The organism is Clostridium estertheticum, from assembly GCF_011065935.2.
In the GTDB taxonomy this organism is placed as follows: Bacteria; Bacillota; Clostridia; order Clostridiales; family Clostridiaceae; genus Clostridium_AD; species Clostridium_AD estertheticum_A.
The window spans coordinates 3259253-3316923 of the sequence record NZ_JAAMNH020000001.1; the positions used below are offsets into that span (position 1 = coordinate 3259253).

Annotated in this window: 52 protein-coding genes and 1 tRNA gene (2 of these 53 running past the window's edge); 11 read left to right on the plus strand and 42 right to left on the minus strand. The window is 31.3% G+C overall.

Annotated features, from left to right (window positions below):
* The 8 genes from cps2T to G9F72_RS15520 all read right to left on the minus strand — a co-directional run.
* A protein-coding gene (gene cps2T, locus G9F72_RS15485; RefSeq protein ID WP_164955550.1) for a beta 1-4 rhamnosyltransferase Cps2T crosses the window boundary here: on the minus strand, positions 1-420 show its 5' end (the start). It extends 729 nt beyond the left edge of the window; 420 of the gene's 1149 nt are visible here — the first part of the coding sequence; the start codon lies at positions 418-420; its stop codon lies off the left edge, out of view.
* Between the two features lie 19 nt (positions 421-439).
* Positions 440-1117, minus strand: a complete 678-nt coding sequence (locus G9F72_RS15490) for a CpsD/CapB family tyrosine-protein kinase (RefSeq protein WP_164955551.1) — start codon at positions 1115-1117, stop codon at positions 440-442.
* Positions 1118-1150: 33 nt separating this feature from the next.
* On the minus strand, positions 1151-1825 hold the full coding sequence (locus tag G9F72_RS15495; RefSeq protein WP_164955552.1) for a YveK family protein: 675 nt from the start codon (positions 1823-1825) through the stop codon (positions 1151-1153).
* Between the two features lie 20 nt (positions 1826-1845).
* On the minus strand, positions 1846-2403 hold the full coding sequence (gene rfbC / locus G9F72_RS15500; RefSeq protein WP_164955553.1) for a dTDP-4-dehydrorhamnose 3,5-epimerase: 558 nt from the start codon (positions 2401-2403) through the stop codon (positions 1846-1848).
* Positions 2404-2411: 8 nt separating this feature from the next.
* Positions 2412-3467: a dTDP-glucose 4,6-dehydratase gene (rfbB, locus tag G9F72_RS15505; RefSeq protein ID WP_164955554.1), complete on the minus strand. Its 1056-nt coding sequence runs from the start codon at positions 3465-3467 to the stop codon at positions 2412-2414.
* Positions 3464-4402, minus strand: a complete 939-nt coding sequence (rfbA, locus tag G9F72_RS15510) for a glucose-1-phosphate thymidylyltransferase RfbA (protein ID WP_164955555.1) — start codon at positions 4400-4402, stop codon at positions 3464-3466. Before rfbA ends, rfbB begins: the two co-directional genes overlap by 4 nt.
* Before the next feature lie 132 nt (positions 4403-4534).
* Positions 4535-5929: a sugar transferase gene (locus G9F72_RS15515; protein WP_164955556.1), complete on the minus strand. Its 1395-nt coding sequence runs from the start codon at positions 5927-5929 to the stop codon at positions 4535-4537.
* Positions 5930-6129: 200 nt separating this feature from the next.
* Positions 6130-7329 carry a polysaccharide deacetylase family protein gene (locus G9F72_RS15520; RefSeq protein WP_164955557.1) on the minus strand — a complete coding sequence of 400 codons (1200 nt, stop codon included), beginning with the start codon at positions 7327-7329 and terminating at the stop codon, positions 6130-6132.
* Between the two features lie 769 nt (positions 7330-8098).
* Between G9F72_RS15520 and G9F72_RS15525 the strand changes: the two genes are divergently transcribed.
* The 3 genes from G9F72_RS15525 to G9F72_RS15535 all read left to right on the plus strand — a co-directional run bounded on the left by G9F72_RS15525 (position 8099) and on the right by G9F72_RS15535 (position 10999).
* Positions 8099-9151 carry an LCP family protein gene (locus tag G9F72_RS15525; RefSeq protein WP_164955558.1) on the plus strand — a complete coding sequence of 351 codons (1053 nt, stop codon included), beginning with the start codon at positions 8099-8101 and terminating at the stop codon, positions 9149-9151.
* A 233-nt stretch (positions 9152-9384) separates the two neighbouring features.
* Positions 9385-10008 carry a DUF47 domain-containing protein gene (locus tag G9F72_RS15530; protein WP_164955559.1) on the plus strand — a complete coding sequence of 208 codons (624 nt, stop codon included), beginning with the start codon at positions 9385-9387 and terminating at the stop codon, positions 10006-10008.
* Entirely contained in the window at positions 10001-10999 is a 999-nt protein-coding gene (locus G9F72_RS15535; protein ID WP_164955560.1) for an inorganic phosphate transporter, read from the plus strand. Before G9F72_RS15530 ends, G9F72_RS15535 begins: the two co-directional genes overlap by 8 nt.
* Before the next feature lie 994 nt (positions 11000-11993).
* Here G9F72_RS15535 and deoD read toward each other — a convergent pair.
* A complete protein-coding gene (deoD, locus tag G9F72_RS15540) occupies positions 11994-12707 on the minus strand; it encodes a purine-nucleoside phosphorylase (RefSeq protein WP_164955561.1) in 714 nt (237 codons plus the stop codon).
* 537 nt (positions 12708-13244) lie between these two features.
* On the opposite strand from deoD, the gene G9F72_RS15545 reads away from it, so the two are divergent.
* Positions 13245-13907, plus strand: coding sequence for a TVP38/TMEM64 family protein (locus tag G9F72_RS15545; protein ID WP_164955562.1), 663 nt, complete (start codon positions 13245-13247; stop codon positions 13905-13907).
* Between the two features lie 110 nt (positions 13908-14017).
* Here G9F72_RS15545 and G9F72_RS15550 read toward each other — a convergent pair whose 3' ends face one another.
* The gene (locus tag G9F72_RS15550) at positions 14018-15172 is read right to left on the minus strand and encodes a ribose-phosphate pyrophosphokinase (RefSeq protein WP_224676140.1); all 1155 of its coding nucleotides are present in this window, start codon (positions 15170-15172) and stop codon (positions 14018-14020) included.
* Positions 15173-15619: 447 nt separating this feature from the next.
* Between G9F72_RS15550 and nudC the strand changes: the two genes are divergently transcribed.
* Both nudC and G9F72_RS15560 read left to right on the plus strand, forming a co-directional pair.
* Positions 15620-16447 carry an NAD(+) diphosphatase gene (gene nudC / locus G9F72_RS15555; RefSeq protein ID WP_224676141.1) on the plus strand — a complete coding sequence of 276 codons (828 nt, stop codon included), beginning with the start codon at positions 15620-15622 and terminating at the stop codon, positions 16445-16447.
* Positions 16448-16959: 512 nt separating this feature from the next.
* Positions 16960-18135 carry a DUF4317 family protein gene (locus G9F72_RS15560; protein ID WP_164955563.1) on the plus strand — a complete coding sequence of 392 codons (1176 nt, stop codon included), beginning with the start codon at positions 16960-16962 and terminating at the stop codon, positions 18133-18135.
* Positions 18136-18190: 55 nt separating this feature from the next.
* On the opposite strand, the gene G9F72_RS15565 is transcribed toward G9F72_RS15560, so the two are convergent.
* The 10 genes from G9F72_RS15565 to G9F72_RS15610 all read right to left on the minus strand — a co-directional run bounded on the left by G9F72_RS15565 (position 18191) and on the right by G9F72_RS15610 (position 28304).
* On the minus strand, positions 18191-18886 hold the full coding sequence (locus G9F72_RS15565; protein ID WP_164955564.1) for a response regulator: 696 nt from the start codon (positions 18884-18886) through the stop codon (positions 18191-18193).
* Entirely contained in the window at positions 18879-20462 is a 1584-nt protein-coding gene (locus tag G9F72_RS15570) for a sensor histidine kinase (RefSeq protein WP_164955565.1), read from the minus strand. Before G9F72_RS15570 ends, G9F72_RS15565 begins: the two co-directional genes overlap by 8 nt.
* 17 nt (positions 20463-20479) lie before the next feature.
* A complete protein-coding gene (locus G9F72_RS15575) occupies positions 20480-20833 on the minus strand; it encodes an FMN-binding protein (RefSeq protein WP_164955566.1) in 354 nt (117 codons plus the stop codon).
* A 105-nt stretch (positions 20834-20938) separates the two neighbouring features.
* Positions 20939-21682 (minus strand): ABC transporter permease, encoded by a 744-nt coding sequence (locus tag G9F72_RS15580; protein ID WP_164955567.1) that lies wholly within the window; start codon positions 21680-21682, stop codon positions 20939-20941.
* Positions 21679-22431: an ABC transporter ATP-binding protein gene (locus G9F72_RS15585; protein WP_164955568.1), complete on the minus strand. Its 753-nt coding sequence runs from the start codon at positions 22429-22431 to the stop codon at positions 21679-21681. The genes G9F72_RS15580 and G9F72_RS15585 overlap by 4 nt, the downstream gene beginning before the upstream one ends.
* On the minus strand, positions 22415-23008 hold the full coding sequence (locus G9F72_RS15590) for a flavin prenyltransferase UbiX (RefSeq protein ID WP_164955569.1): 594 nt from the start codon (positions 23006-23008) through the stop codon (positions 22415-22417). The genes G9F72_RS15585 and G9F72_RS15590 overlap by 17 nt, the downstream gene beginning before the upstream one ends.
* Before the next feature lie 16 nt (positions 23009-23024).
* Positions 23025-23882 (minus strand): UbiA-like polyprenyltransferase, encoded by an 858-nt coding sequence (locus G9F72_RS15595; protein ID WP_164955570.1) that lies wholly within the window; start codon positions 23880-23882, stop codon positions 23025-23027.
* Complete coding sequence (locus G9F72_RS15600) at positions 23863-25299, minus strand: menaquinone biosynthesis decarboxylase (RefSeq protein ID WP_164955571.1); 1437 nt, start codon at positions 25297-25299, stop codon at positions 23863-23865. Before G9F72_RS15600 ends, G9F72_RS15595 begins: the two co-directional genes overlap by 20 nt.
* A gap of 24 nt (positions 25300-25323) precedes the next feature.
* Positions 25324-26295: a polyprenyl synthetase family protein gene (locus tag G9F72_RS15605; RefSeq protein ID WP_164955572.1), complete on the minus strand. Its 972-nt coding sequence runs from the start codon at positions 26293-26295 to the stop codon at positions 25324-25326.
* A 161-nt stretch (positions 26296-26456) separates the two neighbouring features.
* Complete coding sequence (locus G9F72_RS15610) at positions 26457-28304, minus strand: FAD-dependent oxidoreductase (RefSeq protein WP_164955573.1); 1848 nt, start codon at positions 28302-28304, stop codon at positions 26457-26459.
* 439 nt (positions 28305-28743) lie between these two features.
* On the opposite strand from G9F72_RS15610, the gene G9F72_RS15615 reads away from it, so the two are divergent.
* From G9F72_RS15615 to G9F72_RS15630, 4 genes are all read left to right on the plus strand, one after another.
* Entirely contained in the window at positions 28744-29694 is a 951-nt protein-coding gene (locus G9F72_RS15615; RefSeq protein WP_164955574.1) for an ABC transporter substrate-binding protein, read from the plus strand.
* A gap of 97 nt (positions 29695-29791) precedes the next feature.
* Complete coding sequence (locus tag G9F72_RS15620; RefSeq protein WP_164955575.1) at positions 29792-31714, plus strand: peptidase U32 family protein; 1923 nt, start codon at positions 29792-29794, stop codon at positions 31712-31714.
* A gap of 118 nt (positions 31715-31832) precedes the next feature.
* Entirely contained in the window at positions 31833-33740 is a 1908-nt protein-coding gene (locus G9F72_RS15625) for a peptidase U32 family protein (RefSeq protein ID WP_164955576.1), read from the plus strand.
* A gap of 35 nt (positions 33741-33775) precedes the next feature.
* Complete coding sequence (locus G9F72_RS15630; protein ID WP_164955577.1) at positions 33776-35053, plus strand: aspartate aminotransferase family protein; 1278 nt, start codon at positions 33776-33778, stop codon at positions 35051-35053.
* A 159-nt stretch (positions 35054-35212) separates the two neighbouring features.
* On the opposite strand, the gene G9F72_RS15635 is transcribed toward G9F72_RS15630, so the two are convergent.
* From G9F72_RS15635 to G9F72_RS15650, 4 genes are all read right to left on the minus strand, one after another.
* Entirely contained in the window at positions 35213-36406 is a 1194-nt protein-coding gene (locus G9F72_RS15635) for an acetate kinase (protein ID WP_164955578.1), read from the minus strand.
* A 69-nt stretch (positions 36407-36475) separates the two neighbouring features.
* A complete protein-coding gene (locus tag G9F72_RS15640) occupies positions 36476-36841 on the minus strand; it encodes a hypothetical protein (RefSeq protein WP_164955579.1) in 366 nt (121 codons plus the stop codon).
* 126 nt (positions 36842-36967) lie between these two features.
* Positions 36968-37702 carry a TIGR03915 family putative DNA repair protein gene (locus G9F72_RS15645; RefSeq protein ID WP_164955580.1) on the minus strand — a complete coding sequence of 245 codons (735 nt, stop codon included), beginning with the start codon at positions 37700-37702 and terminating at the stop codon, positions 36968-36970.
* Complete coding sequence (locus tag G9F72_RS15650; RefSeq protein WP_164955581.1) at positions 37695-38957, minus strand: putative DNA modification/repair radical SAM protein; 1263 nt, start codon at positions 38955-38957, stop codon at positions 37695-37697. The genes G9F72_RS15645 and G9F72_RS15650 overlap by 8 nt, the downstream gene beginning before the upstream one ends.
* Positions 38958-39082: 125 nt before the next feature.
* Between G9F72_RS15650 and G9F72_RS15655 the strand changes: the two genes are divergently transcribed.
* Entirely contained in the window at positions 39083-39577 is a 495-nt protein-coding gene (locus G9F72_RS15655) for a methylated-DNA--[protein]-cysteine S-methyltransferase (RefSeq protein WP_164955582.1), read from the plus strand.
* Between the two features lie 90 nt (positions 39578-39667).
* Here the strand turns inward: G9F72_RS15655 and G9F72_RS15660 are convergent, their stop codons facing one another.
* From G9F72_RS15660 to G9F72_RS15745, 18 genes are all read right to left on the minus strand, one after another.
* A complete protein-coding gene (locus G9F72_RS15660; protein ID WP_164955583.1) occupies positions 39668-39874 on the minus strand; it encodes a hypothetical protein in 207 nt (68 codons plus the stop codon).
* A 100-nt stretch (positions 39875-39974) separates the two neighbouring features.
* Positions 39975-40919 carry a ribonuclease Z gene (locus G9F72_RS15665; protein ID WP_164955584.1) on the minus strand — a complete coding sequence of 315 codons (945 nt, stop codon included), beginning with the start codon at positions 40917-40919 and terminating at the stop codon, positions 39975-39977.
* Between the two features lie 323 nt (positions 40920-41242).
* Positions 41243-42379, minus strand: coding sequence for a trans-sulfuration enzyme family protein (locus G9F72_RS15670; RefSeq protein ID WP_164955585.1), 1137 nt, complete (start codon positions 42377-42379; stop codon positions 41243-41245).
* 28 nt (positions 42380-42407) lie between these two features.
* Positions 42408-43151, minus strand: coding sequence for an amino acid ABC transporter ATP-binding protein (locus G9F72_RS15675; protein ID WP_164955586.1), 744 nt, complete (start codon positions 43149-43151; stop codon positions 42408-42410).
* A 13-nt stretch (positions 43152-43164) separates the two neighbouring features.
* On the minus strand, positions 43165-43848 hold the full coding sequence (locus G9F72_RS15680) for an amino acid ABC transporter permease (RefSeq protein WP_164955587.1): 684 nt from the start codon (positions 43846-43848) through the stop codon (positions 43165-43167).
* Positions 43849-43860: 12 nt separating this feature from the next.
* Positions 43861-44658, minus strand: a complete 798-nt coding sequence (locus tag G9F72_RS15685; protein ID WP_164955588.1) for an amino acid ABC transporter substrate-binding protein — start codon at positions 44656-44658, stop codon at positions 43861-43863.
* A 244-nt stretch (positions 44659-44902) separates the two neighbouring features.
* Entirely contained in the window at positions 44903-45157 is a 255-nt protein-coding gene (locus tag G9F72_RS15690; protein WP_164955589.1) for a hypothetical protein, read from the minus strand.
* A 282-nt stretch (positions 45158-45439) separates the two neighbouring features.
* Positions 45440-46606 (minus strand): nucleotide sugar dehydrogenase, encoded by a 1167-nt coding sequence (locus G9F72_RS15695; protein ID WP_164955590.1) that lies wholly within the window; start codon positions 46604-46606, stop codon positions 45440-45442.
* 26 nt (positions 46607-46632) lie between these two features.
* Complete coding sequence (locus G9F72_RS15700; protein WP_164955591.1) at positions 46633-47664, minus strand: NAD-dependent epimerase; 1032 nt, start codon at positions 47662-47664, stop codon at positions 46633-46635.
* A gap of 36 nt (positions 47665-47700) precedes the next feature.
* Positions 47701-49233 carry a lipopolysaccharide biosynthesis protein gene (locus tag G9F72_RS15705; protein WP_164955592.1) on the minus strand — a complete coding sequence of 511 codons (1533 nt, stop codon included), beginning with the start codon at positions 49231-49233 and terminating at the stop codon, positions 47701-47703.
* 42 nt (positions 49234-49275) lie between these two features.
* Complete coding sequence (locus G9F72_RS15710; RefSeq protein WP_164955593.1) at positions 49276-50361, minus strand: glycosyltransferase; 1086 nt, start codon at positions 50359-50361, stop codon at positions 49276-49278.
* Positions 50362-50379: 18 nt separating this feature from the next.
* Entirely contained in the window at positions 50380-51450 is a 1071-nt protein-coding gene (locus tag G9F72_RS15715; RefSeq protein ID WP_164955594.1) for a glycosyltransferase family 2 protein, read from the minus strand.
* Between the two features lie 386 nt (positions 51451-51836).
* A tRNA-Pro gene (locus G9F72_RS15720) sits at positions 51837-51912 on the minus strand.
* 112 nt (positions 51913-52024) lie between these two features.
* Entirely contained in the window at positions 52025-53503 is a 1479-nt protein-coding gene (spoIVA, locus tag G9F72_RS15725) for a stage IV sporulation protein A (RefSeq protein WP_164955595.1), read from the minus strand.
* 156 nt (positions 53504-53659) lie between these two features.
* A complete protein-coding gene (locus G9F72_RS15730) occupies positions 53660-54652 on the minus strand; it encodes an NAD(P)H-dependent glycerol-3-phosphate dehydrogenase (protein WP_164955596.1) in 993 nt (330 codons plus the stop codon).
* Between the two features lies 1 nt (position 54653).
* Positions 54654-55970, minus strand: coding sequence for a ribosome biogenesis GTPase Der (gene der, locus G9F72_RS15735; protein ID WP_164955597.1), 1317 nt, complete (start codon positions 55968-55970; stop codon positions 54654-54656).
* The gene (locus G9F72_RS15740; RefSeq protein WP_411955960.1) at positions 55970-57328 is read right to left on the minus strand and encodes a DUF512 domain-containing protein; all 1359 of its coding nucleotides are present in this window, start codon (positions 57326-57328) and stop codon (positions 55970-55972) included. The genes der and G9F72_RS15740 overlap by 1 nt, the downstream gene beginning before the upstream one ends.
* A 307-nt stretch (positions 57329-57635) precedes the next feature.
* Positions 57636-57671, minus strand: partial view of a substrate-binding domain-containing protein gene (locus G9F72_RS15745; RefSeq protein ID WP_164955599.1) — the 3' portion only. Its footprint extends 789 nt past the window's final position; 36 of the gene's 825 nt are visible here — the last part of the coding sequence; its start codon lies off the right edge, out of view; the stop codon is at positions 57636-57638.

Here is a 57671-nt window from a genome sequence, read left to right on the forward strand (position 1 = left end):
GTATGCTTTTATTGCTTTATTCCATTTAGTTCGCTTCCACTCATGTCCATCAGGATTTACATAAACCACTATACCTAGCTTTGCGAGTCTTTTCTTACAGACTGCTAAATATGGTCCTATTCTACAAGCTAAAATGTATATTATACAATTAGATAAATTATTATCTTTTATATATACTTCACACTTTTTCAATGCATCTATATCATATAGTAGTGCCTTAGCACTTCCAATGTTTTTTCCTTTTACATTAAAACATCTTGCCCCATTATGTTCAAATTCATCATCATTGTCACTTAGACATGCAACATGATATTTTATATTATTGTTTTTTTTGTAAAAAGTCAGCTTATCCACAAAAGTTTCGAATCCACCATATTTTGCAGGTATTCCTTTTGAGCCTATAATAAATACATTTACCACGCTTCGCCCCCACTTTAGTCTATTTGTTTACTTTTCCATAATAATTTTTAAAAAATCTTTTTGTATTTAAATCTGTTTTATTAAAAACCACCCCTAAAAAAGTAGCACCTACACTATCTAATATTTCTTTTCCTTTCATAACAACCTTTTTATCAACTTCCCCTATTCCAACTACATATACACAAGCATCTGCATATTTTGATATTATTTTCGCATCCCCTGCAAGTGTTACCGGGGGTGTATCAATTATAATATAATCAAAACTTTCTTTTAACCCTTGCAAAAATTTATTTAGCTTATCTGAGCTCAAAAGTTCAGCCTGGTTTATTGTTTTAATTCCGGCTGTAAGTACATACATATTTTCTTGTTTGGTGACCCATTCTGCTTCATCAAACTTTACTTGCCCTAATAGAATATTTGATAGTCCACTTTCGTTTGAAACCCCAAACATATTATGTAAGTTTGGTTTTCTTGAATCACAATCAATTAGAATCGTTTTTTTACCACTTTCAGCCATAACAGCAGCCAGATTTGAAGCAGTTATAGTTCTTCCTTCATTAGACCCTGCACTTGCTATCATAATGATTTTCAACTCTTTTTCAAGAGATAATAGCTGAACATTGTTTTTTAAATTTCTATAAGCTTCTGAAATTGGTGATTTTGGGTTTTTTATACTTATTACTTTCCCTAAGTCCATATATAACACTCCAATCATCTCTAAATATTAATTTCACTGGTCTACTTTATACTTTTGTATATTTCCTATTACTGGGAGTCCTAACTCCTGTTCCATGTTGTCTTCGTTTTTTATAGTTGTATCCATATAATTCATTAAAAGTAAAATAGACATAGAAGCAATTAATCCTATTAAAAATGATATCCCCGTATTACGTATGTTAAATTTATTAGCTGTGGCTTGAGGCTCTTTAGCATAATCCATTATTTGAGTTTTTCCATTTGGATAAATTCTATGAGATTCTTCTATAAATGAGTCAGAAACTGCATTTATAATATCTAAAGTCTGCTTTTTATCAGGTGTCGAAGTTGTTATTTTTAATATAGACGTGTTGAGTTGTATATTAATAGTAATAGCATTTTCTATTTCTATAGGCGATACTGCTCCATTCAATTTCGCACTAGCTTTTTCAGCCACTGAGTTAGATTTCGCAATTTCAATATATGTTTTAATTAGATTTTGATTATTAGTAGCATCATTTTCCTGACCAATAATAATAGTTTCATCAGTAAAATAATTAACTTCTCCTGGATTAATACTAAACTTAACCCCTGCTATAGTTGATAATAATGTAATGAGTATTATAATCCATTTTCCTCTTTTTATAATATTTTTATATTTTCTCATGTCTAATGTCATATTACTATCCCCACTATCCTTACTATCCATCCAAATTCCCCCTATAATATTTAAAGTTCAACTCTATTATTTTTAAAAGATGATGCACTTTTATCCTTTTCTGAAAGCAAAACTTCCTTTATACCGTTTATTGGCCATTCTATTCCAATTTCTTCATCATTCCAAGCAATTTGACCTTCTAACTCCGGTTTGTAGAGGTTTGTACATTTATAAACAAATTCTGCCTCATCAGAAATTACAAGAAATCCATGGGCAAAGCCCTCTGGAACATAAAACTGCCTCTTATTTTCCTCCGTAAGCATTACTCCCTGCCATTTACCATAGGTTTCAGAGTGCTTCCTTAAATCCACAGCTACATCAAAGACTTCGCCTCTTAGAACTCTCACAAGCTTTCCTTGAGGATACTCTCTTTGGAAGTGAAGTCCTCTAAGCACTCCCTTTTTAGACTTAGATTGGTTATCTTGAACAAATACCATATCAAGCCCAGCTTCTTTAAACTCACCATAGTTATAAGTTTCCATGAAATAGCCTCTGCTGTCTCCAAAAACTGTAGGCTCTATTATAAATAAATCTTTTATTGTAGTTTCCATAAAGTTAAATTTCCCCATTATACTACTTATACCCCTTCGTACATATTCTCATAGTATTTTTGATAATCTCCATTTGTAACATTTTTCATCCATTGCTGATTATCCAGATACCATTGAATAGTATTTTTTATACCTACTTCAAAAGTTGTTTCAGGATACCAGCCTAACTCTTCTTTTATCTTACTAGGATCTATTCCATATCTTCTATCATGACCTTTTCTATCTTCTACATATTTAATTAATGATTTTGTTATTTCCTTGTCTACTTTTTCATTTAAATATGAAATAATACTATTAACTATTTCTATATTAGTTCTTTCATTATGCCCACCAACATTATAGACTTCCCCGATTCTTCCGTCTTGAAGCACCATGTCAATTGCCTTACAATGATCTTCAACATACAGCCAGTCTCTAATATTTAGACCATCTCCGTATACCGGTAAATCCTTGTGATGCACACAATTGTTTATTAAAAGAGGTATAAGCTTTTCAGGAAATTGATAAGGTCCATAGTTGTTTGAGCATCTAGTTATATTCATTGGCATTTTATAAGTATCAAAGTAGGCTTTAACCATTAAGTCGCTGCCTGCTTTCGATGCGGCATATGGGCTGTGTGAATCAATTGGTGTTCCTTCTATAAAATAACCTTTCTCTCCTAGTGAGCCATATACCTCATCCGTTGAAACTTGAAGGAATTTAACTCCCTCCTTAAAACCACCTTCAGTGTACCAAAAATTTTTAGCACAATTTAAAAGATTTACTGTTCCAAGTATATTTGTTTGAACAAAAACTTCCGGATCTTTTATGCTTCTATCCACATGTGATTCTGCTGCAAAGTTTACAACATAGTTAATATTGTAATCCTTGAATAACTTTTCTACTAATTCCTTATCACATATATCTCCCTGAATAAAAGTGTAATTTGGGTTGTCTTCAATTTCTTTAAGATTTTCCAAATTTCCTGAGTAAGTTAGTTTGTCCAAGTTTACTATTCTAATATCAGAATATCTTTTTAAGATATAGTGAAGAAAGTTAGCCCCTATGAACCCTGCACCACCTGTTATTAAGTAAGTCTTCATTTCACTCCCCCTAGTACTAAATGTTTTGTTGCAGCTACTTCTTTTAATGTTTCTATATTTAATTCTTCATATTCTACGGCAATATTCATTAGATAATTCCCATATCCAGATTTCAAAAATGGTTGTGCTAATTGTTCAAGTTTTACTTTAGTTATCCAACCCTTTATATAGGAAATCTCTTCTAGACATGCTATATATGTACCTTGAGTGCTCTGCACCGCCTCTACAAAATTTGAAGCCTTAAGCATGGTCGCATGTGTCCCCGTATCAAGCCAAGCCATTCCTCTACCAAGTAGCTCCACCTTAAGGGTTCCTTCATTCATATAACCTATATTTAAATCCGTAATTTCAAGTTCTCCCCGCTTGGAGGGTTTTAAATTTTTAGCTTTTTCTACAACAGTGTTATCATAAAAATATAGTCCTGGAATAGCATATTTTGATTTTGGGTTTTCGGGTTTCTCTTCTAGGCTTAGTGCCTTACCATCTTTATCAAACTCCACCACACCATAAGAATTGGGATTTTGAACATAGTATCCAAAGATAACAGCGCCCTTATCCAAAGCTGCAGCTTTACTAAGATTTTGGGTAAAGCTTTGTCCCCAAAATAAGTTATCTCCAAGTATCATGGCTACCTTATCTCCACCAATGAATTTTTCTCCAATTATAAACGCCTCAGCGAGTCCCTTTGGTGCTTCTTGAACTGCATATTCTATTTTTAGCCCCAATTCACTTCCATCTGCAAATAGCTCCACAAAGCTTGGTAAATCTCTGGGTGTTGAAATTATTAATATTTCTCGTATCCCAGCTAACATTAAAACAGACATAGGATAATAAATCATTGGTTTGTCATATATGGGCACTATTTGCTTGGATAGTGCTTTTGTAACTGGATATAATCTAGTACCCGATCCGCCAGCTAATATAATACCTTTCATAAATAAAATTCCTCCATATCAAAAGAATAAAGACAAGTTATTTTACACTTTATTTAAAATTATACAATAATAATTTTAATTTCATTAGAGACAGCTCTTTTACTATTAAATTTACATTTTATCTTATTTATTCTATGACGCTCCTCTTTTGGCAAAAACCACAAAAACAGTCTTCATAATTATTTTCAAGTCTAACCACACTGACCACTGATCAATATATTTAGTATCAAGAGTAACTACTTCATCAAAATTAGTTATAGCGTTTCTTCCACTTACTTGCCACATACCTGTAATACCAGGTTTTATACTTATTCTACGCCTATGATAACTCTTATAATGTCTTACTTCATCTACTGTGGGTGGTCTTGTACCTACTAAACTCATATCACCTTTTAGTACATTTAAAAATTGTGGAAACTCGTCTATGCTTGCTTTTCGCAAAAATTTCCCAACCTTTGTTACCCTGGGGTCATTTTTTAATTTAAACATCAAATCTCCACTCATTTCATTTTGAGAAGCCAGTTCTTTTTTTCTTTCATCAGCATCTATATACATTGAACGAAATTTATATAGTTTGAATATTCGACCATTCATTCCAACTCTATTTTGATAATAAATAACTGGTCCTGGGGAATCAAGTTTTATAGCTACCGCTGCTACAATCCATATTAAACTACTCAATATTAGTCCAACTGAAGCACCAATTATATCCATAATCCTTTTTAAATATAATTGCAGATTATTTAATGAAATAGAGTGTACGGTAAGCATAGGGAATGTTCCTAAACTTGCAACATGAACTCTGGAAAGCGTCATGTCTGATAATTCTAATAAGATCCTTGAAGTAATACCCATCTCATTACATACTAATATATACTCTTTAATTTCATTAAAATTTCTTATGGGTATAGCAAAATAGATTTCATCTATTACATGTTGCTTAAGGCTTTCTTGAAAATTAGCCACATCTTCTTTTAACTTATTTTTGTCTAAATCTATATTTTCGCCTATAGAAAGACAACTAGATACGTGAATCTTAATATTAGTTTTCTCTATAAAATGATTGAATTTTTCGTACATACTTGGAGCACCTACAAACATCACTTGTTTTATATGCTTATTGTTAGGATTTTTTAAAACATATAAAAGGGTATATCTTTCAATAAGCATGACAATAAGTGAAATTAAGAAAAAAAAGAAAAATAATAATCCATTATACATTGTTTCCTTTATTGAGCTCCTAAGCAAAGCTACTAGCAATGACGAAAATAATGTAGAAAATAAGATATATTTAAATATTCTATCATAATAAGTAAAGGTTGTTGTATCATACATTCCATTTACACCCATTATAAATGTCCATATTGGAATATATATAATAACTACCCATAAGTAATCTTGGATACTATTAATTGGTAGAAATTGAGATGTTATGATATATGAGATGCAATAGGCTAACATTAGACTGAGGACGTCAGTCAAAAAATGAAATATATTAAAAAATACGAGTTTATTTGAAGTATTCACTTTTATCCCTCCTTATTTGAAATGTTTAATAGTTTCTTTTATTTTCCTTAACATATATAAAATCTCTCAATTGTTTTCCATCACAAAAATGTAGGGACTAATATTTATTATACTTTTTCACAAAATATAGATATTACTCCACCTTCTCCAGTAGAATCTTGCCTAGGGCCGTAAACATCATCATTCCTTCTGAAATGTCGTTAAATCATAATTTCAACACATTTATCTATATTGCTTATTATGCTCACATCTAGATTGTTGTTTATTAAATTAACTTTTTTCAGCGCTTTGAGCTTTGATAACAATCTAGTATCGCTCACATTATTGTTTGCTAAATTCAATTCTTGCAATTCTAAGAAATATTCTATGCCTCCAATATTTGAGATGTTCTTGCCTGCTAAATCAAGTTTTTTTATATTTATTAATTTGTTAATTGGTATCCACTTATTTTTAGGATTTAAATTTAAAATTTTTCGTACTTCTCTTTCAAAGTTACTATCTATAAAGGTTGCTACTCCAGCAATTTCTGCTAGTGTATAAAATTCTAGATCTATTTTTTTTGCTTGGTTTATGACATAAAAGAGGCTTTTAGGTGAAATCCTATATTTCCCAGCTTGTGCTGACTCTTCACTCCAATTATAGTCACTCCAAGCTTTTTCTTTTGGTAAAATTGAGTGACACATTATTATTAAATTCTTTCCTGTTTTTTTTGCTAGTTTGAGTGCGAATTTTATAAACATTGTGTGTGGTAAATTTATATAATCTATACATATAGCTGGAACTACTCCTTCACACTCAAAAGATGTAAGTCCTAATAAATTTGATTGAAACATATCACCTCTACAAATTTTAAAGTAATTAGGTACTATAGCATTTGTAGTACTGTCACTATATAAACTAAATGGATAAACAAAACTAACTGGCTCCTTAAATTTCTCTTTAGTAATAGAATGTTCTTGCTTATTCATCCAATGATTTAATGCTAAGACCTCATCTTCAACCCATCTTGCCTGTCCATATTTTTCTGTGTACTCTAGTGCATTTTCATGTTTATAACCATGATTAGCTATCTCATGTCCATTATGTTGTAATTCCAACATGTGGTCAATTTCTTCTTGATTATAAAATCTATTTTCGTATTCATGAAAAGCGTTTATATTAAATGTTGCTTTTACATCATAGTAACCAAAAATATTCTTATCATTAGCTTTCCCTAACCCATAATTGTACCAATGATCTATTCTAAAGCCATCATCAAATGTTAATGCTATGCCAGGTTTGTTTACATATGGAATTTTGATTTTTTCATCAATATAAATACCTTCGTATACTTTCCCCATTTTATTTATATTTGAAAGCATTTGAAAATCTTTAATTAATCTTTTTGAAATACTTACCATTAAAACACCATTATTGTTTGGATATTCACAAACATCCTTTCTTATTATCTATTTCTTATTAACCTCACAATTTTTTCATAGTATGCTACTAATTCCTTAAATACAGTAGTTTTATAAAACATTATTACATAAAATATATTTACTGTAAAAAAAGAAATTATAGCATCTTCTAAAAACCCAATAAAGTTTGTTTTTATTAATGCAATTGCACAAAAAAATCTTGATACAAATTATGCACATATTTCAATTATTACATAAAAAGCTAAAGCTTAAAAATAACCTATTAAACTTTTTTAAAATATTCCTGCTGCTGTTTGAAGACTTCTGTAGAACTTCGTATAGAAGTAAAAAAATATGCAGTAAATAGAATTATGGTAGTATTTCACATTGAAGTTCCGCTACAATATAATTGATTGTGATATTCATTATAACCGAATAATTTTACTAAATCTACTATTAATATCATTATTTATGCGGTTTTATGTGTTTTTATGTAATCAAAAAAATAAAATTTCCACTATTTTAATATGCTCATTTAATCTTAGTAATAAGGAGGGATAATATGAATTTTTTCGTCTTATCAATAATAAATTTTTTCCTCATTTCCAAGTGATCCTGCAGTATTATATACTTTAAAGAATTTCGCCCTATTTAACAAAAAAATGCATAAATTCTTTTTTTTATATAATTGTTATATATTATTGGTGTTAAATGCTGTATAATAGATATTAATTAATAACGTTTATATATTAAAGAAAGGAAGATATTTATGAAGAAAATAGATAAATTTATTAAAATGAGAAAATTTATAGTCATTGTATTACTGTCGCTTATAGCATTGGGTAGCATTACTGCAGGTGTATCTTATTTATATATTAAAAGTAAATTATCAAATATAAAAACTGTAATCATCTCTAAGGATCCAATACAATTAGGAATTAGTCCACTTATGACACCTAAAGTAACTGATGTATCGCCTTCTCCTAATAATGTTGGTACAAGTTCTAATAAAGACGTTAAGCTTACTTCAAAAATTACTAATATACTTATTCTTGGCAAAGATTCAAGAAATCCTATCTTAGAGCGAGGTCGTTCTGACACCATTATGATTTTGACTATAGATGAGAAACAGAATAAGTTAAAGCTTACATCTATTATGAGAGACTCTTATGTTAAAATGGATGGACATTCTTCCCAAAAGCTTACTAATGCATATGCCTTTGGAGGTGCACTATTTACTCTAAAGACAGTTAATCAAAATTATAATATGAACATAACAGATTATGTACAAGTTGATTTATACGGATTTGCAAAAATCATAGATTACTTGGGTGGTATTTCTATTAATGTTAAAACCGACGAGATTTTCTGGGCAAATTATTATATTAAAGAAATGGCAGAATTTGAAGGAATAAAACCACCACTTGTAACAAATTCTGGTACTCAAATTCTTAGTGGAATGCAAGCCGTTGGTTATTCAAGAATACGTTATGTTGGAAATAGTGATTTTGAAAGAACTAGTAGACAAAGAACTGTCTTTACTACTTTATTTGATAAACTTATATATAAAAACATAACTGAAATCCCAGGGGTTATAGACACTTTATCCAAGTATGTTGAAACAAGTCTAACTCCCAATGATATAATGGAACTTTCTAAATATGTATTAATTCACAGAATAACAACAATAGATCAATCCAGAGTTCCTTATGAAGGCCTATATCATGATGAAGTTATTAATGGAGCAGCAGTTTTAGTTTGGGACAAAAGGGCTACCATCGACAAATTACATCAGTTTATCTTTGAAACTAATGGGAACTAACTTAGGAATCTGAAATAAAATAACAAGTCAAATAGTATAAATGACTTGTTATTTTATTTTAATAGCAAATTCAAAGCTTAGTATTTTTTTAGAACATAGTATTATTATTATTGTACTTTGTTAAGTAATATCATATAATTAGGCTTGTACGTTTTAATACATATTTTATTTGTTAATTCTATATTAGTAATTCTCTTGGAAAACATAATTTTATTCATTAAAGGAGGAACGGAATGTTTAATTTTAAACCAAAAGACAATGTATTTTTCGAACTTTTCTCAAAGGGGGCTGAAATTTTTAGTACTTCAGCAAAAGAGCTAAAATTACTAATAAGTGAGCTTGATAATCCAGAGGTAAGATTGGATAGACTAGTAAAACTTGAACATGAAGGAGACTTAGTAACTCATGAATTAATTGAATATACTAAGAAAATGTTTATTACTCCACTAGACAGGGAAGATATATTTAATATAACGAAGGGAATAGACAATATTACTGATGGGATTGAATCAACAGCTCATCTATTCTACATGTATAATCTTACTTCTGTTACACCAGAAGCTGTTGAACTTATTGACAAACTTGTTGCAGTTACCACTGACCTTGTTATGGTAATTTCAGAATTAAAACATCTTAGTAAAAGCAATTTATTAGTAGAAAAAATTATCGACGTAAACACCTTAGAAAATGAAGCTGATATGATATATAGAAAAGCCATGAGAAATCTTTTTGAAAACCCTGCAGATCTTCTATCTGTAATGAAATTAAAAGATTTATACCATCATTTAGAAGATAGTATTGATGCTTGTGAAAAACTTGCAAATGAAATACGAGGAGTTGTAATGAAATATGCTTAGTTCTACAATTATAGTTCTTGTTATAATATTAGCGCTTGGCTTTGATTTTATAAATGGATTCCACGACACAGCTAATTCCATAGCTACATCAATTGGTACTAAAGTACTTACCCCTATGCAAGCATTGGGAATGGCTGCGGTTCTGAATTTTGTGGGCGCTTTGTTACATACCGAAGTTGCAAAAACTATAGGAACAGGAATAATTAACAATGGTATAGCTACTCCCGAAATTGTAGCTATAGCTTTAGTAGGTGCTATTATTTGGAACCTAATTACTTGGTATTTAGCTATACCTAGTTCTTCTTCTCATGCACTTATTGGTGGACTTTTAGGTGCTTCCATAACTTCACATAAATTTGATCTTTCTGTTGTAAATTGGGCTGGATTTTTTAAGAAAATAATAGTGCCCCTTATATCTTCACCAATATTAGGTCTTGTATTTGGATTTTTATTTATGTTTTTACTTACATGGTTATTCCATAAAGCAACACATAAAAAAGTTAATGGATTATTTAAAAAATTACAAATTGCTTCTGCTGCTTTAATGTCATATAGTCACGGTGCAAATGATGCTCAAAAATCTATGGGTGTTATAACTATGGCGTTAATTGCAGGTGGATTTCTAGATGCAAAAACCTTTGCTATCCCATTGTGGGTAAAAATTGCTTGTGCATTAGCAATGTCATTAGGTACAATGTCGGGTGGTTGGAAGATTATAAAAACCATGGGCGTTAATATGATAAAATTAGAGCCAATAGATGGTTTTGCCGCTGAAACTGCAGCTGCACTTACTATTCAAGTGGCTACCGCATTAGGTGCACCAGTAAGTACCACTCACGTAATAACTAGTTCAATAATGGGTGTAGGGTCTTGTAAAAGACTTTCAGCCGTTAGATGGAGCCTTGCTAAGACAATATTAGTTGCCTGGGTTTTAACTATTCCATGCAGTGCCATTATCTCCTCTTTAATTGCACTTATCTTTTATAGATAGTCACATATAATTTTAAATATTCGTTTATTCAAAGTCCGCCACTTATGAACTTAAACCTAAAAATGGACATTGCAAAAGCACCCTCAATCTTAGGATAATAAAACTAAGATGGGGGTACTTTGCAACCCTCTAGAAGTTTTATGGATTTAAAATTTTTTTCTTCTGTATATGCGTCTAAAGTTTTTAAATTCATTACATTAAAACTATATTCGACCACACTTAATAATGATTCGCTCATTAACCCTTAGATTATTAATAACTTAATTACTTTCTCAATAAGATATTATATATACTCTTTTATCTATTTAGAATTATAATATCCTTATTATTATAATATCAAATTAAAAAAAGAGTAGCAATAATTGCTACTCCTTAAATGTTAAATTTCTTTTTTTATATTTATTACTTTAATGGATTGTTATTTTTTAATATGAGAGTACAAAACAACTTACCTTGCACCAACATAGATAATTTATTATATAGTTAACATCTTTCGACCTTAATTAAACAAATCACTACCACTGATGATGGTTCGTTCGACCATATAAAATATCTACACAACTATATAGAACCTCTCGGCTGTATACACTCATTACAACACTCAATATAATCTTCGCTTGACTTTATACGATAGGTTGGAACTATAATATAATAAATGTTATACAATATCGACTATATTATGGCTTTTCCCAACCGTATAGAATCGCCCGCTATTACAATACAAATTAATATAATAAATAATTTATATTGTAACTTTGGCTGGCATACATATTCATTAAATGAATATGTATGCTTTGGCTCAGTTGTTTTGTACTCTACACTATTATGATAACCAATGTAATCTTAAATATACTTGTTAATTTTTTCTTTTTCAGCTACAAATAGAGTCTTTAAAATTTCGACTAAAAAAATTATACGTAAACTAATTAAATACTTTTTATTACTGTTATCACTCAAACTTGCCACGTGGATGGCACTCTTGGTATTCTTCTTATTATTCAGCCATCTCTAAAGCTATTTTCATCATATTAGTAAAGGCTTCTTGTCTTTCTTCAGAGGTAGTTAATTCATGAGTTACTAAATTATCTGAAACCGTTAATAAACAAGCTGCCTTCTTACCCAATACATTTGCATTATGGAATAGCGCAAATGATTCCATTTCTACTGAAGTACAACCATGAGTTTCATAAATATCTTTATACTCATCAAAATTTTCGCGATAAAATACATCAGATGAGTGAACTCTATGCTTATGAACTTTAATTCCTAAATCCTCTGCAATTTTCTCCAACTTAATATTTAGCGTAAGCGATGCAGCAATTATATCATCTTTGCATCCACTTTGAACTTTTGCGTAAGTGGATTCACTCCAAGCGTCAGTGGTAAGTATTACATCATATAAGTTTAAATCAGCAGTATAAGCACCACATGACCCAATTCTTATAATATTTTCTACCCCATAAAAATTATACAGTTCATAGGAGTAGATACCAATACTAGGCATACCCATCCCACTAGCCATTACAGAAATCCTACGCCCTTTATATGTACCCGTGTATCCAAATACATTACGGACATTATTAAATTTTTCAACATTTTCTAAAAATGTTTCTGCAATAAATTGGGCACGTAATGGATCTCCCGGCATTAATACTGTTTTTGCAATAATCCCCTCGTTTTTTACTTCAATATGTGCTGTTGGTATCATATCGAAACCTCCTTATAATTATATTTAGTTTGAAAAATATAGTGAAAAATATAGTAAATTGAATAATAACCTATTGTTATTTAATTATACATTAATCATTATACCAAAAATATTAATATAAAAAAATGCCATATGTCACTTTTTTATATTAATATTTTCACCTAATATTTTCACGCAATTCAATATATTTATTCTATTTTTATATTATACATGTTAAATTTATGATTTTGATGACTAAGTACATATACACAATTAGTTTTACAACACAGACTGATATCATCTATTTGATATTTCTATAGTTGCTCTATGTTCTATATGAATTATCTATTAGATATACACATTACTTTATTATATAATAAATAGGGCTAATAATAGCTTAAGTAATAAATCCACTTTGGTGTCTTAAATATATGTTATTATTATTATTATTAGTAGTAGTAATTACAATAACAATTGAAATTGGAATTGTTCCTATATTAGCATCTAAAACAGATTGAATAATTTTTAGCTATGCAAGATTGCTAAAAGGAGGTTTTTATGAGCAAAAAAATCATGAATATTTTCAAGGTAATATCCCTTTTAATAATTGTTTCAATTGTTATGTGTGCCTTTTGCAATATTGAAACTCTACGTCAGTGCACCCCCGAAAATATGAAAGCTTTTATAGATTCTTATGGGATGTTCTCACCTGTAATCTATATAATTTTATTTACTTTTGTACCCCTTACACTTTTTCCAGATTCAATTCTTGCAATTGCAGGCGGTATGTGTTTTGGAATGATGGGTGGCTTTATTTACACAATGATTGGGGCTATTTTAGGAGGCACGCTTTCTTTTTTTCTAGCTAGTACATTAGGTCATAAGGTATTTAACAAATTCATAAAAAAGGACTTATCAAATTTAGAAAACTCCATTAAAAATAGTGGCTTTTTACTGGTGTTCATACTTAGATTAATCCCCCTTTTTCCCTTTGATATAATTAGCTATGCAGCAGGCTTTTCAGGGGTAAAGTTTAAAGACTTTGCTTTAGCTACACTTTTAGGTATAATACCTGGTATATTTATTTTTGTAAATATCGGAGATAAAGCAACGGATATTAGATCTTCTAGTTTCTATGTGTCTTTAGCACTTTTAGTAGGACTTATTGTAATATCCTATGTTCTAAAAAAGAAAATTTCATTACAGAAAATTAAGGGCTAGTGTTATAATTCCAATATTAATAAAGACTATTATAATAAAACTTGATTTATTCTTTTATTATAGTAGTCTTTTATATGTATTTTATTTTTAAGTTTGCAAGTTAGATTTACTTACACCGTTGTTTTATTTAATAAGTCTTTTATACCTTTAGTGGCATCAAGTAGCGGCGCTATAGATTTATCATAATTCAGGTTGTTTATTATACTGGCAATAAATCCAGACATATCAACTTCACGGAACCATTTAGCCTCTTTAACCTCTTTAGGAATATAGGTTAAATTTGTTGAATATATTCTTTCAATTAAACCCTCTTCATAAAATTTATTAAATTTTTCAATACCTTCAGTAAATAATGCAAAAGTTGCTGTAACAAATATTCTTTTTGCTTTACGTTTTTTTAATTCTAATACTATATCGAATATTGATTCTCCAGAAGCTATCATGTCATCAACTATCAATACGTCCTGTCCTTCTACTTCTCTTCCCATATATTCATGTTGCACTATTGGATTTTTACCATTTACTACTTTTGAATGGTCTCTCCTTTTGTAGAAAAGTCCTATGTCAAGACCAATCACACTAGAATAATAAACAGCTCTATCCATTGCACCTGTATCTGGACTTATCACGAGCACCTTTGCCTTATCTATTAATAGTTCGGGTTCCTCTTTTAAAATCGTTTTCACTATTTCGTAAGTTGGATATAAATTATCAAAAGATATCAGTGGTATTGCATTTTGAACGTTTGGATCGTGAACATCAAAGGTTATAATATCATTAACCCCTAATCTTTCTAATTCTTGAAGTGCAATGGCGCAATCAAGAGATTCTCTACGTTTTCGTCTATGCTGCCTGCTTGCATATAGTAATGGCATTATTACTGTTATTCTTCTTGCCTTTCCACCTAAAGCTGACAAAACCCTCTTTATATCTTGAAAATGATCATCTGGACTTTTGTGGTTCTCAAAACCATACATTGTATAGGTACAACTATAATTTCCTACATCGGCTAATATGAATATGTCTTTACCTCTAACACTATCTTCTATAATAATCTTGCCTTCGCCATTTGAAAATCGAGTATCGGTCATATTTATAAGAAAAGATTTTTCTTTACCTAAGTCGTAATTCATAGAGCCATTATCGTTTTTACTACGTTTTTCCATTAAAAGTTCATTAATTCTATATCCAAGTTCTGAACTACTCTCTAATGCCATAATACCTAGACTACAGTAGGGCATACTAGGTAATTCTTTAATATCCATAATAATACCTCCTTGATATCCACAAAAGTGGCTTTTAAAATTACACATACTCTATAATTTTGTTACCTATATATAACTTTATAAAAATATGAGCATTTTAATTTTAACTCATCAACAATTCAACCTGTTATAACCTTTAACATATATATAATTTTAACATATATATAATTGTAAAAGAACCCCGAAATGTAAAATTCGACTTTTTTTCACAATACCTTATAAATTAGTCTACTAAGTCAGGTGCTTTCTACACAAACTAATATGTAATGTAAATAACTAGAACTATAAATTCTAACAATATGTTTGAAATTTGATTAAAATCTAGAATATTAAACAATTAGAGTATGTGATATAATAATATAACATTGATAAATAATTAAATGAGCACTAATTGCCTATTAATTAGGCTTTTCAAATATGTGATTGTAGATTGGAGATAAGATACTAATGCGTAACGAAGACAATATGACGAATTTTATACCATCAGTAGATGTAATTTTCCCTAAAACAAATAAGGATATTTATTTTTTATTTTATAAGGGTGAGTTATTAGTTAAATCTGAAGACAATAAGGCTGTAATACCCGCTATTCAAGATTTAGAAAATTTAGAATTAACTAATACTCAATATCTTGGATCTATAGATGGACAAAATTGCTTTTATGGAGAATTAAACAATGACGCTGCTATACCAACCAATATGTATTTCAGTTCACTTAAGGCATTAACTCACCAGTTATCCGAAGACATGTTTTGGATAGGCGGGAGAGCTGTTCAATTAGTAAACTTTAATAATGATCATAAATATTGTGGCAGATGTGGCACATTAGCTCAAAATGTAGAGGGTGAAAGAGCTAAAAAATGTCCCAAATGTGAACTCGTAAATTACCCTAGAATTTCTCCGGCCATAATTGTGGCAGTTGTCCGGGATGGAAAATTGCTTCTAGCACATAATAATCAATCTGCTAAAGATTTATATAGTGTAGTTGCTGGCTTTGTAGAAGTTGGTGAGACCTTTGAGGAGTGTGTTGTTCGCGAGGTTTTCGAGGAAACTGGGATTACTGTAAAAAACATAAAATATTTTGGGAATCAACCTTGGCCATTTCCTAATTCCCTTATGATCGGATTTATAGCAGAATATGCAAGCGGAGAAATACAAGTAGATGGAAAAGAAATTGGTCATGCTAATTGGTATAGTTCTACTGAAATGCCTTTGACCCCTGATAGTATAAGCATAGCTAAAAAATTAATATGTTGGTTTACTGAAAATTATTAAAATTTTATAACAACATAAATAGAAGTTAGAATACTTAATTCTGAGCGAATTAGATTCTAACTTCTATTTTTTTCTAATATATTTAACAATATTTTTTCTCCTTAAACTATATTTCCGTTTTTTATTTTAATCATTAAATCAGTATTTTGTTACAAACTTAAATTATTACGGTAAAGCTATCTTATGTATTACTAAGTAATTACCTTAATGGCTTCTTAGCCGATTGCAATGGCAATCATCATTGAATTCTTAGTTTACTTATAGTTTTTATATATTTTTATGACCTCACCCCACTCTCTTATTTTTCAATTTGTTGGGGGTATCAAGTTTTGTTTAAAGATTTTACTAAATATACGATAAGTTGCGCTTCTTATATTTATAATATAACATGCTAATGATACTTTGTCAATAGTTATTATTAATCAGTATAGGAAACTTTATAATTTAATTCCATAATTTTGTGTTATAATTTTAGCATATAAAAGAAAATAACAATGAAAAGAGGTTTTATGATGAATAAAAAAGAGCTTGCAGACATAAGAAAAGAATTTAAATTAGATAGTGGTATGATGAAAATCCAGGAAATTTATAGTGTTTATCTAAAAAAAGATAATGTGCAAATTGATTATGAGCCAGTCATTTATTCAGAATTTGATTCTTTTGATAGAATGGACATGGACAAAAAAGAATTATTTCTAGGTAATTTTAAGAAAGTACTTACAGGGGCTATAGATACTAAAATTTTCGATCTAGATTTTCAGAATTTAGAAGAAGAAAATCATACTCAAAAAATTCTAGGTAATGCCTTAAAAGCAAGTGTCAAAAACGAAATTCAAAGCTCACTTAATGAGCTTATAAAAAAAATTACAGCTAATTATAAATATGAAACTGATGTGGTGGTTACTTTTATTAAAGCTGAATATTGGCTAGGTTCTAGCCATAGAAATTTGGAGGCGGATGAAAGCATTGATGATGCGGTACAAGCCTTTAATTTCATTCTTTCAAGTATAAATAAAATAGATATTCCAAAAAGAACTTTAAAATTTGATTATACCGATAAGGAATTTAAAGCAAATTCAGCCTTAGATTCAGTCATTAATCTAAATGCTCCCTTGGAGGGCTTCATGTTCCCTAGTCTTACTAATGGGTATTCAGATATTAACAAAATTTTATATTACGCTTCAAAACCAAAAGAATTAAACGCAACTTTCATTGAAAAGGTTCTTAACTGTGATTTTAAATTTACTGCTGAAGACGAGAAGAATTGCTTTGGTGATATATTAAAATCCATAATCGGTGATAAAATCAAACCTGAACTTATGCAAGATATTTATGTAAATATACACGAATTAGCTGAGCAAGTTGAAGAAGGTGAAGACCCAACTCTCGGAATTGCGGATATTAAAAATATCCTAAATAATTGTGGAGCAGAAATTATATCTGATATAGATACTGCCTTCGTTGAAACTTGTGGTATAAAATATGATTTTAAGATTAACAATATTGTACCTGAATTCAATTCAAAATCCATTAAGATTACTAGCGAAATTGCAAATATTACTATAACGCCCAAGGATCTAAATTCAGTTAGGCAGGTAAAAAACAGTGATGGTAGAAGATGTCTGCTTATTGAAATTGATGAGGATATTGTAATAGAGGGTTTTAAATTAGAAACAGAGGAGTTTTAGTAGTTTTCATGTACCCAAGGAATAAAAGGAAAATATTAGTGCATCTTAAATTGCACTAATATTCTCCTTTTATTCTATATTTATTTTTAGGTCTACCCACTTTACCGTATTCCATTTCAACTACAAGTTTTTGTTCTTTTTCTAAATAGTCTAAATATCTTCTAGCAGTTATTCTAGAAACCCCAATGTTTTTTGCAATCTGCTCTGATGTAAATGGTTTATCCTTCATGTCAGATATACCCACGATAATTTTTTCATAAGTGTACTGATTAAATCCCTTAATGTCACCAATATTTTCATAATATTCTATGACGTGTTTATTTTCTTTTATAGTATATTTATCAATAATTTCTTGCTCCATACTATCAACGTTTTTAAAACTATTCTTTCTACTTTTAAATTGAAGCAATGCCTCCTTAAATCTATTGAATATAAACGGTTTTACCAAATAATCTACGGCTCCATATCGAAATGCCTCTTCGACGGTTTCTGTATTCCTATCTGCAGTGATTAATATAACATCACATTTTAAATTTTGAAGGCGTATCCACTTTAATAAATCTGTACCTAAACCCTGTGGAAAAAAAACATCTAATAATACTAGGTCAGGTCTTCCACTTATTATAACTTCTTTTGCTTTTTCAATAGAATTAACGCTATCGTATAGTGTAAAACCCTCTATTTTTTTCAAGAATTTTTCGTTTATTTCTCTCACCATCGGGTCGTCTTCAACAATAAGAACCTTAATCATATGATCTACCCCTTTTCATTGGTATAAATATATCCCATATAGTTCCATTATCTTGTAGAATATTTATGTCACCGCCTGCATAATCTACTATTTGCTTTACAATGCTAAGGCCAAATCCTCTATTCCCAGTCTTAGTTGTAAATCCTCGTTTGAAAACTTTATCTATTATATTTTCATTAATTCCAGGGCCATTATCTTGAATTCTTATTCTAAGTGCCTCATTATTGGATATTAATCTTATGGATATTTTACCATTTTCAAATTTTACTAATTCCTCTATTGAATTCTCTATTAAGTTTCCAATTACAGAGCAAATTTCATCTACTGTTATATTTTCAGGTATTTTATCTAGATAAGAATTTGAATCAATTTCAACAGAAATTTTAGCTTCTGTTGCTTTATTATATTTGGCAAGTAGGAGCCCTGCTATGTGAGTATTCTTAATTCTTTTGCTGAGAATATCAGAAACTTCTCCGCGAAGCTTGGATATATGAGAAATATATTCAACAGCTTCATTATACTCTTCTAATTGTATAAGGCCTGAAATAGTGTGAAGTTTATTCATAAACTCATGATTTTGTGCTCTTAAGGCACAGGTCATTTTTTTTATTCCTGTTAATTCATCGGCCATATTCTTAACCTCAGTTAAGTCCTGAAAACTAGAGACAACACCTATAATTTCTTCTTTATGATTTTTTAGTAAGGTATGACTGCACATAAGTGTTTTACCAGGGCGCATTTTAATTTCTTGGTTATATACCGCTTCCTGAGTTCTCAATACTTCCATCATTTCGTCTGTATAATTCAGGTTTAAATTAGCAACACTTTTGCCTATATTTTCATCTTCTAGTTTTAAGATTTCTTTAGCTATTTTATTAAAGAGTATTACTTGTCCATCTTTATCAATAGCTATGATTCCATTTTTCAGATTCTGCAAGATTAAATCTCTCTGTCCGAGTAGCAGTGCAATTTCCTTTGGCTCGAGTCCAAATATGCTTTTCTTTATTGTATTTGATAAAATGACAGCACCTACAATGCCTAGTATAAGTCCACCTACTAAAGATATCTTTAAACATAATACATGAAAACTAAGTTCAGCATATACGGTATCTGTTAATAATCCTACTAAAACTGCGCCTACTTGTTCTCCGTTATAATATATAGGTACAAAAGCTCTTATTGCAGTAATTAAAACATTCCTGTCCTTAGCTACATAGGATACACCATTTGTAAGCACACGTTCTTCCCCACCGTCAGTATATTTTTTGCCTAGCGAATTTCCATAGGGGTAGGAATATTTTATTCCCTTCATATCCATAACAATAATATATTGGAATCTAGTTTTTTTTCGGAAACTTTCTATAGTTTTCTGAACAGTTTGATAATCTTTGGAAGTTGCTAATGTTTCTTCAATTATATCAATAGAAGCAATAGTTACAGCTAAATCCATAGCATTATTTCCCATTTGAGTTTCCACAGAATTTTGAGCTTGGTAATAAGTAACAATTCCTATACCACCAATTACTATAAATATTATAATGCTTATAAATATTGTTAATTTATACTGTAATTTCAATTACTCTCCACCTCAAATTATGGTACTTTTATTTTAGCTTTATCTAACCCATCCTTAATAGCATTAATAAGCCCATTACTCGTATATGTTGCTCCTGCCACAACTTCAACCTCTGGACTATTGGCTTTTATTACTTTAGGGGGAATCTTATCATATACTATTTCAGCTATAACTGGAGTTTCTTGTTGCTCTAATATCGTAATTTCTTTTATTTCATATTGATCCGTTACTATTTTCACCTTTATAAGTCCTATATGCCCTTCTGCGTTTCCCTCATAGGTTCCTTGTTTATAAATTATGGTTTTGGAACCGCAAGCCACAATAGCAGTTGCTAAAACTATTGATAATGCTAGTCCTACTAATTTTTTCAAGTAAGTCTCCTCCCCTGTTATTAACTTGAGTTTTCCTGGAGTAAATAGCTATTATTATAATTATATCATTTTTCTACTTTTGTGTCATTTTAAGTATAAAATCTTTTATTTCCATGGACAAAATATTCCTTCTAAAACATCAGTTATAATAAAGAAAAATAGGCCAATTATACTTAAAATTAAAATACCTGAATACATTTGAATATAGTTAATCCTCATCCAAGAGTCCATGATAAAATATCCCATACCATATTCTGTACCAAAGTTTTCAGTAAAGAATAAAACAGATATTGCGGTACCTATACCTATTCTAAGAGATGTTAATACGGCTTTTAGTATTGCAGGAAAAATAATCTCTTTCATTATTTGAAAATTTGTTGCCCCCAACGAATACATAGGGTAAAAAACTTCTTCAGGGATATTTTTCACTTCATCTCTTATATTAACTACTACCGGAAAAAAAGTAATTAAAAAAATCATAGCTATTTTTGTTAAATCACCTAACCCAAAAATAAGCATTACTATAGGAAGTAATGCAATCTTAGGTATTGGATAATTAAAATATACAATTGGTGAAAATATTAAATCGATTTTTTTAAAATATCCCATTAAAATTCCTACGGGTATTCCTATTGCTAAAGTAAACAACAGACCTACTATAATTCTATTAAAACTGTAAACAACGTGAATTGCTATATCACTCTGAAAAGTTGTAAATATATTTATTATTATTGCATAAGGTGGTGGAAATAGTGGCTTATTAATAATCATTGCTACTATTTGCCACAAACCAAAAATAATAAAAAAAGCAATTATAAAGTTAACTATTTTGTATTCTTTAAGTCTCATTCTTGCCTATCTCCTTTAAGAATTTTTCTAAGTTTATTGTTTATATTTATGTAATCCAAATGCACTTCAGTATTTACGCGTCCAAATAAGGGATTGCTTATAACTTCAACTATTTTTCCTGGAGACGAGGATATTACAGCTATGTTATTTGCTAAATATATTGCTTCCTTAATATCGTGGGTTACAAGTATAGTGGTAACCTTATGAGCTTCCCAAACCTCTAAGAACATTTTCTGAACATCTTCCCTGGTCATAGCATCTAAGGCAGAAAAAGATTCGTCCATTAAAAGCACATTTGGTTTTAATAATAGAGCTCTAGCCATGGATACTCTTTGCATTTGACCCCCGCTTAGCTGACTTGGATATCTTTTGACGAAGTCTTTAAGATTTAACTCCACTAGTAGTTTTTCATAGAAATCCATATCTATATTGCCCTTACCATCTTTAATTTTAGCGGATAAAAATATGTTCTGTTCAACTGTTTTCCATTTAATCAGTCCATAATTTTGAGGTATTAATCCAATTCTATGTATTTTAGGATTTACTATTTTTCCATCCATTAAAACTTCGCCTTTATAGTCTACAATAATTCCAGCTAAAACTTTTAATAAGGTTGACTTCCCACCACCAGATGGGCCAATTATAGCGCAAATCTCTCCTTTTTTTACAGTTAAATTTGCATCTTCTATTACATCTACATATTTGTCCACATTTTTATAACAAACACTTAAATTACTTATCTTTATCATTTTTGGTCCCCCACGGGTGGTACATTTCATTATCTATATTTAAGCTTGAAAGAATCCTTCCTACAGTAATATTTACAAGGTCTTCAATGGTCTTAGGTTTTTCGTAAAAAACTGGCATAGGTGGTATTATCAAAACATTTAAATTGCTCAAAAAAAGCATGTTCTGAAGATGAATAGAACTAAGAGGAGTTTCTCTTGGAATCAAAATCAACTTTCTTTTTTCTTTAATCATTACGTCAGCAGCTCTTACTAGTAAATTATCGGAAGTCCCATTGCTAATTCTTGAAAGAGTTCCCATTGAACAGGGTACAATTACCATTCCATCAGTCTTAAAGGAACCACTTGCTATAGAAGAAAACATATCATCTATACCACATAAGGTAAGCCGTCCTTTGCTTTTTTTAATATCTCTGAGCCATAGATCAAAATTAATTTCAAGCTCATACTCTAAAACCTTTATTCCATTATTCGTAATAACTAAATAAACTTCATTATCTTTTTTTATTAATTCTTCTATAAGCCGTACACCGTAGATACTTCCACTGGCACCGGTAATTCCAACTATATATCTTCCCAAACAAATCACCTCTTAACTATAATATAAAAAAATCTAGTACTGTAAAAATAAATATACAAACACTTACAACTTGGTTTATGTTATAAGAAGCAATTTTCATCTTCCTTGTATTTGAAGGGGACACAATATAATGCTCTAATATTAATAAAATCGCACTTATAAATATGCCGAGTAGATATATCCAGCCTCTATGCATTATAAAATATAAACTAATTAAAAGTAAAATGGTAATAGTATGAAACATAGAGGATATGTATAATGCACCCTTTAAACCAAATTTAGCGGGTATAGAAAATAAACCGATTTTCCTATCAAACTCAATATCTTGAGTTGCATAAATTATATCAAAACCTGCCACCCACAATGTAACAACAGCACCTAAAATAATTGGTGCCAGAGCAAATTCTCCAGTTACTGCAAGCCATGCTCCTACAGGAGCTCCACCACAGGTAATCCCTAAAATAATATGACATACCCATGTAAATCTTTTAGTATAGGAGTAAATTATAAATAAAAAAAGTGCCACCGGGGATAGCATAAAACATAGAGGATTTAACTCATAGGCGGCTAGTATAAAAATAAAAAAACACAGTAGCACTATTCCTAAGGCCTCATAATCCTTTACCAGTCCCTTTGGCAAATGTCTATTTGCAGTCCTAGGATTTTTTTTATCAATGTCTTTATCTACAATTCTATTGAGAGCATTAGCCCCATTTCTAGCCCCAACCAATGCAATTAATATCCAAAATATTGTAGCAGCTGAAGGTAACCCCTCAGCTGCCCAAATCATTGATATTAAAGCGAAAGGGAGGGAGAACAGTGTATGGGAAAACATTACTAACTCTCCATAACTTTTAAGTTTCTTTAATACCATACTCACTCCACCTCTTATCTACCATTTTTTTAATTTCATCCGACATTTCTATATCATCCGGCCAATGCCTTGTATGTCCTTCTGAAGGCCATTTTTTTGTAGCATCTATACCTAGTCTAGAACCATAAAAAGCAGTATTTGATGCATGATCAAGTGCATCTAAAGGTCCTTCTGAAATCACTAAATCTCTACTCGGATCTATATTATTAAATACTTTCCACGCCACTGTTGAGATATCCTTTGGATCTATATTTTCATCCACAACTATGATCATCTTTGTATACATCATTTGTCCAAGTTCCCACAGCGAATTCATAATTTTATGAGCATGTTTTGGATAAGCTTTTTTAATTGAAACAATTACACAATTATGAAATACACCTTCTATTGGGGAATTTATATCTATTATTTCAGGACATTGAACCTTTATTAAGGGTAAAAAAATCCGCTGCGTAGCTTTTCCCAGGTAACAATCTTCCATAGGAGGCTTACCTACGATCGTAGTAGAATATACCGGACTCTTTTTCCTTGTAATTTTTTCAATGTGAAACACAGGATACATATCCTCTAGAGAATAGTAGCCTGTATGGTTACCGAAGGGACCCTCTAATCTTTTTTCATCTAAGTCTACATATCCTTCTAGTATAAATTCAGCGTTAGCAGGTACATAAATATCATTTGTAATTGATTTAACAAGTTCTACCGGAGATTTCCTAAGAAATCCTGCAAAAATCATCTCATCTATCATTTTAGGAAGTGGCGCAGTGGCCGCATATATTATTGCTGGATCGCAGCCTAATGCAACAGATACAGGCATTTTCACTCCAAGCTTCCTATATTTTTCATATATCTCTCTTCCGTCTTTATGTAAATGCCAATGCATACCAGTAGTATTTTTGTCATATACCTGAAGCCTGTACATTCCAACATTTTGCTGATTGGTTTCTGGATCTACTGTAAATACTAAAGGCAGTGTTATGTAGCGACCACCATCTTTTGGCCAACATTTTAATATTGGAAGTTTACTTAAATCTGCCTCTTCTATTACCTCTTGACAAGGTGCGTTTTTTACTTTTTTAGGAAACACTCTGGCAAGTTTCGGAATAGATTTAACTTTATTAATTGTGGTTATGTAATTAGTTACATCCATAAAATCCAATATAGTCGCTGCAATATCATCAAGATCCTCTACTTCCAGCCCATAGTTCATTCTCTCGTAGGTTCCTAGTGAATTAATTAGTACTGGGTATTCTGAATTTTTTACATTTTTAAAAAATAGTGCATGACCATATTTTTTTGATACTCTATCAGCTATTTCAGTAATTTCAAGATCACTATCTACTTCGATTTCAATCTCATCTAACAGTTTCTTCTCTCTCAAATGATTTATAAAATCCTGTAAATCCTTATAAGCCATATAACCATTCCCTTCTAGAGTTCATTAGGAATTACGATTTAATAATTTTTGAGTTATATCCTTGATTATTTTTTTGCTTTCACACTCTGGTAATTTTTCTATATAATCGAAGGCTTTTTTTGTGTATTTATCCGCTAAGTTTTGAGCTTTATCTATTCCTCTGTATTTATTAACTAATATAGTTATTTGTTTCACATCCTCATCATTTAATGATGACTTATCCAAAATATCAGAAATTTCGTTTTTAGAATCATCTGCCATAGCGTATATTAGTGGTAATGTATAATATCCTTTTACTAAATCACTTTGAGCATTTTTACCTAGTTTACTCGCATCTCCACTGTAATCCAGCAAATCATCTATAATCTGAAAAGCCATTCCGATATAGTATCCAACTCGTCCTAGTAACTTTGAGGTTTTCTCACTGCATTTAGATTCCTTTGCACCGGTATAAAAGCTAATAGAAAATAGTGCTGCTGTTTTTCCAGATATAACTTTTATGTACTTTTTAAGGCTTGTGTTTCTTAAATATCTGATATTATATTGTCTTATTTCGCCCATGCATATTTTCGATATAGCCTTTGATATATCTCTTAAATTTTCCGTGGAATAATCAAATCCAGATAGCATTATAAAGCACTGACAAAATAAAAAATCCCCTATATACACCGCATATTCTTTGCTGTATTTGTGTTGTATAGTTTCCACACCACGTCTAAGCTTAGAATCATCTACAACGTCGTCATGTACTAATGTTGCCATATGCATCATTTCTATGGCTGCACCTAAATTATGCATTTTATCCCTATCATACTCTCCAAATTTAGCAGCGAGTAGCAAAAACGCAGGTCTTAACATCTTTCCCCCTGCATCAACTAGTGGAGAAATAGCTTGGTCAAACTCTTTTTCACTTGATTTCACATTATCTTTAATTATTGTTTTTATATTTTCTAACTCTTCTGTAATATAAGGGTAATTTTCCCAAAATTTACTCATTTTTATCACCTTGTCCAATCATTTTTTGATCTTGATAAATAACAATTACATATTATTAATATTCCACTATAAAACCAAATGTCCTTTTAATTATTTTAAAAGGACACTTGTTTTTTAAAAATTCAATTTTTGATTAGAAAACTATAATTTAGATTTATTTATTAATCAACATATAAATAAGATTTTTTAACCCATCCTATACGCTTCCAGTATTTTTTAAGTATTGGTAGTACATAATAATCCATACCAAAAGTACTTCCAGATCCGCCTATAAGAGCGATTCCTGCACACATGTACCATAACATCTCAGCAGGAGCCATTCCTGAACTCCAAATCATAATACCCATAGCAACTGATAATAGTGAGGCTAATGCGCTAAATAATCCAACAATAAGCATTATTCCTACTAGTATCTCTGCAATTACCATACCTGTTTGGAAAATAGTAGCTAAAACTGTATATCCACCATCACCTGTATAAAAGAAAGTATCCATAGACCATTTAACTATTTTTTCTATAAAACCTGGCACTGGTAATGCAACCCATGCTTCTACTGGCGCTGCTCCTGCTGCTGGTGCTGCAGCTGTTGCTGCTGTTGCTCCATCAACTACTGGTGCAGGTATCAAGAAGATTTTTGTAGGGTCAGCTATTATTTTAGGTAATTTCGCAAGTCCCTCTGTTAACCACTTGTAACCAACAAACATTCTTAGTATTAATAGCCAGAAATTTGGAGATGACTTTGAAAAATATCCACCCACAAAGCTTCTATTATCTTTAACATGGAAAAATTCATGTAATAAGTACGACCAGCATTTATTAAATCCAGCAACCTGGATAAAGTATACAATATTTATAAAATGCTTAACGAATAATGCAAAGAATCCAGATAATGCAAAAAAGTTCTTTCCAGCTCCAACGTGTGCAACACCATATTTTCCACCTACACATACCATTGCGCCATGGAATGAAGGTTTATATGATTTCTTTTCTCCACCCTTTATGTCTATATAAAGATTGTGTGCAATTAATGCAGCAGATTCTTCTGCATTTTCTACCATTTGTGGGAGAGGTCTTTCCTCACCTTCAGGAATAAAGAAGATATTATCACCAACAACATAAACATTTTTATAATCTAAAGATTGTAATTTATCATCAGTTACTATTCTTTTTCTACCTTTTTGTTCTATGTCCATTTTTCCAATAATATCAGAACCCTCTACACCAGCAGTCCAAATTACTGTATAGGAATTAACCATTCCGTTATTTCTTATTGTAGCAGTGTCCTTTGTAACTTCTGTAATTCCAGCATTAGTTAATACTGTAACACCTAACTTATTAAGTCTACTCTTAGTTTTTGCTTGTAACTTATCAGGAAAATTAGGTAATATTTTAGGTAAATCATCTGCTAATATTAAAGTTACTTCTTCTTTTCCTATGTAAAAGTCCTTACATAATCTTTCTTTCCATTCACCGAGTTCTCCCATCATTTCAACACCAGTGAAGCCACCACCAACAACAATAAACGTTAAAAGTTTTTTTCTTTCTTCCTTGTTTGTTTCTTTCACAGCTTTTCTAAACATATTTAAAATATGTTCTTTAAGTGCCACAGCATCTTCAAAAGACCATAATTGATGGCAAAATTCTTCAGCACCCTTTATACCAAAGTAAGTGGGCTTACAACCGGCACCAATTACTAGATAATCATATTCATAGGTGTTGTTTTCAGATTTAAGTACATTATTTTTAAAATCCAAATCAGTAATTTTATCAAGTACAACATTTACTTTTCTTTTCGCAAATATTTTTTTGTAATCAATTCTAATAGCATCCTCTGAAACTCGCCCTGCAGCTACTTCATGAAGCTCAGTAAGTAATGTATGGAATGGATTCTGATCTATAAGAGTAATTTCCACTTCTTCATCTTTTTTGAACTTTTTAGCAAGTTTTTTCGCAGTTAAAACTCCACCATACCCTCCGCCAAGTATAGCAATTCTTTTCTTTTCACTCATACTATATCCCCCTCAGTTTGAAAATTATTATTAGTAGGATTATATTCACCAAAAATGCAACTTATTATTGCCTAAAATGTAAAATTATAAAAATATAGCCCTAAAATAAATTATATACGTTATTTACACAATTACTAGTCCTTATTTCTTTCAACTTTACTAGTTAAAATTTTATCATAATAATTTTAACTGTGCAAATAAAGAAGCGATTTGGTCATTAATAATATGTTTTGTTAATTTAGTTCATAGATATATTTCAAAGGGTGGTTTGTTAGTGTTTACACCGAGTTAAATAAGTGTTATGATGACTTCGTTATTTACATTTCATTACAGTGCTTTATATTATTTTATCTACTATTTCACTTTCTTTCAACTTTTTAAATTATGTCATTTTTAGAAAGTTATTGTAGACAAAATAAATTATTATTGGAGGTACATAATGAAAAAAAAATTTTTAGCACTTACGTTAGTAATAATAATGGGTATAAGTATTGTTGGTTGCACGAGCAAGGTTAAAGAGGAGGCAGCCCCCAAGGCACTGAAAACTTTAACTATTGGTGTCATGCCTGATTTAGTCATACTTCCACTTATTATAGCAGATCACAATGGATATTTTAAAGAGCAAGGGATTCAGGTAAAATTAGAACATTTTAAAAGTGCTGCAGATAGAGATGCAGCCCTTCAAACCGGTAAAATTCACGGAGCAACGTCTGATATGCTTTCCGTCGTTTTTTTTAACGATAGCAAATTCGATGTTAAAATTACATCAAAAACAGATGGTAGCTTTAAATTGATTGCTGGAAAAGATTCTGGTATTTCAAAAGTTGAACAATCTGCTGGAAAATCAATAGGAATTTCTAAAAATACTATTATTGAATACCTAACAGATAGAATTATGGAAAGTTCAAATATAGATGTTAACTTACCCAAAAAGGTTTCAATACCAAGTTTACCTACTAGGATTGAAATGTTAAACAATGGTAAATTAGATATGGTCACAATACCAGAGCCTCTTGCAAGTACTGCAATTGCATCTGGTGGAAAAATTTTAAGCAGTTCTGAAAAACTTGGAATAAACCCTGGCGTAATGATATTCACAGCGGATGCAATAGCATCAAAACCTGAAGAAATCAAAGCACTTTATAGAGCCTATAATAAAGCTGTAGAATTTATAAATACAGAAAAGCCTGAAAGCTATATTGATTTTGTAATTAAAGAGGCTGGTTTTCCAGAAATTGTAAAGAAAACCTTGGTTCTTCCCAAGTATTCAAAAGCTTCTATGCCACCTGAAAAAGAACTAAAAGAAGTTTTAACTTGGCTTAAAGCAAAAAAACTAACTCCTAATAACTACACATTAAAAGATTTATCAAATAGTACCTTTATTAAATAATGTCTTATAACAATAAAATATAACCTCTTTTTACTAAGTGTAGAAAGAGGTTATTTCAATAAAAAAATATTGACTTTAAATGGAAGGATGTTTTGATATGAGTAGATTTTTTAATAACAAGGAAATAGAATTACTAGCTCCTGTGGGAACTTTTGAAATTTTTGAAAAGGTTATTAAAAGTGGTGCTGATGCCGTATATTTGGGTGGCAAGAAATTAAATATGCGTTTGCATAGAAAAGACTACAACCTGTCAAATGATGAAATAGAAAAAGCAATTACTATTGCTCATTCCTTAAACAAAAAGGTTTATATAACAGTAAACAATATTTTAAGTCAAGAGGACTTAAAAGATGCGGAGGAATATCTAACATTCTTAGAAAGAGTTCAACCTGATGGTTTAATTATTCAAGATGTTAGCATATTAGAATTAATCAATAGTTTAAATTTAAATTTAACTCTCCACTCATCTGTAATGATGAATGTTCACAATTTAGAAACTATTAAAACCCTTAGAGAATGTGGAATTACTAGAATTGTTGCCTCCAGGGACATGGATTTACAAGCCATAAAAAATCTCCATAACCAAACCGACATGGAATTTGAATGTTTTGTTCATGGAGATATGTGTATTTCCCACGGTGGTCACTGCTTATACAGTGGTTTGATTTTGGGTAAAAGTAGTAATAGGGGACTTTGCATGAAGCCATGTCGCTGGCATTATACAACGAAAAAAGACGGTCTAGTTTATCCAACAGAATTTCCAATGGCTTGTAAAGATATGTATATGTATGAGCATCTACCTGAAATGATTGAAGCGGGTATCCTCTCCTTTAAAATAGAGGGACGAATGAGAGATGCAGATTTTCTAGTTACAATGATTAATTACTATAGCGATGCTATAGATAGATATATTGATGACCCTATTTGTTATGATAGAAAAAAAGATGCCCAAACTATTTATGAAAATCGGAAGAGAGACTTATCTACCTGCAGTGCATTTGGAACACCAGGGCTCTCATATATAAATAGACGTTATGAAGGTAATGATAACAATGGCTTTGGTAAAGTTTTCAGTAATCCTATAAAAGAAATTGAAATTAGAAAAGTTAGGCTAGAAGAAATAAAGAATCTTCTAAATGGAAAAACTTCACTAGCACAGAAACCTAAGTTAAGTGTAAAAGTAGATTCCTACACACAAGCTACGGTCGCATTAGATGAAGGTGTAGACGCAATTTATTTATCTGGAGAAGTTTTTGAACCAAATCACCCTTTTAGTAAAAGTGAAATACTTAAATTAACCAATTACAAGAAAAATACCAAGATTTATCTTGGTTTTCCAAAAATGATGTTTGAAGAGGATTTTTCAAAATTCGATCAGTTACTTAAGGAAAATAACTTAGGACTTGATGGCTTAATTGTAACCAATTTAGGAGCTATTCATAAATACAAATCTTTAGGGCTTGAGCTTATTGGAGATTACACTTTAAACATTTATAATCATAAAGCTGCTAGTTTCTATGAAAAGCAAGGTTTATCCATTGCTACCCTTTCCGTAGAGACACCTGTGCTAGATGCTATCGATGTCATTACTAAATCGCCAATTCCTATTGAAATTTTAGTTCATGGTTCTCCAACAGTTATGTATATGAATCATGATTTATATGAGAATACTAAAGTCTTAGAGTCTACAGGACGTGAAAATAATTCTAACGCTCCTAACAACATATTAGTTTTAGTTGATGAAAAAACACATGAACACCCAGTATACCGAGATAACTACGGTAGAAATCATATGACGCTTTATAAAGAGCTTTGTTATCTTCCCTTTTTAAAAGAACTTAATGATATTGGCGTAAATCATTTTAAAATTGATGGCTGCCATTATGATACCAATAATCTACGAAAAGTTTTAAGGATTTACAAAGAAGCCATTAATGACTTAAGCAAATGTGAGGATTTATTTGATTCTCTAGATCATAGCGGTGCTGGATTTACCTTTGGAGCTTTTCAATTTAATTAATGTTCTTTTTCAAGCATTTTTATAATAACTTTTGTTAAAGTTTCCTGTTCTTCTTTATTTGCAACTTCAAAGAATTAAAATAGTTTTGACTCTAAATGTAAAGGAAAGGTGTTTTGATATGAGTAGATTTTTTAATAACAAGGAAATAGAATTACTAGCTCCTGCGGGAACTTTTGAAATTTTTGAAAAGGTTATTCACAGCGGTGCTAATGCGGTATATTTGGGTGGCAAGAAATTAAATATGCGTATGCTACGATCAGATTATAACCTGTCAAATGATGAAATAGAAAAAGCTATTGCTATTGCCCATTCCTTAAACAAAAAGGTTTATATAACAGTAAACAATCTTTTAAGTCAGCAGGATTTAAAAGATGCTGAGGAATATCTAAAATTCTTAGATAAAGTTCAACCTGATGCACTAATTATTCAAGATCTTAGCATATTAGAATTAATCAATAGTTTAAATTTAAACCTAACTCTCCATTCATCTGTAATGATGAATGTCCACAACTTAGAAACTATTGTAACCCTTAGAGAATGTGGAATTACTAGAATTGTTGCATCCCGGGAGATGGATTTACAAACCATAAAAAATCTACATAACCAAACTGATATGGAATTCGAATATTTTGCACATGGTGATATGTGTATTGCCCACGGTGCTCAATGCTTGTATAGTGCCATGCTTTTCGGACAAAGTAGTAATAGAGGACTTTGCATGAAGCCCTGTCGCTGGAATTTTACAATGAAAAAAGATGGACTAGCCTATCCTACAGAATATCCAATGGCGGTTAAAGATATGTATATGTATGAACATCTACCTGAAATGATTGAAGCTGGAGTCCTCTCCTTTAAAATAGAAGGAAGAATGAAAGATTCAGATTTTTTAGTTACCTTAATTAATTACTATAGCGATGCTATAGATAGATATATTGAGGACCCTATTTGCTATGATAGAACAAAAGACGCACAAAGTATTTATGAAACTCGTAAAAGAGACTTATCTACCTGCAGTGCCTTTGGAAAACCAGGACTATCAAATATCAACAGACGTTCCGAAGGTACAGGTAAAATTTTCAGTAAACCTGCAGAAGAAATTGAAATTAGTAAAGAGAAGGTAGCACAAATAAAGAAGCTTTTAAATGAAGAAACACCTCTATCACAGAAACCTAAGCTAAGTGTAAAAGTAGCTTCTTTTTCACAAGCTAAAGTGGCAATAGAGGTGGGCATAGACGCAATTTATTTATCTGGAGAAGTTTTTGCGCCAAACCTTCCTTTTAGTAAGAGTGAAATACTTGAGTTAACTAAAAACAAACAAAATACAAAGATATATCTAGGTTTTCCAAGAATGATGTTTGAAGAGGATTTTTCTAAATACAATCAATTACTTAAGGAAAATAACTTAGGTCTTGATGGCTTAATTGTAACCAATTTAGGAGCTATTCATAAATACAAATCACTAGGACTTGAGCTTATTGGGGATTATTCTTTAAATATTTATAATCACTCAGCAGCTAGGTTCTATGAAAAGCAAGGGTTATCTATCGCTACTCTTTCTGTAGAAACAGCACTGCTAGACGCTAAAGAAACTATTACGAAATCACCAATTCCTATTGAAATGATAGTTCATGGCTCTCCAACAGTTATGTATATGGGCTATAATTTATATGAGAACACTAAAGTCTTAGAGCCTTCGAGACGTGAAGATAATTCTCATGTTGATAACAAGGTATTAGTTTTAGTTGATGAAAAAGCACATGAACACCCAGTATATATGGATAACTATGGAAGGAATCATATGACGCTTTATAAAAATCTTTGTTATCTTCCCTTTTTAAAAGAACTTAATGATATTGGTGTAAACCATTTTAGAGTTGAAGCCTGCCATTATGATACTAATAAGCTACGAAAAATTTTGTGTATTTACAAAGAAGCCATTAATGATTTAAGCAAGTGTGAAGAACTATTCCATACTCTAGATACTGATGATGCAGGCTTTACTCTTGGAGCTTTTCAATTTAATTAAGAAAAAAAACAAATAATATGTCAAGGAGGTATAAGATGTCTAATTACATAGGTCCAGAAGAAATCATAAAAAAAAAGAAACAATTTCTTTTTCCCTGTTCACAACATTTTTATAAAACCCCACCTCAAATTGTACGTGGAGAAATGCAGTATTTATTTGATTCAGATGGTAAAAAATATCTTGATTTCTTTGCAGGCGTTTCTGTTGTTAATTGTGGCCATTGTAACCCAGAAATTTTAAATGCAACAATAGAGCAAATGAAAACCCTTCAACACACAAGTATTATATATTTAACTCAGCCAATAGTTGATCTGGCTGAAAAGCTTTCATATGTATTACCAGGAGAAATTAATCATTCCTTCTTTTGCTGTACAGGGTCAGAGGCTAATGAAGGTGCTCTTCTACTTGCTAGGATTTACACTGGAAGAAATGAATTTATTTCATTAAATAACAGCTTACATGGTAGAACTTATTTAACTATGAGTGCTACAGGAATACCTATGTGGAGAGCGGATCCTATGCTTTCGGATTCTTTCACCTTTGTACCCAGTGCTTATAACAGTGATACAACCCTTGAAGCCGCAGCTATAGAGTCCTTGGAAGCTATAGAAAAAGTAATAGAGAGTAAGGGCCCAGATAAAATTGCAGCTTTAATTGCAGAACCTATACAAGGTAATGGAGGAATTATAACTCCACCTCATTGGTATTTCAAAAAATTAAAGTGCCTACTCCAAAAACATGGAATATTATTAATAGTAGATGAAGTCCAAACGGGTTTTGGAAGAACTGGTAAGATGTTTGCCATAGAGAATTATAATGTAGTTCCAGATATAATTACCGTGGCAAAAGCTTTAGGAAATGGAATACCTATATCAGCTTTTTGTACAAATGAAGAAATAGCTAAAGTATTTACTAGCGCTTCTGCCTCTACCTTAGGTGGAAATCCGGTAGCTGCAAGCACAGCTATAGCTGTACTTGATTACATTGAAAAAAACAACTTATGTGAAAATGCTGAAAATTTAGGATTAAAATTAAAAGCTGGACTTCACAAACTTAAGGGATTGTATCCAATAATTTATGATGTTAGAGGTATTGGACTTATGTTAGGCATAGAGCTATTAAAAGAAAATGGTGAACCTGCCTCTGAAGAAGTGGATTTCATTTTAGAAATATTAAAAGATGAAGGTATTCTTTTAGGTAAAAATGGATTAGGTAGAAACGTACTAGCATTCCAGCCGCCTCTTGTTATAACGGAAAACGATGTGGATTTAGTGTTAGAGAAATTGAATTTAGCTTTAAGTAAATTAAGTTAGATTTCATTTAATATGTTCCCTCAGCGCATATAGTATTAAAAATTTTAGAAAATCAAAGAAACCTCTACAATCCACAATGGTTGTAGGGGTTTCTTTGATTTAGACATAGAATTTAATATGCTAAAACTGATTTTTATTTATTTGATTGTGTCTTTTATCTTATGAATTAACAACTTCCTTTGTATCTCTTGCTATCGTTAATTCTTCATTAGTTGGTATTACAAAAACTTTTACTGTTGAATCTGAGGTACTTATTTCTGCCGCTTTGCCTATAACATTATTCTTTTCACTATCTATTTTAACCCCTAAAAACTCTAATCCTGTGCAGCAAGCTTCTCTAGATTTTGCTGAGTTTTCACCAACACCAGCAGTAAATATTATACAATCCACACCACCTAAGGCACCTGCATAACTACAGATAAACTTTTTAACTTCATAATGGAAAACATCTAAAGCGAGTTGTGCTCTTTTATTGTCCTTAGCTGCAGCCCACAGATCTCTGAAATCACTACTTATTCCAGAAATCCCTAGTACACCTGATTTTTTATTCAATAGTTCTGTTACTTGTTCTGGAGACAATGAGAGTTCTTCCATCAAGAAAGTTATAATTGAAGGGTCTATATCTCCAGATCTTGTGCCCATAGCAATCCCTGCAAGAGGAGTGAATCCCATACTTGTATCAATGGATTTACCTCCACTAATTGCAGCAATACTTGCTCCATTTCCTAAATGACAGGAAATGATTTTTAAATCTTTAATGTCTTTGTTCATCATTTCTGCAGCTACTTGGGAGACATATTTATGAGAAGTTCCGTGGAACCCATATTTTCTTATTTTGTTCTCTTCATATAATTCATATGGTAGTGCATAAATATATGCATGTTCTGGCATATTTTGATGAAAGGCTGTATCAAATACAGCAACCATTGGAGTGCTTGGCATAAGTGCTTTGCAACTATTAATTCCTGTAATATTAGGTGGATTATGTAGTGGTGCGAGTTTTGAACAATCCTTTAGAGCCTTCATTACTTTTTCATCAATCAATACAGACTTAGAATAATATTCTCCGCCATGAACCACTCTATGCCCTACCGCTGAGATTTCATCTACACTTTTAATTACTCCATTAGTTTCATCTATAAGCGTTTGAAGAACTAATTTAATTGCATCTTTATGATCCTGCATGCTTTGTTTTACTATATATTTTTCTCTGCCTTCTACCTTTTGAGTTAAACCCGCTCCTTCACTACCAATCCTCTCAATCAACCCTTGTTCTAAACAATTTTCATCTTCCATATTTATAAGTTGATATTTCAGAGAAGAACTTCCACAGTTAATAACTAATATTTTCATAAAAAAATCCCCTTCCTATATAATTGTAACAGTTATGTATGAGTATCCACGAAAAACAAATTATAAAAACTACATGTCTCTAGGGTCTATATCATTAATCATTTTTATAGTACCTACTATGTACCATTTAGTTTCTTGTTTTTCTACTATATATACTTTCCCAAGTATTTTAAACTTAGACATAACTCCCGCAAGTGAGCCTACAAATGAAGGTGTATTCAAGTGGGCTTTCTTGTTCTTTTTCACATTATCTATGTGTTCAACAGTAAGTTCTTTGGGAAGGTTACTGTTTATTTCCTTACTAGTTTTAGCAGTCTCTTTATTTTTAGCCCCTAATGCCTCTAGTGTTCTATAAATCTCTTCCATCTTGCGTTTTTTTCTTTCCATACTTATACTAGGACTTTCAACTTGTATGTATTCTACTAATTTTTTCATAATCATCGTTCCTTCCTTTATTTAAAAATAATCTAATAACTGCATTTATACCTATTATATCATGATTTTTAGCATTTTTAATAACAAATATTGAAATATAAAAAAGTGTTCACTATAAAATGGTGATCACTTTTTCATCTCAATTAAATTATCCCAATATTTCTTTGGCATATGTTGCATTTGTAATCTTTCATTGGTTCTTTCTTCTATTGATACACTTTTATGAAAGACCTTCCAAAGATTTTGATAAAACAACTCTTCTTCCTCACGACTTTCTAATTTTTCAAAATTCAAATCTCTAAGTATCATTTCATGATTTTCATAAACTATGCCAGTTTTCCTCTTAACATCATGAATTACCCACTTTTCATTTGAGAGTCTTGATTTAAAATGATTTCCTATAAGCTCAAGAATATTATAAGTAGGCTGGATTGCTGCATACAAAATGCCCTTAAATTCTTGAAATCTAACAAGTCCTAAAAATCTGTGCGCCTCGAAGCCCACCTTTCTAGAATATTTCTGTACTTCATTTACGGTTTCCTCTGTTAGAAAATCATTTACTTTACTGCCCTGTTTAAACCCTAATTGTATATATTTAAATAATTTTAATTCTATTCCCTGTTCCTCAGATAAAAAGGCTTGATATACATGAACTAGTGTATCCTCAGAGATTTTTTTTAATATAGCTTTGTATACTTTTTCAGATTTTACCATATCAGTTTCTATAACTATGTCCTGATATAATATATTGAAGTTATAGCTACACTCTCTCTCAATACTTTCAGGGCTCCTATTATAATAGCAAGCATAAATAACAGATAAAAACCCGTCAAAGCTTCCGTCATAAATGTATCTAACCAAATAAATCGCTCCTCTGGGTAAATAAACTAAGTTGCTGCGGCTTATCAAAGCTTTCATAGTCCAACAAATAATTTTTAAGCCTTCCACGTTCCATGGCTTTATCTCCATAAAATTTACCGCTACAGGTTAAAAAATATCTAGCTCTCTTAAGGACTACTCCTATTTTTTTTAAATTGTCGTAGGAAAGATTGCACATTCTTCTTGCTCTTACGATTCTTAAAGCCGATGTTACTCCTATGCCCGGAACCCTAAGTAATATTTCGTAGTGAGCATTATTTACTTCTACTGGGAACTTGTCTAAATTATTTAATGCCCAAAAGGCTTTAGGATCTAAATCCATATCAAAATTAGGGTTTTTTTCATCTAATAATTCCTTCGCCTTAAAGCCATAATACCTTAAAAGCCAATCTGCTTGATACATTCTATGTTCCTTTAGAAGTGGAGGCGTGGTTTGAATAGCCGGTAAATTTATGTTTGATGCCACTGGCACATAAGCCGAATAATATACTCTTTTAAGTCCAAAAGTGTTGTATAATCCTTCTGTAAGGCTAATTACTCTTAAGTCACTTTCATTAGTTGCTCCAACCATTATCTGCGTACTTTGTCCACCAGGCGTAAACTTTGGTGCTTTAAATCCTTTTTTCTTATATTCAATAGACTCAAGTATACTGTGTTTAATAAGTCCCATAGGTTTTAATATATCTTCCTTATTCTTTTGAGGCGCTAAAAGCTTTAAACTTTTTTCAGAGGGTAACTCAATATTTACACTCATTCTATCTGCATACAATCCTGCCTCATATATAAATTTCGGATCAGCGCCTGGAATAGCCTTTACGTGAATATAACCATTAAATTTGTGAATCAACCTTAAATCCTTTAAAATTCTAACTAAATTTTCCATTGTGTAATCTGGACTTCTCTCTACTCCTGAACTTAAGAATAATCCCTCTATATAATTTCTCTTATAAAAATTCATAGTTAAATCTACCACTTCACTAGGAGTAAAGCTGGTCCTTTCTAAGTCATTGCTAGCTCTATTAATGCAATATTTACAATCATATATGCATTTATTAGTATACAAAATTTTAAGTAGTGAAATACATCTACCATCCTGTGACCAGGAATGGCAAATGCCTGATGTTGATGCATTTCCTATACCGCCCGCTGTATTCTTCCTATTAGAACCGCTAGAAGAGCAAGAAGCATCATACTTTGCTGAATTAGATAATATTTCAAGTTTTTTCATTACATCCACTTTCATCGACCCCCAAACGTTTGTTCTCATTTTATCATATTTGAAGCGAAAATAATATAGACAGGAGGAAAATAATATGTTACCTTTTATTTATGTAAATGATTTTATAATTGAGGTGGAATTTTGTGAAAATTGGTTATGATATTTATGATTCCCCTATTGGACTAATCCATGTGGTTGTGGATGAGATAGGTGTTAAAAAAGTAGAAATTTTCGAAGAAGATTGGAAGGAATACAAGAGCAAGCATGAATTTATTCAGAAAGATGTGGAGCTATGTAATGAAGTTATAGTTCAGCTAGATGAATATTTCAAAGGAAAAAGGAAAAATTTTAATATACCATTATCTATAGAAGGTACGCAGTTCAGAAAAAAAGTATGGAAAGCCCTTCAAGATATTCCTTACGGCGAAACACGTAATTATCTTCAGATTGCAGAATCCATAGGAAACCCTAAGGCTGTAAGGGCAGTAGGTCAAGCTAATAAATTTAATCAATTACCTATAATTATACCTTGTCACAGAGTTATTGGTAAAACTGGCAATCTGGTAGGTTTTGCAGGTAATAGAACACCTACACAAAAACTACTATTGCAGATAGAAGGGGTAAATGTTGATAAATGATTTTATACTCGTATCGCTTAATAGCATTTTAGAAAGAAATCCCCCATTTTTACAAGTGGGGGAAAGCTATTGTTTAACCTTTAAACATTTCTAATCTAGAATTTTTATTAGATACAAGCCATAATCTAAAATACTTTGTTCGCAACTAAATTTAACACCCTCATCAATAAATTCAAAGCATACGTCTCTTGTACTATTTATATCAAATAGACACTTTCCTTTTTCATCTAAGGATTTTACAGCATCCTCATGAATTCCTTCCCGCAATAGATTGACCTTAACTTTACTATTCAACATGTCTGCACCTTCCTCTCTATATTATAAAATCCTCTTGATAACTCACCAAAAACACTGTTGTATTTACTCTATATATAGTATCATAGACTTTCTGTTTTTTCTAATCTTTAAAAGAAATTGTCTTTACAAGTCTATCAAAGCCAATAATAGTGTTTTTGAAAATGCTCTCTGCTCTATTTTTATATTCTTCAGGGATATTCATAGAGGGACTAAAATGTGTCAATAGGAGTTCTAGCACTTCACCCTCCAAAGCAAGCTGTGCTGCCTCGCTAAAGGTCATATGTTTGTTCTTTATGGCTTTTTCAATATCATTTTCATTACCATAGGTTCCCTCACAAATAAACAAGTCACTTTCTTTAATAAAAGTCGCTATTTCAGGTATTGGTCTTGTGTCCGTGGTGAAACTAAGCTTTATACCGGTTCTTTCTTTTCCTAGCACCATTCTGGGCAAATATGTTTTTTCATGATGGATTATAGTCTCATTTTTTTGAAGTCTATTCCAAAACATTCTTGGTATTTCATTTATAGTTGCACTTTTTACATCAAATTTTGGTTTTCTCCTAAAATAAAAGCTATAACCCAAACAATTAGTTGAGTGTTCAAGTTCCAGTGTTGAAATTACTAAATCATGATCTTCGCACACTGAAGGACTAATACTATTTTTTAAAGTTTGTACTTTCAGTGGTTCCTGTGGATTTTCTATAATATTAAGCTCGTAAGGAAGGTAAGGTGCTGCAACCCTCAGACCCTTCACAATATCAGTAATACCTTTGGGGCCAATTATTGTAATGGGTTCAGTTCTACCGCTGTTACCAATTGTGGCAAGAATACCTGGCAGTCCAACAATGTGATCCGCATGTCCATGGGTTATACAAATTATATCTATTGATTTAAATCCCCAGCCAAGTATTTTCATGGATACCTGGGTACCTTCACCACAATCAAGCAGTATCTTTCTCCCGTTATAGTTTATGAGAAGAGAAGATAGGTACCTTTCAGGAATAGGCATTCCTCCTCCACATCCTAGTAGAGCTATATCAACCAATTAAATCACCTCATCTATAATTTTGTTAAATCCATTGTACATCTACCTGGAGTACATATCTATAGATTAAACTACACAACAATGTTTTATACACAAAAGAAAATTTTATTTAACTAGTTCCCTGCATATTTTAGATTGTTGCTTATTTATTTTCTTAATTTAAAACTGTTTCTTCAGCAATCTGCTGCAAAAACTTTGCTTCCTCATTAGATAATCCTGATGTATAACTTAAAATACATCTACTAAAAATCCCTAAGGTGGCTAATTAACGATTTAGAAGGCTAAACAATTATTAATTGTTTAGCCTTCTAAAGTCGTTAAAGTTATATTTCTAATGCTTTTATTAAATCTTCCATTATATCATCAACATTTTCGACCCCTACTGATAATCTTATTAAATTATCAGTTATTCCAATTTCTTGTCTCATAACAGAAGGAATTGCAGCATGTGTCATAGTAGCTGGATGGCAAATTAACGACTCCACCCCTCCTAAACTTTCTCCAAAAGTTATTAACTCTAAGTTACCTAGGAATTCTTTATAATCATACCCTTCTTTTATAAGAAAAGAAATAATACCGCCATAGCCTTTAGCTTGTTTTGATTGTATTTTGTGTCCTGGGTGATCTTCAAACCCTGGATAATATACTTTTTCTACTTCTTTTCTATCTTTTAAAAACTTTGCAATAACCATTGCGTTTGAATTGTGCCTATCCATTCTTAAAGCTAGTGTTTTAATACCTCTAATCAATAAAAAGGAATCAAATGGAGACAAAATTCCCCCTGTTGAATTTTGTATAAAACCTATTTTTTCAGCTAGTTCCTTATTATTCACTACCACAAGACCAGCAATTAAATCACTGTGTCCGCCCAGATATTTTGTGGCACTGTGAATAACTATATCTGCACCAAGGGTAATAGGTTTTTGTAGGTACGGTGTCATAAACGTATTGTCAACAATAGTGATTAAATTATTTTTCTTTGCTATTTTTGCAACCTCTTCAATATCAGTAATACCCATTAATGGATTGGTTGGAGTTTCTATAAAAATAGCCTTTACATTGTTATCTATATTATTTTTCAGCTCTTCTATATTTGATGAATTAAATACACTATAATGTATACCAAAGTTACTAAAGTATTTATCTAAAACTCTAAATGTTCCACCATAAATATTATTTGATATAAGAATTTTATCTCCCGTTTTAAATAATGATAGTACTGCGGTGGTAGCCGCCATACCTGAACCAAAAGCAAACCCAGCATGTCCTTGCTCAAGTTCTGCAATAAGTTTTTCGAGTGCTGCTCTTGTAGGATTCCCTGATCTTGAATACTCATAAGCATTATCAGCATCAAACTTGCCTTTTTTAAAGGTAGATGTTTGGTAAATAGGTACATTTACTGCTCCAGTACTAACATCACCATCTATTCCGCCATGTATTAATAATGATTCAAATTTCATATCTTTTCCTCCTCAAATATTCTATTACTTAATCCGAAACTAAGCTTAAAAATTGTTTAATTCGTGCGTTAGTTGTGTCACTTAATAATTGCTCAGGTGTTCCCTTATCAATAATAAGTCCGTTATCCATAAATATTATATTGTCGCCTACTTCTCTTGCAAAACCCATATTATGAGTAACAACTACCATGGTCATCCCTTCAAGAGAAAGCTCCTTCATAACCTTAAGCACCTCTGCTGCAAGCTCTGGATCCAGTGCGGAGGTTGGCTCATCAAACAGAAGAACTAATGGTTCTATAGCCATAGCGCGAGCTATAGCAACACGTTGTTGTTGTCCTCCGGAAAGTTCATGAGGATAACTATCGAACTTTTCTGAAAGTCCAACCTTCTCGAGTAGGCTAAGAGCCTTATCGCGCGCTTCCTTCTTAGATTGCTTAAGTACAGTAATAAGACCTTCCATAATGTTTTCAGAAGCGGTCTGGTGAGGAAACAAATGAAAGCCTTGAAACACCATTCCTGTTTTCTTACGTAGTGTTAATATTTCTTTTTCAGATGGATTTTTATTTCCACCGAACGTAAGCTTACTATCTCCAATACTTATGCTTCCACTGTTAGGCAGCTCTAATAAATTCATACACCTTAAAAGGGTTGTTTTACCTGAACCGGAAGGTCCTATTACTATTGTTGTTTCACCCTTGGCAATTTGTAAATCTATACCTTTTAAAATTTCATTATCTCCAAAGCTTTTGTGCAAATCCTTTATATTAATCATGAATTTCCTCCAATTATCTAGCCACATATCTTTCAAGTTTTTTCTCTATATTCTTTTGAAGTGAGGATAGTATAGTACAAAATATTAGATATATAAATGCTGCTTCACAGTACAACACAAGCGGTTCATATGTTGCTGCAGTTATTCTTTGAGCAATTTGAAACATTTCAGTTAAAGTAATTGCAGCAGCCAGTGATGTATCTTTTACAAGACTTATAAAGGAATTTGAAAGCGGTGGTACAGATACCCTAGCTGCCTGTGGCAAAATTATGCGGAGCAATGCTTGTGTACGTGTCATACCAATGGAGGATGCTGCCTCCCACTGACCCTTAGGTATAGATAGAATCGCAGCTCTAATTACTTCTGAATTATAAGCTCCCACATTTAGTGTAAAGCCTATAATTGCTGCGGGTAGTGCTCCTATTGTTATGCCAGCCGCTGGTAATCCATAAAATATTATAAATAACTGTACGAGAAGAGGTGTCCCTCTTATTATCCAAACATAAAAACTTGATATTAAAACTAATGATTTATATTTTGATATACGTGCAAGAGCCGTCGCCATAGCTAGCATTGAACCAAGTATGAAAGAAACTATTGCTAGTGGAATTGTAAACTCCACACCTGCTATTAATAAAGGAAAGAAAGAATCTTTAACTATGCCTAATATTCTTATTGTTTCTGCATCAAAATTCATCTGATCTCCTTATTATTTTGATACATCAGTACCAAACCACTTTTTCGATATTTTTGAATAAGTACCATCTGCTTTCATATCAGTAAGTGCTTTATTAGTTGCATCTACTAATTCTTTGTTTCCCTTATTAAACATAATTGCACTTGGTTGCGCATTTCCTTCTTCATCAACAACTTTTATAGCAAGGTTTGGCTTTTGCTTTTTAATATCAAGGTAAGATAAACTATCATTAACTGTGGCATCTACTCTTTTAGAAGCTAAAAGGTCAATTGATTGATTAAAACTGTCAACTGGTTGGAGCAGCGCTCCATTAGCTTCTGCAATTTTAGCTAAGTTACTAGTTAAGGATTGAGCAGATTTCTTGCCCTTTAAATCTGCAAACTTTTTAATAGTATTATCAGAACTATTTACTATAAGTACTGCTTTTGAAACTATATACGGATTTGAAAAATCATATTTCAATTGTCTATCTGGTTTAATTCCAACTTGATTTACTATCATGTCAAATCTCTTTGCATCAAGCCCTGCAAAAATACCATCCCACTTTGTTTCCACAAATTCTGGTTTTACCCCAAGACGCTTAGATACTTCCTCTGCAATTTCAACATCAAATCCAGTTAACTTTCCTGTCTTATCATGGAAAGTATATGGTGCATAGGTACCTTCAGTACCAATTCGTATTTTTCCTTCACTCTTTATTTTTGATAATAGATCTTTTGATCCAGTATTCTTATTGCTGCTTGTCCCACATCCTACAAGTCCTACCGATGCTATTAATAAAGTACTAATTAGTATAGATAATTTTTTCATTTGTTGTCCTCCTAGTATTCCTACCGATTTAGTAAGGTATTGTTAATATAATACCACAAGTCTTCTTTTATTGTCAATATAGATTTTTATTTTATAAACATTCCTTATTACTATAATAGAGCATTTTTATGTAGTTAATATGAAGAAAGTAACTAAGAGAAAACTTCAGAGGGAGTCTAAATGTCCTTCTGAAGTCATTAACATTGCATCTTCGATGATGATGAACAACCTCTTCGATAATAAATTAACTTTTCTCTACACGCTCAATATATTCAATATTTTCCATTTCAGAAAGTGCATCTTGTACTGATGTATCATCTACAATTCTTCCAGTAAGAATTAGCCCCCTATTTATATCTTCATCCCACTCAAAGTCAGTCATAACACTATCTATGCCTAGATTTTCAGCCATATCCTTTGCGCTAATAGTATCACCTTTGTAATTATCAATACCCTCTTCTGTAATAGTAATTTCATAAATTGTATTTTTAATTGGCATTTTTTATTCCTCCATAAACCATAGTTTAATATGTTTTATCATACTAAATATAATATTCTACAAAAGTCTTAAAATATCCATCTATTTTTGCATGTAAGAAAAGAGCCCATTTCTAAGCTCTTGAATACTCTTCTCAAATAAAATTTTATTATAATTTATTTGTTTTTTCATTTATGTAAATATCAAGTGCCTTTATTCCTCTGTGAGCAAGCTTAACAAATAATATAAACCCATAAATGCTAATGCCTATCATACCTAACATAAAAACAATAGACTGTTCCTCTAATCTACCCCAAATAAATCCCGAGTATAAACCTTCTCCTCCACATCAATCAAATCCTTAGAGAGCCTATTTGACAAAATAACATCCGACATTCTCTTAAATTCCTCTAAATCTTTTATCAATTTAGAATTATAAAAGTAATCTTCTTCTAATGCCGGCTCATGTACTACTACTTCAATTCCTTTTGCTTTGATTCTTTTCATGATGCCTTGTATTGAGGATGCTCTGAAATTATCAGAATTTGTTTTCATGGTTAATCTGTAAATACCTACAACATTTGGTTTTTTAGCTATTACCATATCAGCTATATGATCTTTTCTTGTTCTGTTAGCGTCTACTATAGCACCTATAATATTATTAGGTATATCTTCATAATTTGCTCTTAATTGTTTTGTATCTTTAGGAAGGCAATAGCCACCATATCCAAAGGAAGGATTATTGTAATGGTTCCCTATTCTTGGGTCCAAACATACACCTTCAATAATTTGTTTTGTGTCTAGTCCTCTTATTTCTGCATAAGTATCAAGTTCATTAAAATAGGCTACCCTCAGTGCCAAATAGGTATTAGAAAACAGTTTTACAGCTTCAGCCTCGGTGGAATTTGTATATAAGACCGGTATATCTTTTTTAATTGCTCCTTCTACTAAAAGGCTTGCAAATTTTTCAGCTCGTTCTGATTTTTCTCCTACTATAATCCTTGATGGGTATAGATTATCATATAGTGCTTTGCCTTCTCTTAAGAACTCTGGTGCAAAGATAATATTATTTGTTTCAAACATTTTGTTTACCTTTTCTGTATAGCCTACAGGAACAGTTGACTTGATTACTATTGTAACATCTATATTGATGGCCAATACATTTGCAATTACGGCTTCCACAGATCTGGTATTAAAATGATTTTTTTCTGGATCATAATTGGTTGGTGTTGCTATGATAACAAATTCAGCCTCTGAATAAGCCTTGTAGGAATCTGTAGTTGCTTTTAAATTCAACTCTTCATTTGATAGATATTCCTCAATCTCAACATCCGCGATAGGAGATTTTTTATTATTGATCAGATCTACTTTTTCCTGAATAACATCAAGCGCTGTTACTTCATGATGCTGAGCCAGTAATATTGCATTTGATAATCCTACATAACCAATCCCTGCTATTGTAATTTTCATTTTCAATCACCCTTTTCCTATCAAATTTATATCTTATAAAAATCTTTATACCAATCTACAAACTTTCCTAATCCACTTTCAATGCTTGTACTAGGTTTAAAGTTAATGTCCCTTTCCAAATCCGACACATCTGCATAAGTTCTAAGCACATCACCTGTTTGCATTTTCATATATATTTTTTCTGCTTTTTTACCTAGTTTATCTTCTATAACTGAGATGAATTTTTCTAATTGTACCGGCTGATTATTACCAATATTATAAATTTTATAAGGTGCAAAGCTACTGCTTAAATCATCTTTAGTTTCATCATAATCAGGTTTACCCCTGGGAGCTAAGGGTATCAGTTTATATATCCCTTCTACAATATCATCAACATAGGTGAAATCTCTCTCCATTTTCCCATGGTTGAAGACTTTAATTGGCTGGCCACTGAGAATTGCATCTGTAAATAAAAAATATGCCATGTCTGGTCTTCCCCAGGGACCATATACAGTAAAAAATCTCAAACCCGTTGTTGGGATTTTATAGAGCTCACTGTATGCATGGGCAAGTAGCTCATTTGATTTTTTAGTTGCAGCATACAGACTCACGGGGTGATCTACATTGTGGTTAGTAGAAAAAGGTGCTTCCTTGTTTCCACCATAAACTGAACTTGAAGATGCGTACAGTAAATGTTTTACCGGGTTATTTCTGCAGGCCTCAAGTATATTTACAAAGCCAATAAGATTGGAATCCACATAAGCATATGGATTTGTAATACTGTATCTTACTCCAGCCTGAGCAGCTAAATTAATAACGTAATCAAATTTATGGCTGTTAAATAAATCATCTATAGCTTCTTTATCCTTTAAATCTATTTTATAAAAACTAAAGTTCTCATGCTTTTTTAATAAAGCTAGTCTTCCTTCTTTAAGTGCTACGTCATAGTAATCGTTCATATTATCTATTCCTATAACTTGATATTCTTTTCCAATTAATAGTGTAGAGAGATGATACCCTATAAACCCTGCGGCTCCTGTAATTAAAACCTTCAAATTTTTATTACTATTTGTATCCATAAATAACTCCTTTATACTTCTTATTTTTACATTTTATTATATGTTAAATTTATGAACTATTTTAATGGCAACTTCTTTTAAATATTTAAACTCTTTAGTTTTAAAAAATAACAGTATTATTATTATATTAGGAATAAATAAGCAAAACAATCCTCTTTCTAAAATCAATAAAAATCCACCAGTCTTAAGAATTGAACACGATAATTCAGTTATTAATCCAGCGCCAATTGTAACAAATACATATATTGCATACTTTTTAAAGTAGTTGCTAATAGGTATTTTAAATACATTTCTATATAAAACAAATGGTTCCACCCAAAAACTTGTTGTAATTGTACTTATAAGTGTACCTAAAAACACACCTACAATACCAATTCTATGAACTAAAAATAAGGACATGCCTAAATTTATAATGGCTGAAAATAGTGGCCTATACCTGTCATTCCAAAATAATCCCAAGGTATCCCTATAGGTCAAACATGCATTCCTCATTCCACTTACAAAGAAATTGATTATAATTACAAATACAATATAATTATTCATCACAAACTTATCGCCTAGCCATGTTTTAATAAATGGGTTAATTAAAACCCAAAATGATATACTGCAAAAGCTATACAACCAAAAATTCATAAAAAATAGAATGTCAAATACATTTTTTGATTTTTCAGTGTTCTCATTTGCATTAAGGTTTCCAATACTGGCAAGTAATGAACTGAATATTTGGCCTAAAAGGCCTTCTATCTTACTAATTATTAAATAATAATTAGAATATAAGCCTACCCAATATACTCCTACAAATGCAGAGATTAAAATGTTATCTGTTCCACTAATTATAACTGAACTTAATTTATGAAAGGACATAGCACCAATGTTTTTTATTAAAGCTTTTTTATCCTTTTTATCTAGATATTCTTTTTTACCTTCTTTTAAAAATGGATACATCTTATTTGCTTTTCTAGAAATAGCTACGTTTGATAATAAAGTAAATATAATTTGCAAGGATAAATATAAAAAATAATTTTTTGTTATAATTAACAATGATATTTGAACAATGTTTTGAACTAGAGAATAAGCATATTGAGTTAAGGTAACAATATACTGTTTTTGATCTGCTATAATAATGGAGCATTTGTAAGAGAAAAAATATGAGCTAACTGAATTTGCTAAAAACATTATATATATAAGATTTAGATTTGGAATATTAGGTTTATCTTTAATTATAATGTTTAAAAAGGGTACCAGTGCAAGTCCAATAACAGCTGTGGTAACACCGATGATTCGGTAAATTGAAGCATACATATTCATCAAGGCTTTGGTTTTTGTCTCATCTTTTTCAGCTAGGGGTTTATACATACTGAATATTATCGCACTTCCAATTCCTAATTCTGTTAGCGACAACATTGATAGCACATTTCCCAATAATCCACTTATACCAAGGTAATTAACCCCTAATACACTTATAAAAACCGAACGTCCTACAAAGCTAATTAACAGGTTAATAAATTGTCCGCCCATAGCAACCAAAATATTTCTAATAGAATTTTTTGTTCTTGTTTCACTACTCATATTTACTCCCTCAAAATTCACTTTTGCTTATTAGGGTTTATTCTAAAATTTAAGCAGGTTTAACCACTTTTTAAATATCTTATCTTGTGATAATTCTTCCCTAATTTTAATTGCATTTTTTGATAACTTATCGCTTAAGTCTTGATTTTCTATAAGCTCTTTCATTGCAGAATACAATGCAAAGGCATCTCCAACCGGAACTAACAATCCGTTTTCATAAGGCTTAATAAACATTCTAGCGCCACCAGGAGGACAGTCTGTACATATAGAGGGTAGCCCTATGGCTAAGGCCTCAAGCATTGAGTTTGAAATCCCCTCGTAATCTGAGGAGGAAATAAACATTGCACTGTCAATAATCTTAGAATGTATGTTTATAGCATAATCTTTAAATGTTACTTGATCTTTACAGTTAAGCCCCTTTGCATATTCTTTTAACTCTTCTTCCTGCTCACCTCTGCCGTAAATGGTTAAAGTGTAGTTTGGGTAGTCTTTGGCTAGAAGCTCAAAGGCATTAAGTAACATAGGAATATTTTTTTGGGGAGCTAACCTACAAAAACTTACGATTTCCTTTGTTCTATTGCCATTATATCTTTGAGGCAAATCCTTCTTTATGGGATTAGGTATTATAACGCCCTTTTTTTGAATTTTCTTAGGGAAATAATCCTTAGCATTATTTGTTTGAAATACAATAATATTTGCAAATTTATAAGTTAAATCTCTAATTTTTCGAAGTTTTTTTGTGTCCGGAAAATTCTTTGGATCATTACGCTCTGAAAGAATTAATTTTGTCTTCTTTAATAATAAGCTAAGAACTAAATACCTATTTAACGCCGGCATTGCTAAAGAAATAACTGTGCCGCTACCAATCTTATTTAATAGGTCTTTTAAACTTTTCAAATTCTTTATATATTTTAAGACTATGTTACCTGATTGTGGTAAGGTTAAATAATGCTTTTTTATATTATTGTTAATCTGATACTCATTATCAGATTTTTCTAGTATTATTATATCTACCTGGAATCCATTATCATAAAATGAATTAGCGAGTACAGATGTAACTCGTTCTGCTCCACCTGAAGCTAAACACTCTATACAAAATGTTATTTTTTTATCCTGCTTTTTTATCATAGCTTTTCTCCTTAGTTATCAATTAGAAGTTTTCGTTTTATGACCATTAATACTGTAATATTTCCAAGCAGCAATTAAATAATAAAAGTTGCATAAACAAATCAGAGAAAATAACCTACACTTTATTTCCATCCTAACTCCTAATTTTCTTTTTTTAAAAAAGGTTTTAGTAGCCTTGCTAGTAATAAGTTGGGAGGTATTTTTCCTATAAATTTCAGCTTTAGATATCTCTTTTAATTTAATATGGATTGTATTTATATCTTCACCTGACTTTACTACATAATAAATAGCTTCTTGTATCAACACATAAAATAATAGGGGTAAAATTTCTTTAAGCTCCTCAGATTTTCCTGCCTCCTCTGAATGCACGCTAAACTTTTCAAATAAGATATAGGATTGCTTAAGATTAGGTTGAGAGGAATGCATAATAGAATTATCCCTTTGCAAATAGTTATAAAGGGAGTCTTTTAAAGAAAATATTACATTTATGTGACATAAAAAATAAAGATTAAAAAGCAAATCTTCTGAGAATACTTCTACATTCTTCTCAAATTTCAGATCATTTTTTATTATTATTTCTCTCTTGTAAAGCTTATTCGTAACTTCGTGTCCATGTACATAAGGGAAGTAATAGGAATAAAAGTATTCCTTGAGGCCTATATCATTTAAGTTAAAAGATTGATTTTCTAGGTGAAGACAATTCTCTTCTTCCCGATCCTTATAAACTCTACGATAATTACAAATTACCAAATCCGCAGCTACCTTTTTTGAAGCATTGTACATTTTTTCAATCATAGTAGGATCTATCCAATCATCAGAATCTACAAATAATATGTAATCGCCAGTAGCAACACCTAAACCCACATTTCTAGCAGAAGAAAGTCCACCATTTTCTTTATGAATAACTTTAATACGAAGGTCCTGGTTTGCATAAGATTCTGCAACTTGTCCACATTTATCCGGTGAACCATCATCCACAAGTATTATTTCAATGTCCCTAAATGTCTGACATAAAATAGAAGTTATACATTTATCAATATACTCTTCCACCTTATAAATAGGTACAACAACACTAACTGAACAAGACATTTAAATCACCCTCCCCTTCGTAGTCAGCTAAAAGCTACCCATTATTATTAGCATATTATTATTCTATCACATAATTAACATAATGTTACAAATTATTATTGATTGCATCTTTTTTCTTATATTAAGAAAGATAAAATTATAAATTTAAGGCAAAAATCAAAACCCCAGTAGCCATTACAGTTACTGGGGTTTGTTTGACACACCTTACAGGAGTCGAACCTGCGACCAAGTAGTTGTAAAGTGATGTTTTAAGCAATTTAAAGTAGTCCTCAAAGTGTCTTAAATGCTCACTTATTTTATTTCATTTCAAAATGATTACCGTACTTTTTCTTTATTTATCTCCATACTATTTTAATATCCAACTGACTAAAGCCCTTTATTTTCAATGGTCTGAGTGACAAGAATCGAACTTGCGACCTCATGAACCCCATTCATGCGCGCTACCAACTGCGCTACACCCAGTTAACAACCTTATTATAGCATGAAGTTTTATATTGATTCAACATTAAATTTAGCTTTGAGTTATAAGAAAATTTCCCTATAACTCAAAACTACTATATAATAATAAATATTATTATAATATAATACAAATTAAGCTGCCATTGCCCTCATTTATAATTCTTTGTAGCGTCTTTTGGATTTTTACTTGGACATCATCAGGCATCTTAAATAACTTATTTTGAAGACCTTCTTTAACCAATACTTCTAAAGATTTACCAAACATATTACTCTGCCAAATTTGAGATTTATCGTTTTCAAACTGTTCTAAGATGGATTTATAGAATTCTTCACTTTGCTTTTCTGTACCCATAATAGGTGATACTTCAGTGGTTATATCTGCTTTAATAAAGTGTAACGATGGTGCAGAAGCCTTTAATTTAACACCATATCTACCACCATGTTGCACTATCTCAGGCTCTTCTAATGTCATTTCTGAAAGCTGTGGTGCAACTAAGCCATAACCTTTTTCCTTTACATCCCTTAGTGCGTCTGCAATTTTATCATATTCAACTTTTGCTCTAGAGAATTCACCCATTAATGTTAATAGATCATTTTCCCCTTTTATTTCTCGATCACAAGTTTCACCTAAGATTTTGTAAAATAATTCGTGTTTAGGAATTATATTAACCCTAGCAGTTCCTTCTCCCATATTCATTTCATCAAGTCTTGCAGAATCTAAAAAGTCAACTTCACTAAAACTTAGTAGAGATTTATTTATATCTCTAACTTTAAAAATGTCCTTGCTCATATCTTTTAAAAACTTCATAAAATTAATTTTTACCCAATGCTTAGAACTTAAGTTTTCAATCCATTCAGGCATATCTATGTTAATTTCTTTAACTGGAAATTCTCTAAGAATTCTTTGGAATATATTAGCAATATCCTCTTCTTTCATGTTTAGAACATCCATAACTTGAACTGGAACATCATATTTTTCTTCCAATTCTCTAGCTAAAACTTCCGTTTCAGGAGCAGCAGCATTTTTAGAATTTAACACCATTATGAAAGGTTTATTGATAGATTTAAGTTCATCAACTACTCTTTTTTCAGCATCTAAGTACTCTCCTCTTTCTATACCTGTGATGGAACCATCTGTAGTAATTAAAAGACCAATGGTTGAATGCTCATTTATTACTTTTTTTGTTCCAAGCTCTGCCGCTTCCTCAAATGGAATCTCATAATCATACCAAGGAGTTGTAACCATTTTAGGTGTTTCCCCTTCTTCGTATCCTAGCGCTCCTTTAACAATATAACCAACACAATCAACCATTCTAACTTTGAATTTAGTACCACCGTCAAAATCGATTTCAACTGCTTCGTTGGGTACAAATTTAGGTTCAGTGGTATGAATTGATTTTCCGGAACCACTTTGAGGAAGTTCATCTTTTGCTCTTTCTTTTTTATGAGGATTTTCTATTCTAGGAATTACCATAAGCTCCATAAATCTTTTTATGAATGTTGATTTTCCAGTTCTTACTGGACCCACAACACCTACATAAATATCCCCTTGCGTTCTCTCTGCTATATCTTTGTATATATCAAAATTATCCAAGATATACCCTCCCAATAATTATTATTAACATTATAAATATATTTTAGAGAACAATAAATTATTACTTCAGATTAAAATAATATAAAAAAACCCGATTTTTCATTAGTTTCTTAACGAAAAACCGGGTTTTAATATTTGTGATATTATAAAATGTCCTTAAAACTCATCTTTTTTATTTCTTGACATAAGTTCGTGTACTCCATCTTTTGGGTCTTTACCTTCAAATAGTACTTTGTAAAGCACATCAGTAATAGGCATAGAAACTTTTGCTTTTTCTTTAAGTTCATAAAAAGCTCTTGTGGCTTTTATACCTTCAACCACCATTCCTATTTCCTCGCAAGCTTTCTCCATTGGAACACCCTTTCCAATTAAAATACCAGCTCTTCTATTCCTACTATGCATACTAGTACAAGTTACTATAAGATCACCCATACCTGTCAAGCCATAGAAGGTTTCCGTTTTACCACCAAGAATAGTGCCTATTTTTATAATTTCACTCATTCCTCTTGTCATAAGTGCAGCTTTTGAATTATCACCGTAGCCTATTCCATCTGACACCCCTGCAGCTAGTGCAATAATGTTTTTAACTGCTCCACCTATTTCTACTCCAATAATGTCTTCATTAGTGTAAACTCTAAATTTACTTGTCATAAATACATCTTGAACTATCTTTGCATATTCCATTTTTTTAGATGTAACTACTACTGTTGTAGGTATATCTAAGGAAACCTCTTCTGCATGACTAGGACCTGAAAGTATAACTATAGGGTTACTCGGAATCTCTTCTTCTATAACTTGCGAAATCCTTTTTGAAGAACCCTCTTCGATTCCTTTTGCAATGCTAACCACAATTTGATTCCGCTTTAAATATGGTGCAATTCTCACACTTAAGTCTCTTATTGCATGGGATGGCACTGACAACACAATTATGTCGCTACCGCTTATAACCTTTTCTATATCAAGGAATGCTGTTACTCCTGATGGTATGATAACCTTGGGCAAATATTTAATATTTTCTCTTTTTATGTTAATATCATCAATAACACTAAGTTTTCTGTCCCATATGTTAACTTTAATTCCTTTTTTTGCAAGCATTACCGATAATGCGCTGCCGAAACTTCCACCACCTAAAAAAGCAACTTTTAACATTCTATTCCTTCCTTTCCCTAAATATAAGCTTTATACCTGTTCCCATAAATTCAAAGGCATTTCTCAATTGATTCTCTAAATATCTCTCATAAGAGAAGTGTAGTAAATTTTCATTATTTACAAAGAACACAAATGTTGGTGGTTTAGAAGCTACTTGAGTAACATAGAATATTTTTAATCTCTTGTTTGCTACTGTTGGAGGCTCCTTCATTAGTACAGCCTTATTTACAACCTCATTAAGTATGCCTGTAGAAATTCTTTTTGAATAATTTTCATAACATTCTTTTACTGTTGAAAGTACCTTATGTACTCTTTGACCTGTTTTTGCAGATATAAATAAATAAGGTGCATATGCCATAAAGTTTAACCCTGCTTGTATTCTCTTTTTAAACTCAAGCATAGTTTTGTCATCTTTTTCAATAAGATCCCATTTATTTACTATTACCAAAATAGCCTTTTTCATCTCATGAGCATAGCCTATAATTTTCTCATCTTGATCACTTAGTTCTTCTGTAGCAGTAATCATAAGTATAACTACATCAGCTCTCTCCACTGCTGCTAATGATCTAATAACACTATATCTTTCAATTCCCTCTTCTACCTTACTTTTTCTTCTTATTCCTGCAGTATCTATAAGAACAAATTTTCCTTCTTCAGTTTCTATTTTACTATCAATTGCATCTCTAGTTGTACCTGCAATTTCAGTTACTATATTTCTTTCTTCTCCAAGCATTCTATTTATCAAAGATGATTTACCAACATTCGGCTTGCCTACCACTGCAACTTGAATATATTCTTCATCCTCTGTTTTTGAATACACACTGTCAAAATGTGATACTACCTCATCTAACATATCTCCAAGTCCAAGTGCTTGAGTTGCAGAGATAGCAAACGGCGTCCCTATACCTAAATTATAGAATTCAAATGCATTTGCTTCTAGTTGAAGATGGTCTATTTTATTTACAACGAGTACTATTGGTTTTTTGCTCTGTCTAAGCATTTGAGCAACTTCATAATCTGCACCTGTAAGACCTTGCTTACCGTCTACAATAAATATTATAACATCTGATGTTTCTATAGCTATTTGTGCCTGTCTTCTCATTTGCGCCAAAATGATATCTTGACTTTCAATTTCAATACCACCTGTATCAATTAGTGTGAAATTGTGCCTAAGCCAATCTGCATCAGCATACACTCTGTCTCTTGTTACACCGGGTTTATCATCAACTATTGATATTCTTCTACCTGCTAACTTATTAAATAAGGTAGATTTGCCTACATTAGGCCTTCCTACTATTGCTACTATTGGTTTTGCCATTATTCTTCCTCCCGACTATTTTGGTTTATTATATGGATTAAATCTTCTCCTGAATAATCACATATTAGAACTTTTGTATTTAAGCTTTTTTCTAAATCACTTACTGTAATATTATCTAAAAATATTTGCTGATCATAGTCACCTAATTCATATCCACTTTTCAGCATATTACTAGGAATTATTACATAGTCCCCTAGCTTTTCATCTTTTAGCTGCTCTATTATATCTGTTCCTGTTAAAAGACCTACTACTGTAATGGTTTCTCCAAAAAATGTATTTACAATTTTTTTAACTCCGATATTAATTTTATTATTGATTGCAGTAATTTTGTGGGCTACCTTTAATATTTCTACGTAGGCTGAAGACCCAGTTACAAAGGTAAAACTTCCACTATTATTTGGTGCAAGGCTTGATACATCTTCATCTATAACACTTCTAAGCATCCTTATCATGCCAATTCCATCCTCTAACTGATCATACCCATCATAGAAATCTTCATCAGGTACATCAATTCCAGCTGTAACATAAAATTCATCAGACAACCTTACAAAAGGTGAGCCGATTTCATTAATATATTTTTCTTGTAATTCACGTATACCTTCAATTTCTTGCGTCGCAGTATTCTTATCATACAAGGTTAAATTATATAAGCCTTCCCTATACTTTGTTATTCCAACGGGTACAACCGCCAAATTTTCAATGTTTGGATAAAGTTTATATAGGTCCTCAATAGTTTTTAAAAGTTCCGATCCATTATTAATACCTGGACAAGAAACTACTTGACAATTAATTTTAATGGAAGCTCCAGCTAGTCTCTTTAACCTATCATAAACATCTCCAGCAAATTTATTGTTTAGCATTATCTTTCTGAGCTCTGGATCAGTAGTGTGAACTGAAACATTAATAGGGCTTATCTTATATCGAATTATCCTGTCTATATCCTCTTCCTTCATATTAGTTAAGGTTACAAAGTTACCTTGAAAAAATGATAATCTTGAATCATCATCTTTGAAATATAGTGTTTCTCTCATTCCTTGTGGCAATTGATCAATAAAACAGAATATGCACTTATTATGACAACTCTTGGGCTTATCCAAAATGGCATCAATAAATTGGATTCCTAAATCTTCATCATATTCCTTTTCAACTTCAATCTCCCAAACTTCTCCGTCTACCTTCTCAATTTCAATGCATATAAGTTCATCTGTAATTAAAAATTTGTAATCAATTATATCTATTACAGCATTGCCATTTATACTAATTAATCTATCTCCCACTTCTAACTCAATTTCTTCTGCAATACTTCCTGGAAGTATCTTAGCTATCTGATTTTTCATTTTTACCTCCTGTTTAACAATAACCTTTAATGTAAAAGGCTTTATGAGGAATTAGAAATAATATACTAAAATTAAATATTTTTTTAAAATATATAGTACTACACATATAATATTTAATTTATAATAAGCAATTAGTTTAATAATAAATTATAGCATTCCATTAAGTTATATTACATGAATTCAATATTTAAGTCAATGTTATTAGTCTTTAAAAGAAGAAAAAGTGCATATATCGCAAATTTTGCGCTTTTTCACGTATTTACAGTAGAAGATTTGTGATTAATAGATAATTTACTACAGAATAAAAATACCTCCTAAGAAGGAGGTACTAAAATGCTTCTATGCAATATTTTCTTATAATTTT

Bases quoted from the DNA above. Each gene is read 5' to 3' on its own strand.
- rfbB (WP_164955554.1), bottom strand. From the start codon at position 3,467: ATGAAGACTTACTTAATAACAGGTGGTGCAGGGTTCATAGGGGCTAAC.
- G9F72_RS15545 (WP_164955562.1), top strand. From the start codon at position 13,245: ATGAGCAAAAAAATCATGAATATTTTCAAGGTAATATCCCTTTTAATA.
- G9F72_RS15565 (WP_164955564.1), bottom strand. From the start codon at position 18,886: ATGATTAAGGTTCTTATTGTTGAAGACGACCCGATGGTGAGAGAAATA.
- G9F72_RS15535 (WP_164955560.1), top strand. From the start codon at position 10,001: ATGCTTAGTTCTACAATTATAGTTCTTGTTATAATATTAGCGCTTGGC.
- G9F72_RS15530 (WP_164955559.1), top strand. From the start codon at position 9,385: ATGTTTAATTTTAAACCAAAAGACAATGTATTTTTCGAACTTTTCTCA.
- G9F72_RS15625 (WP_164955576.1), top strand. From the start codon at position 31,833: ATGAGTAGATTTTTTAATAACAAGGAAATAGAATTACTAGCTCCTGCG.
- G9F72_RS15680 (WP_164955587.1), bottom strand. From the start codon at position 43,848: ATGAATTTTGATGCAGAAACAATAAGAATATTAGGCATAGTTAAAGAT.
- G9F72_RS15695 (WP_164955590.1), bottom strand. From the start codon at position 46,606: ATGAAAATTACAATAGCAGGGATTGGTTATGTAGGATTATCAAATGCA.
- G9F72_RS15495 (WP_164955552.1), bottom strand. From the start codon at position 1,825: ATGGATAGTAAGGATAGTGGGGATAGTAATATGACATTAGACATGAGA.
- G9F72_RS15585 (WP_164955568.1), bottom strand. From the start codon at position 22,431: ATGATAAAGATAAGTAATTTAAGTGTTTGTTATAAAAATGTGGACAAA.
- G9F72_RS15520 (WP_164955557.1), bottom strand. From the start codon at position 7,329: ATGGTAAGTATTTCAAAAAGATTAATTAAAGATTTTCAAATGCTTTCA.
- der (WP_164955597.1), bottom strand. From the start codon at position 55,970: ATGGCAAAACCAATAGTAGCAATAGTAGGAAGGCCTAATGTAGGCAAA.
- deoD (WP_164955561.1), bottom strand. From the start codon at position 12,707: ATGATACCAACAGCACATATTGAAGTAAAAAACGAGGGGATTATTGCA.
- G9F72_RS15660 (WP_164955583.1), bottom strand. From the start codon at position 39,874: ATGTTGAATAGTAAAGTTAAGGTCAATCTATTGCGGGAAGGAATTCAT.
- G9F72_RS15630 (WP_164955577.1), top strand. From the start codon at position 33,776: ATGTCTAATTACATAGGTCCAGAAGAAATCATAAAAAAAAAGAAACAA.
- G9F72_RS15580 (WP_164955567.1), bottom strand. From the start codon at position 21,682: ATGAGACTTAAAGAATACAAAATAGTTAACTTTATAATTGCTTTTTTT.
- G9F72_RS15705 (WP_164955592.1), bottom strand. From the start codon at position 49,233: ATGAGTAGTGAAACAAGAACAAAAAATTCTATTAGAAATATTTTGGTT.
- G9F72_RS15620 (WP_164955575.1), top strand. From the start codon at position 29,792: ATGAGTAGATTTTTTAATAACAAGGAAATAGAATTACTAGCTCCTGTG.
- nudC (WP_224676141.1), top strand. From the start codon at position 15,620: ATGCGTAACGAAGACAATATGACGAATTTTATACCATCAGTAGATGTA.
- G9F72_RS15615 (WP_164955574.1), top strand. From the start codon at position 28,744: ATGAAAAAAAAATTTTTAGCACTTACGTTAGTAATAATAATGGGTATA.
- G9F72_RS15610 (WP_164955573.1), bottom strand. From the start codon at position 28,304: ATGAGTGAAAAGAAAAGAATTGCTATACTTGGCGGAGGGTATGGTGGA.
- G9F72_RS15715 (WP_164955594.1), bottom strand. From the start codon at position 51,450: ATGTCTTGTTCAGTTAGTGTTGTTGTACCTATTTATAAGGTGGAAGAG.
- G9F72_RS15525 (WP_164955558.1), top strand. From the start codon at position 8,099: ATGAAGAAAATAGATAAATTTATTAAAATGAGAAAATTTATAGTCATT.
- rfbA (WP_164955555.1), bottom strand. From the start codon at position 4,402: ATGAAAGGTATTATATTAGCTGGCGGATCGGGTACTAGATTATATCCA.
- G9F72_RS15635 (WP_164955578.1), bottom strand. From the start codon at position 36,406: ATGAAAATATTAGTTATTAACTGTGGAAGTTCTTCTCTGAAATATCAA.
- G9F72_RS15595 (WP_164955570.1), bottom strand. From the start codon at position 23,882: ATGGTATTAAAGAAACTTAAAAGTTATGGAGAGTTAGTAATGTTTTCC.
- rfbC (WP_164955553.1), bottom strand. From the start codon at position 2,403: ATGGGGAAATTTAACTTTATGGAAACTACAATAAAAGATTTATTTATA.
- G9F72_RS15560 (WP_164955563.1), top strand. From the start codon at position 16,960: ATGAATAAAAAAGAGCTTGCAGACATAAGAAAAGAATTTAAATTAGAT.
- G9F72_RS15675 (WP_164955586.1), bottom strand. From the start codon at position 43,151: ATGATTAATATAAAGGATTTGCACAAAAGCTTTGGAGATAATGAAATT.
- G9F72_RS15700 (WP_164955591.1), bottom strand. From the start codon at position 47,664: ATGGATACAAATAGTAATAAAAATTTGAAGGTTTTAATTACAGGAGCC.
- G9F72_RS15685 (WP_164955588.1), bottom strand. From the start codon at position 44,658: ATGAAAAAATTATCTATACTAATTAGTACTTTATTAATAGCATCGGTA.
- G9F72_RS15600 (WP_164955571.1), bottom strand. From the start codon at position 25,299: ATGGCTTATAAGGATTTACAGGATTTTATAAATCATTTGAGAGAGAAG.
- G9F72_RS15710 (WP_164955593.1), bottom strand. From the start codon at position 50,361: ATGATAAAAAAGCAGGATAAAAAAATAACATTTTGTATAGAGTGTTTA.
- G9F72_RS15640 (WP_164955579.1), bottom strand. From the start codon at position 36,841: ATGAAAAAATTAGTAGAATACATACAAGTTGAAAGTCCTAGTATAAGT.
- G9F72_RS15490 (WP_164955551.1), bottom strand. From the start codon at position 1,117: ATGGACTTAGGGAAAGTAATAAGTATAAAAAACCCAAAATCACCAATT.
- G9F72_RS15605 (WP_164955572.1), bottom strand. From the start codon at position 26,295: ATGAGTAAATTTTGGGAAAATTACCCTTATATTACAGAAGAGTTAGAA.
- G9F72_RS15670 (WP_164955585.1), bottom strand. From the start codon at position 42,379: ATGAAATTTGAATCATTATTAATACATGGCGGAATAGATGGTGATGTT.
- G9F72_RS15550 (WP_224676140.1), bottom strand. From the start codon at position 15,172: ATGGATATTAAAGAATTACCTAGTATGCCCTACTGTAGTCTAGGTATT.
- G9F72_RS15690 (WP_164955589.1), bottom strand. From the start codon at position 45,157: ATGCCAATTAAAAATACAATTTATGAAATTACTATTACAGAAGAGGGT.
- G9F72_RS15730 (WP_164955596.1), bottom strand. From the start codon at position 54,652: ATGTTAAAAGTTGCTTTTTTAGGTGGTGGAAGTTTCGGCAGCGCATTA.